Origin of the sequence: Paraburkholderia phosphatilytica, assembly GCF_003443895.1 — a bacterium.
GTDB classification, from domain to species: domain Bacteria; phylum Pseudomonadota; class Gammaproteobacteria; order Burkholderiales; family Burkholderiaceae; genus Paraburkholderia; species Paraburkholderia phosphatilytica.
Genome location: NZ_QQOA01000027.1, coordinates 1 through 57671 on the forward strand (window position 1 = coordinate 1; position 57671 = coordinate 57671).

The 57671-nt window shown below is 67.3% G+C and carries 50 protein-coding genes and 1 other RNA gene (1 of these 51 running past the window's edge); 28 read left to right on the plus strand and 23 right to left on the minus strand.

The genetic code is table 11. The features are described 5' to 3' along the window. A partial coding sequence (locus DVS29_RS24675) for a transposase (RefSeq protein ID WP_164707983.1) occupies positions 1–174 on the plus strand: 174 nt, incomplete at its 5' end. Between the two features lie 107 nt (positions 175–281). On the opposite strand, the gene ppa is transcribed toward DVS29_RS24675, so the two are convergent. After that, positions 282–809, minus strand: a complete 528-nt coding sequence (gene ppa / locus DVS29_RS24680; protein ID WP_118183149.1) for an inorganic diphosphatase — start codon at positions 807–809, stop codon at positions 282–284. 380 nt (positions 810–1189) lie between these two features. On the opposite strand from ppa, the gene DVS29_RS24685 reads away from it, so the two are divergent. The 3 genes from DVS29_RS24685 (at position 1190) to DVS29_RS24695 (ending at position 4897) form a co-directional block, all read left to right on the plus strand. Then, positions 1190–2629, plus strand: a complete 1440-nt coding sequence (locus DVS29_RS24685) for an aldehyde dehydrogenase family protein (protein WP_118183150.1) — start codon at positions 1190–1192, stop codon at positions 2627–2629. Between the two features lie 111 nt (positions 2630–2740). Next, positions 2741–3499: an SDR family oxidoreductase gene (locus tag DVS29_RS24690; protein WP_118183151.1), complete on the plus strand. Its 759-nt coding sequence runs from the start codon at positions 2741–2743 to the stop codon at positions 3497–3499. A gap of 84 nt (positions 3500–3583) precedes the next feature. Then, on the plus strand, positions 3584–4897 hold the full coding sequence (locus DVS29_RS24695; RefSeq protein ID WP_118183152.1) for an MFS transporter: 1314 nt from the start codon (positions 3584–3586) through the stop codon (positions 4895–4897). A gap of 135 nt (positions 4898–5032) precedes the next feature. On the opposite strand, the gene DVS29_RS24700 is transcribed toward DVS29_RS24695, so the two are convergent. From DVS29_RS24700 to hemC, 3 genes are read right to left on the minus strand one after another with little or no spacing between them, the layout of a single operon-like run. Continuing rightward, positions 5033–6223, minus strand: a complete 1191-nt coding sequence (locus DVS29_RS24700; protein WP_118183153.1) for a heme biosynthesis protein HemY — start codon at positions 6221–6223, stop codon at positions 5033–5035. A 2-nt stretch (positions 6224–6225) separates the two neighbouring features. Beyond that, complete coding sequence (gene hemDX / locus DVS29_RS24705) at positions 6226–8349, minus strand: fused uroporphyrinogen-III synthase HemD/membrane protein HemX (RefSeq protein ID WP_420816160.1); 2124 nt, start codon at positions 8347–8349, stop codon at positions 6226–6228. Continuing rightward, positions 8346–9353, minus strand: a complete 1008-nt coding sequence (gene hemC / locus DVS29_RS24710) for a hydroxymethylbilane synthase (protein ID WP_118183154.1) — start codon at positions 9351–9353, stop codon at positions 8346–8348. The genes hemDX and hemC overlap by 4 nt, the downstream gene beginning before the upstream one ends. A 393-nt stretch (positions 9354–9746) precedes the next feature. On the opposite strand from hemC, the gene ppc reads away from it, so the two are divergent. From ppc to argH, 3 genes are all read left to right on the plus strand, one after another. Then, the gene (gene ppc, locus DVS29_RS24715) at positions 9747–13043 is read left to right on the plus strand and encodes a phosphoenolpyruvate carboxylase (RefSeq protein WP_205962514.1); all 3297 of its coding nucleotides are present in this window, start codon (positions 9747–9749) and stop codon (positions 13041–13043) included. Positions 13044–13170: 127 nt separating this feature from the next. Beyond that, positions 13171–14016 (plus strand): helix-turn-helix transcriptional regulator, encoded by an 846-nt coding sequence (locus DVS29_RS24720; protein WP_240655784.1) that lies wholly within the window; start codon positions 13171–13173, stop codon positions 14014–14016. A gap of 135 nt (positions 14017–14151) precedes the next feature. Then, a complete protein-coding gene (gene argH / locus DVS29_RS24725) occupies positions 14152–15558 on the plus strand; it encodes an argininosuccinate lyase (protein WP_118183157.1) in 1407 nt (468 codons plus the stop codon). Positions 15559–15937: 379 nt separating this feature from the next. On the opposite strand, the gene DVS29_RS24730 is transcribed toward argH, so the two are convergent. From DVS29_RS24730 to apbC, 5 genes are all read right to left on the minus strand, one after another. Beyond that, entirely contained in the window at positions 15938–16678 is a 741-nt protein-coding gene (locus DVS29_RS24730; protein WP_118183232.1) for a lysozyme inhibitor LprI family protein, read from the minus strand. An 11-nt stretch (positions 16679–16689) separates the two neighbouring features. Then, complete coding sequence (locus DVS29_RS24735) at positions 16690–18975, minus strand: arginine/lysine/ornithine decarboxylase (protein ID WP_118183158.1); 2286 nt, start codon at positions 18973–18975, stop codon at positions 16690–16692. 82 nt (positions 18976–19057) lie between these two features. Further along, positions 19058–19627 carry a dCTP deaminase gene (gene dcd / locus DVS29_RS24740; protein ID WP_118183159.1) on the minus strand — a complete coding sequence of 190 codons (570 nt, stop codon included), beginning with the start codon at positions 19625–19627 and terminating at the stop codon, positions 19058–19060. Positions 19628–19748: 121 nt separating this feature from the next. Next, the gene (locus tag DVS29_RS24745; protein ID WP_118183160.1) at positions 19749–20288 is read right to left on the minus strand and encodes a superoxide dismutase family protein; all 540 of its coding nucleotides are present in this window, start codon (positions 20286–20288) and stop codon (positions 19749–19751) included. A gap of 179 nt (positions 20289–20467) precedes the next feature. Next, positions 20468–21556: an iron-sulfur cluster carrier protein ApbC gene (gene apbC, locus DVS29_RS24750; protein WP_118183161.1), complete on the minus strand. Its 1089-nt coding sequence runs from the start codon at positions 21554–21556 to the stop codon at positions 20468–20470. A 393-nt stretch (positions 21557–21949) separates the two neighbouring features. On the opposite strand from apbC, the gene DVS29_RS24755 reads away from it, so the two are divergent. Next, entirely contained in the window at positions 21950–22603 is a 654-nt protein-coding gene (locus DVS29_RS24755; RefSeq protein ID WP_118183162.1) for a YiaD family glycine zipper/OmpA-like lipoprotein, read from the plus strand. Between the two features lie 354 nt (positions 22604–22957). Further along, positions 22958–25108: a methionine--tRNA ligase gene (gene metG / locus DVS29_RS24760; RefSeq protein ID WP_118183163.1), complete on the plus strand. Its 2151-nt coding sequence runs from the start codon at positions 22958–22960 to the stop codon at positions 25106–25108. A gap of 226 nt (positions 25109–25334) precedes the next feature. Here the strand turns inward: metG and DVS29_RS24765 are convergent, their stop codons facing one another. Beyond that, entirely contained in the window at positions 25335–29552 is a 4218-nt protein-coding gene (locus DVS29_RS24765) for a translocation/assembly module TamB domain-containing protein (protein ID WP_118183164.1), read from the minus strand. Positions 29553–29637: 85 nt separating this feature from the next. Next, complete coding sequence (locus tag DVS29_RS24770; RefSeq protein ID WP_240655785.1) at positions 29638–31716, minus strand: autotransporter assembly complex protein TamA; 2079 nt, start codon at positions 31714–31716, stop codon at positions 29638–29640. Positions 31717–32020: 304 nt separating this feature from the next. Between DVS29_RS24770 and DVS29_RS24775 the strand changes: the two genes are divergently transcribed. The 4 genes from DVS29_RS24775 (at position 32021) to panD (ending at position 34719) form a co-directional block, all read left to right on the plus strand. Continuing rightward, a complete protein-coding gene (locus DVS29_RS24775) occupies positions 32021–32206 on the plus strand; it encodes a DUF3460 family protein (RefSeq protein WP_118183165.1) in 186 nt (61 codons plus the stop codon). A 2-nt stretch (positions 32207–32208) separates the two neighbouring features. Next, positions 32209–33081 carry a segregation and condensation protein A gene (locus DVS29_RS24780; protein WP_118183166.1) on the plus strand — a complete coding sequence of 291 codons (873 nt, stop codon included), beginning with the start codon at positions 32209–32211 and terminating at the stop codon, positions 33079–33081. A gap of 284 nt (positions 33082–33365) precedes the next feature. Then, positions 33366–34199 (plus strand): pantoate--beta-alanine ligase, encoded by an 834-nt coding sequence (gene panC, locus DVS29_RS24785; RefSeq protein WP_118183167.1) that lies wholly within the window; start codon positions 33366–33368, stop codon positions 34197–34199. Between the two features lie 133 nt (positions 34200–34332). Further along, a complete protein-coding gene (gene panD, locus DVS29_RS24790; RefSeq protein ID WP_118183168.1) occupies positions 34333–34719 on the plus strand; it encodes an aspartate 1-decarboxylase in 387 nt (128 codons plus the stop codon). 44 nt (positions 34720–34763) lie between these two features. Here the strand turns inward: panD and DVS29_RS24795 are convergent, their stop codons facing one another. Beyond that, entirely contained in the window at positions 34764–35420 is a 657-nt protein-coding gene (locus DVS29_RS24795; protein ID WP_118183169.1) for a ParA family protein, read from the minus strand. A 264-nt stretch (positions 35421–35684) separates the two neighbouring features. On the opposite strand from DVS29_RS24795, the gene DVS29_RS24800 reads away from it, so the two are divergent. The 3 genes from DVS29_RS24800 to DVS29_RS24810 all read left to right on the plus strand — a co-directional run bounded on the left by DVS29_RS24800 (position 35685) and on the right by DVS29_RS24810 (position 38040). Then, positions 35685–36104 (plus strand): PaaI family thioesterase, encoded by a 420-nt coding sequence (locus tag DVS29_RS24800; protein WP_118183170.1) that lies wholly within the window; start codon positions 35685–35687, stop codon positions 36102–36104. A gap of 202 nt (positions 36105–36306) precedes the next feature. After that, a complete protein-coding gene (locus DVS29_RS24805; protein WP_164707984.1) occupies positions 36307–37611 on the plus strand; it encodes a tetratricopeptide repeat protein in 1305 nt (434 codons plus the stop codon). A gap of 3 nt (positions 37612–37614) precedes the next feature. Further along, positions 37615–38040: a hypothetical protein gene (locus DVS29_RS24810; RefSeq protein WP_118183172.1), complete on the plus strand. Its 426-nt coding sequence runs from the start codon at positions 37615–37617 to the stop codon at positions 38038–38040. An 85-nt stretch (positions 38041–38125) separates the two neighbouring features. On the opposite strand, the gene DVS29_RS24815 is transcribed toward DVS29_RS24810, so the two are convergent. Continuing rightward, positions 38126–39640 (minus strand): cobyric acid synthase, encoded by a 1515-nt coding sequence (locus DVS29_RS24815; protein ID WP_118183173.1) that lies wholly within the window; start codon positions 39638–39640, stop codon positions 38126–38128. A 125-nt stretch (positions 39641–39765) separates the two neighbouring features. Between DVS29_RS24815 and cobU the strand changes: the two genes are divergently transcribed. From cobU to alaE, 5 genes are read left to right on the plus strand one after another with little or no spacing between them, the layout of a single operon-like run. Then, a complete protein-coding gene (gene cobU / locus DVS29_RS24820; RefSeq protein ID WP_118183174.1) occupies positions 39766–40356 on the plus strand; it encodes a bifunctional adenosylcobinamide kinase/adenosylcobinamide-phosphate guanylyltransferase in 591 nt (196 codons plus the stop codon). Positions 40357–40363: 7 nt separating this feature from the next. Further along, positions 40364–41305 (plus strand): adenosylcobinamide-phosphate synthase CbiB, encoded by a 942-nt coding sequence (gene cbiB, locus DVS29_RS24825; RefSeq protein WP_118183175.1) that lies wholly within the window; start codon positions 40364–40366, stop codon positions 41303–41305. 6 nt (positions 41306–41311) lie between these two features. Beyond that, entirely contained in the window at positions 41312–42484 is a 1173-nt protein-coding gene (locus tag DVS29_RS24830; protein WP_118183176.1) for a threonine-phosphate decarboxylase, read from the plus strand. Positions 42485–42534: 50 nt separating this feature from the next. Continuing rightward, complete coding sequence (locus DVS29_RS24835; protein ID WP_118183177.1) at positions 42535–43464, plus strand: cobalamin-binding protein; 930 nt, start codon at positions 42535–42537, stop codon at positions 43462–43464. Positions 43465–43508: 44 nt separating this feature from the next. Then, complete coding sequence (gene alaE, locus DVS29_RS24840; protein WP_118183178.1) at positions 43509–43925, plus strand: L-alanine exporter AlaE; 417 nt, start codon at positions 43509–43511, stop codon at positions 43923–43925. Between the two features lie 22 nt (positions 43926–43947). On the opposite strand, the gene DVS29_RS24845 is transcribed toward alaE, so the two are convergent. From DVS29_RS24845 to DVS29_RS24865, 5 genes are read right to left on the minus strand one after another with little or no spacing between them, the layout of a single operon-like run. After that, entirely contained in the window at positions 43948–44565 is a 618-nt protein-coding gene (locus tag DVS29_RS24845; RefSeq protein WP_118183179.1) for a histidine phosphatase family protein, read from the minus strand. Beyond that, positions 44550–45326: an adenosylcobinamide-GDP ribazoletransferase gene (locus tag DVS29_RS24850; RefSeq protein WP_118183180.1), complete on the minus strand. Its 777-nt coding sequence runs from the start codon at positions 45324–45326 to the stop codon at positions 44550–44552. The genes DVS29_RS24845 and DVS29_RS24850 overlap by 16 nt, the downstream gene beginning before the upstream one ends. Positions 45327–45382: 56 nt before the next feature. After that, the gene (gene cobT, locus DVS29_RS24855; RefSeq protein WP_118183181.1) at positions 45383–46450 is read right to left on the minus strand and encodes a nicotinate-nucleotide--dimethylbenzimidazole phosphoribosyltransferase; all 1068 of its coding nucleotides are present in this window, start codon (positions 46448–46450) and stop codon (positions 45383–45385) included. 42 nt (positions 46451–46492) lie between these two features. Continuing rightward, a complete protein-coding gene (locus DVS29_RS24860) occupies positions 46493–47323 on the minus strand; it encodes an ABC transporter ATP-binding protein (RefSeq protein WP_118183234.1) in 831 nt (276 codons plus the stop codon). 26 nt (positions 47324–47349) lie between these two features. Beyond that, a complete protein-coding gene (locus tag DVS29_RS24865; RefSeq protein ID WP_240655786.1) occupies positions 47350–48414 on the minus strand; it encodes a FecCD family ABC transporter permease in 1065 nt (354 codons plus the stop codon). Positions 48415–48843: 429 nt separating this feature from the next. On the opposite strand from DVS29_RS24865, the gene DVS29_RS24870 reads away from it, so the two are divergent. The 5 genes from DVS29_RS24870 (at position 48844) to DVS29_RS24890 (ending at position 51234) form a co-directional block, all read left to right on the plus strand. Then, the gene (locus DVS29_RS24870; protein ID WP_118183182.1) at positions 48844–49206 is read left to right on the plus strand and encodes an ATPase; all 363 of its coding nucleotides are present in this window, start codon (positions 48844–48846) and stop codon (positions 49204–49206) included. Beyond that, positions 49203–49517, plus strand: coding sequence for a cell division protein ZapA (locus tag DVS29_RS24875; protein ID WP_118183183.1), 315 nt, complete (start codon positions 49203–49205; stop codon positions 49515–49517). Before DVS29_RS24870 ends, DVS29_RS24875 begins: the two co-directional genes overlap by 4 nt. A gap of 104 nt (positions 49518–49621) precedes the next feature. Further along, positions 49622–49803, plus strand: a non-coding RNA gene (gene ssrS / locus DVS29_RS24880) — 6S RNA. Between the two features lie 63 nt (positions 49804–49866). Further along, a complete protein-coding gene (locus DVS29_RS24885) occupies positions 49867–50325 on the plus strand; it encodes an EVE domain-containing protein (protein ID WP_118183184.1) in 459 nt (152 codons plus the stop codon). 165 nt (positions 50326–50490) lie between these two features. Continuing rightward, entirely contained in the window at positions 50491–51234 is a 744-nt protein-coding gene (locus tag DVS29_RS24890) for an SIMPL domain-containing protein (RefSeq protein ID WP_118183185.1), read from the plus strand. Between the two features lie 152 nt (positions 51235–51386). Here DVS29_RS24890 and lgt read toward each other — a convergent pair whose 3' ends face one another. Beyond that, positions 51387–52292 carry a prolipoprotein diacylglyceryl transferase gene (gene lgt / locus DVS29_RS24895; protein ID WP_118183186.1) on the minus strand — a complete coding sequence of 302 codons (906 nt, stop codon included), beginning with the start codon at positions 52290–52292 and terminating at the stop codon, positions 51387–51389. Positions 52293–52390: 98 nt separating this feature from the next. Further along, complete coding sequence (locus DVS29_RS24900; protein WP_118183236.1) at positions 52391–53461, minus strand: LysR family transcriptional regulator; 1071 nt, start codon at positions 53459–53461, stop codon at positions 52391–52393. Between the two features lie 180 nt (positions 53462–53641). On the opposite strand from DVS29_RS24900, the gene ilvD reads away from it, so the two are divergent. Beyond that, the gene (gene ilvD / locus DVS29_RS24905; RefSeq protein ID WP_118183187.1) at positions 53642–55315 is read left to right on the plus strand and encodes a dihydroxy-acid dehydratase; all 1674 of its coding nucleotides are present in this window, start codon (positions 53642–53644) and stop codon (positions 55313–55315) included. A gap of 157 nt (positions 55316–55472) precedes the next feature. Further along, positions 55473–55808 (plus strand): c-type cytochrome, encoded by a 336-nt coding sequence (locus tag DVS29_RS24910; RefSeq protein ID WP_118183188.1) that lies wholly within the window; start codon positions 55473–55475, stop codon positions 55806–55808. Positions 55809–55853: 45 nt separating this feature from the next. Here the strand turns inward: DVS29_RS24910 and DVS29_RS24915 are convergent, their stop codons facing one another. The 3 genes from DVS29_RS24915 to DVS29_RS24925 all read right to left on the minus strand — a co-directional run. Next, the gene (locus DVS29_RS24915; RefSeq protein ID WP_164707985.1) at positions 55854–56513 is read right to left on the minus strand and encodes a DUF2486 family protein; all 660 of its coding nucleotides are present in this window, start codon (positions 56511–56513) and stop codon (positions 55854–55856) included. Positions 56514–56595: 82 nt separating this feature from the next. Further along, positions 56596–57012: a DNA polymerase III subunit chi gene (locus DVS29_RS24920; RefSeq protein ID WP_118183190.1), complete on the minus strand. Its 417-nt coding sequence runs from the start codon at positions 57010–57012 to the stop codon at positions 56596–56598. Positions 57013–57121: 109 nt separating this feature from the next. After that, positions 57122–57671: the 3' portion of a leucyl aminopeptidase gene (locus tag DVS29_RS24925; RefSeq protein ID WP_118183191.1), read on the minus strand. The gene runs 962 nt beyond the window's last position; the window shows 550 of its 1512 coding nt (coding positions 963–1512); the start codon falls outside the window, past its right edge; its stop codon occupies positions 57122–57124.

Here is a 57671-nt window from a genome sequence, read left to right on the forward strand (position 1 = left end):
AACAGCCTCAAGGGCGTATCGAGCCGTCTGCTGCGCAAAGAGCGCCCGGACATCCAGAAACGTTACTGGAAGGGCGTGCTCTGGTCGCCGTCCTACCTTGCTTCATCCTGCGGCGGTGCCCCGATATCTATCGTGCGCCAGTACATCGAGCAGCAGCAGCAGATGCCACACTGAAAACCCAACAGCAAGGACGCCTACGGCGTCCGCGCTATCCTTTCCCGCCCTGAAGGACGGCGCTTGCCGCGCTCCGGGTCAGCCAGCATGTGCGAACCGCGCACCACTCACTTCTTGTAGTTCGCGACGCCTTCGCTGATTTCCTTGTGCGCGGCTTCGAGGCCCGCCCAGCCTTCCACCTTCACCCACTTGCCCTTTTCGAGCGCCTTGTACTGCTCGAAGAAATGCTTGATCTGGTCCTTGAGGTAAGCCGGCACGTCGTCGACCGACTTCATGTGCGCGGTCATCGGGCAGATCTTGTCGTGCGCGACGGCAACCAGTTTCGCGTCGACGCCAGACTCGTCGGTCATCTGCAGCATGCCAAGCGCGCGGGCGCGCACCACCGAGCCGGCCAGCAGCGGGAACGGCGTGATGACGAGCACGTCGACGGGGTCGCCGTCGCCGGACAGCGTCTGCGGGATGAAGCCGTAGTTCGCCGGATAGCGCATGCCGGTGCCGATGAAGCGGTCGACGACGAGCAGGCCCAGATCCTTGTCGGCTTCGTACTTCACCGGATCGCTTTGCGCGGGGATTTCGATGATGACGTTGAAATCGTGCGGAAGATCCTTGCCTGCGGGGACGTGATTGAAGCTCATGAGCGCTCTCTGAACAGGATGAAAACCGGGATGAACCGGAGGATGCCGGCAACGCCAGCAGGCATGCAACGCGCGGCCGAGTGTCAGGCCTGTCTGTCAGGCCTGTCTGTCAGGCCCGACCTCCAAGCCGGACTGCGCGCGATGCCCGCCTGTGCGCGGGCCACAGCCCTGGCCGCAGACCGCGGCGGGCGCGGCGCACGGAGCCGGGCGCAATGCGCCATTATAGCCGGTCGGCCTGGTCGTTCAGCCGATGGTGTGCCACGCGCGAACGGCGCGATAATCGTCTGACAGTCATCGAACGCGGTGTGGCGGCGCGCCGGCCTGCAGTGGCTAAAAGTGCAGCGCGGCGCCGCGCCACGTCGTCCCGGAGGAATGAGCGCATGGAAGAAGCCAGGCATTTCATCGGCGGCGAGTGGCACGCGCCGGCAGGCGGCGAGACGATTCCCGTCCTCGACCCGTCCGACGGCCAGCCGTTCGCCCAGCTCGCCCGCGGCACGCCCGCGGACATCGATCTCGCCGTGGCCGCCGCGCGGCGCGCGTTCAACGGCCCGTGGGGCGCGATGAGCGCCGCCGAACGCGGCCGCGTGCTGTACCGGCTGTCGATGCTGGTCGCGGCCCGCCACGAGGAACTCGCGCAGCTCGAAGCGCGCGATACCGGCAAGCCGCTGCGGCAGGCCCGCGCGGACTCGGCCGCGCTCGCCCGCTACTTCGAGTTCTACGCGGGCGCCGCGGACAAGCTGCACGGCGAGACCCTTCCCTACCAGTCCGGCTACACGGTCCTGACCCTGCGCGAGCCGCACGGCGTCACCGGCCACATCGTGCCGTGGAATTACCCGATGCAGATTTTCGGGCGCAGCGTCGGCGCCGCACTCGCGGCAGGCAACGCCTGCGTCGTGAAACCTGCCGAAGACGCGTGCCTCACCGTGCTGCGCGTCGCCGCGCTCGCCACCGAAGCGGGCCTGCCCGCGGGCACACTGAACATCGTGACCGGCTACGGCCACGAAGCCGGCGCGGCGCTCGCGCGCCATCCGGGCATCGACCACATCTCGTTCACGGGGTCGCCGGAAACCGGCAGGCTCGTCGCGCAGATGGCGGCGGAGCACCACGTGCCGGTCACGCTGGAACTGGGCGGCAAGTCGCCGCAGATCGTGTTCGCCGATGCCGACCTCGATGCCGCGCTGCCGGTGCTGATCTCGGCGATCGTGCAGAACGCGGGGCAGACCTGCTCGGCGGGCAGCCGCGTGCTGATCGAGCGCTCGATCTACGAACCGCTGCTCGACCGGCTGGCCACGTCCTTCAACGCGCTCAGGGTCGGCCCGTCGCAGGCGGATCTCGACTGCGGTCCGCTGATCAACGCGAAGCAGCAGCGGCGCGTCTGGGACTTCCTGTCCGACGCGCAGCACGACGGCATCGCGATGGCGGGGCACGGCGAAGTCGTCGCCGACGCGCCGGAGAGCGGTTTCTATCAAGCGCCCGCGTTGCTGCGCGACGTGCCGCGCACGCACCGTCTCGCGCGCGAGGAAGTGTTCGGACCGGTGCTCGCCGCGCTCAGTTTCGACAACGAAGACGAAGCGATCGCGCTGGCCAACGGCACTGCGTACGGACTCGTCGCGGGCATCTGGACGCGCGACGGCGCGCGCCAGTTCCGCGTCGCGAAGCGGGTCCGCTCGGGCCAGGTGTTCATCAACAACTACGGCGCGGGCGGCGGAGTCGAGCTGCCGTTCGGCGGTGTTGGCCAGTCCGGACACGGCCGCGAAAAAGGCTTCGAGGCACTGTACGGTTTCACGGTACTGAAAACGATCGCGATCCGGCACGGCTAGGTTCGCGATCCGCTCGACAACGCACCCGAAACGATGCAAGGGCATCGACCCGCGCATCGCTCGCGGCGGCAATACGGCATCACGCGACACAACATAACCATGGAGACAGCAATGCGTCTGACAGGCAAGACGGCCATCGTCACGGGCGGCGGCTCGGGTTTCGGTGAAGGCATCGCGAAAACCTACGCGCGCGAAGGCGCGAACGTCGTCGTCAACGATCTGAACGGCGCGGCCGCGGAACGCGTAACGAGCGAGATCGCGCTCGCGGGCGGCAAGGCGATCGCGGTACAGGGCGACGTCACGCAGAGCGACGACTGGCAGCGGCTGCGCGAAGCGGCGCTGGAAGACTTCGGCAGCGTGCAGATCGTCGTCAACAACGCGGGCACGACCCATCGCAACAAGCCGGTCCTGCATGTGACCGAAGCCGAGTTCGACCGCGTCTACGCGGTGAACGTGAAGAGCATCTACTGGAGCGTCCAGCATTTCGTGCCGTACTTTCGCGAAGCCGGCAGCGGCGTGTTCATCAACGTCGCGTCGACGGCCGGGGTGCGGCCACGTCCTGGCCTCGTCTGGTACAACGGCAGCAAGGGCGCGGTGATCATCGCGAGCAAGGCGCTCGCGGCCGAACTCGGACCCGACCGCATTCGCGTGAACTGCGTGAACCCGGTGATGGGCGCAACCGGCCTCCTCACCGAATTCATGGGTGCCGAAGACACGCCGGAGAATCGCGCGCGCTTCATCGCGGGCATTCCGCTCGGCCGCCTGTCGACGCCGGAGGATATCGCGAACGCGTGCCTCTACCTCGCATCCGACGAAGCGGCGTTCATCACGGGCGTCTGCCTCGAAGTGGACGGCGGACGCTGCGTCTGAGCGCCGCTTGACTACCCTGCTTCACTGCCCTGCTTCACTGCCCGGCCCTTTACCTTCAACTACACAACAAGCGAGGAGACACGCATGGCCAGTCAGCCCTTACCTCAATCCGGCGCCAACGCGCCGCCTTCGACACTCGAAGACGCGCTCTACCGCAAGGTCACCTGGCGGCTCGCGCCGCTGCTGATGCTCTGCTATGTGATCGCCTATCTCGACCGCGTGAACGTCGGTTTCGCGAAACTCGGCATGGCGACCGACCTGCACCTGTCGGACGCCGTCTACGGCTTCGGCGCGGGCATCTTCTTCCTCGGCTACTTCCTCTTCGAGATTCCGAGCAACATCATCCTGCACCGGGTAGGCGCGCGCGTCTGGATCGCACGGATCATGGCGACGTGGGGCATCGTCTCGATGCTCACGATGTTCGTTACCACGCCGACGATGTTCTACGTGATGCGCTTCCTGCTCGGCCTCGCCGAAGCGGGATTCTTTCCCGGCATCATCCTGTACCTCACGTACTGGTATCCCGCCCATCGCCGCGGCCGCATGACGACGTGGTTCATGACCGCGGTCGCACTGTCTGGCGTGGTCGGCGGACCGGTGTCGGGCTTCATCCTGAAGAACTTCAACGGCGTGGCCGGCTGGCACGCATGGCAGTGGCTGTTCGTGCTGGAAGGCATACCGTCGGTGATCGTCGGCGTGGTGGTGTTCTTCGTGCTCGACGACCGGATCGGCAAAGCGAAATGGCTGACCGAAGACGAGCGGCGCATCCTCGAACGCAACGTCGAGAGCGAAGAGGCGCTGAAGGAGGACCTGCCGCTCGGCACCGTGTTCGCGAGCCCGCGCGTGTGGCTGATGAGCGCGATCTATCTGTCGTTCGTGATGGGGCTGTACGGCGTCGGCTTCTGGCTGCCGACCATCATCAAGAGCACCGGCGTCACCGACGCGTTCACGATCGGTCTGCTCTCCGCGATCCCGTTCGCAGCGGCCGTGGTCGCGATGCTGATCGTCGCGCGCAGCGCCGACAGACGCCGCGAACGCCGCTGGCACGTCGCGCTGCCGGCGTTCGCGGGCGCAGTGGGTCTGCTGCTCGCGGTAGTCTGGGCGCACGACACCACGCTTGCGATGGCCGCGCTCACGCTCGCAACGATGGGCATCATCACCACGCTGCCGCTGTTCTGGAGCCTGCCGACCGCATTCCTCGCCGGCACCGGCGCCGCGGCCGGCATCGCGATGATCAACTCGATCGGCAACCTCGCCGGCTTCCTGAGCCCCTATGCGGTCGGCTGGCTCAGGCAGGCCACCGGCGCGAACGACTCGGGCATGTACATGCTCGCGGCGTTCATGGTGCTGGGCGGGCTGCTCGCGCTCTCCGTGCCGGCGCGGCTGGTCGGGCGATAGGCGCATTCGGTGCCGACGTGCGCGACCTGTTGCGACACGGCGCTTGAGAGGCAACTGAGCGGCAAATACAAAACGCCCCCGTTCGCAGGAACGGGGGCGTTTGCATGTCTACGCGGGCCTGGAGCCGCAGCAACCTCACACGATATTCATCGCCAGCGCGCTCTCGCGATAGTGCTCGCCCGCCTTCGCGGTATCGCCGAGCTGCTCGTGCAGCCGCGCGAGCGCGCGGTGCGAGCGGATCTTCAGCGGCTCGTTGTCCGCGAGCTTCAGTGCGGCCTCGAGGAATGACTGCGCCTTGCCCCACAACTGCTGCTTCAGACACAGGCGACCGAGCGCGAACAGCAGGTCGGCGTCTTCCGGGCGATCGTTGTGCCACGCCTCGGCCTTCTGGATCAGCGGCAATGCATCGTCGCCGGCGGTGTCCGGATAGCGGCGCAACAGTCGCGCGTCCCAGTTCTGCGCGAGCGCTTCCTCGACGATGCGGCGCGCGTCCGCCTGGCGGTTCAGCGCGATCAGCAGTTCGGCCGCGAGATCGGCGAGCCGCGGCGAGTGCCGCTCGACGGGCGACAGCGTATGCCACAGCTCCAGCAGCGCATCCGCGTTGTGGCGGCGGTCGCGCAGCAGGTTCTCCGCCGCGAGCTGACGCAGCCGCACGGCGACGGCCGGATGAATCGCCTCGCGCTTCTCCAGCGTCTTGACGAGCTTCAGCACCTCGGCCCAGTTCTTCAGCTGCTGCTGTGCGCGCAGCGCGATCTGCTGCGCGTGAATGCGCCGGCCACCCTGCGACTGCATCTCGGTCAGCGCCGCGAGCGCGCCGTCCGCGTCGCGGCCATCGGCGCGCATGTCGGCGGTGGCCATCAGGCGCGCGTCGAGCCAGTCGTTGCCTTCCACCTTGTCGAGCCATTCGTCGCGGCGGGCGTACTCGCGCATCCGATGCGCGGCGTTCGCCGCGATCAGCCCCGCCGCCGGCGCGTTCTCCGGGTGGGCGAGCGCATCGCGCGCGGCCTTCTCGGCGCGCGAGAAGCGGCCCGCATACAGGTTGCCGATCGCGTCGCGCAGCGCCGTATGCGCCTTCGCGACACGCGAGCGGGTGCGGTACGCGGCGACGCGCTGCGGCATGCGCCACACGTTGCGCACGATGCGCAGCAGCGCATACAGCAGGATGAACAGCACGACGATCGCGACGACGAACAGATTCAGTGAGATATCGACGCGATACGGCGGATACACCAGCATCACCTGGCCTGCGTCGAAGCGGCCGACGGTGGCCAGTATCACCGCGATCGCGAACAGCAGTGCGAGCCACACGAGTCCCCGGATCGCCATGATCAACCCCGGCCCTTGTATTGCTGGATCGCCTGCAGGCTCGTGTCGAGGTTCGGCAGCTGCACCGCCGCCGAGCCGTCGTCGACCTGCTTCACGAGATCGCGCGCGGTCTGCGTGTTCTTCGAGCTGGCATCGAAGTAACGCGCGAGCGCCGCATCGGCTGCCTGCAGATCCGACTTGAGGGTGGTCTGGTTGCGCGACAGCAGCGCGAGGCGCGCCGACAGCAGGCGCAGCTTCAGGTTCTCGCGCAGGAAGTAGCCCTGGTCCGGCGACACCAGCATCGCGTCAGCGTTGTCGATGCGGCGCACCTGCACGAGGCTCGTCAGCTGCTGTCCGATGCCGGTCGTGACCTCGCGCCACCACACTTTCCAGCGCGGTTCGCCCGTTGCCGCGGCGACCTTCGCCGTATCGGCCGGTGTGTCGGCGTGCGGCGTGGCGCGCGCGATCGGCGCTTCGCCGGAGAGCGGCAGCGAATCGACCATGCCGATCGCGTCGTCCAGCTTGATCGCGAGGCCGGTCAGGTCCGTGGACGGCGCGGCCTTGAGCTTGTCGATGTCCTGCGCGATCGCCTTGCGCACGGCGATAGCCTGCGCGCTGTCCGATGCGGCGAGGCGCGTGTCGGCACTTTGCAGCGCGAACAGCGCGAGCTGCGTGTTGCCGGTGAGTTGCAGCTGCTCGCTCGCGCTCGACAGCATCTGTCCCACTTCGGCGAGCGTCCAGTCGTCGCGGTTGCGCGCGAGGTCTGCGTATTGCTGCTGGAGCGCCTGCTGCGCGGCCTGCGCGTCGGCGAGCTTGCCTTCGAGCTGCGACACCTGCGAATCGATCTGATGGACGGAATCCACCGCCTGTCCGGTCTTCACGCCGAGCGCGGCCGTTTGCGTGTCGTTGGCCTGCTGGCGCTCGGCGAACCGGGTGTCCATGCGGTCCACCTTGCGGTTCAGCGCGTAGCCGCCGATCCCCGCCGCGCACGCGATCACGACGACGACGAACCACAGCACCGCCGCGCTGACGCCACTGCGCGACTTCGGCTGCTGCGCTTCGTACGGCGTGAACGGCTGGTTCGGCGGCAAGGCCGGCTGGGCTGCTGCGTAGGGCGGATCGTTCGATTGAGTCATGCGTGAGTGAGCCCCGGAATGAGCGTTGTGTTGAGCCGGCGCGGCGGCCGGCGATGCGGATGCGGGCTGTGCATCCGCGGAGACTTCCCGATATGGAACGTCGGTCGAACCTGCGCCCGTCGCGGCGCCCGATGCAGCAGGCTGCGCGGGCAGACTGGACAGCAGCGCCCCGGCGATGCGCTCGTCGCCCGCGCCGGAAACCGTAATGCTATCAAAACCCAGCCCACGGGCCGTTTCGGCGATTCGCGGATGCGGCGCGACGAACGGCACGGCCTTCAGACGCTGCAGTTCGTCCGGATTCAGATGCGCGTCGGCCAGCTCGCGCAGATTGCGCACCCCTTCCGAGCTGGTGACGAGCCACGCGTGCGGCTCGCCGGCGAGCAGCGCGTGCACGTGCGACCACGCGGCGACCGACGGCTCCGGCACGACGCGCCGGTATGCCGCGACGATCTCGACCAGCGCGCCGCATTCGCGCAGCCGGTCGGCGAGCCACTCGCGGCCGCCGTCGCCGCGCACGATCAGCACGCGCCGGCCTTCGAGGCCGCCCTCGCCGAACACGGCTTCGATCTGCACGAAGAGCGCCTCGGAATCGAAGCGCACGGCTTCGTCGTCATGCGCGTCGGCCGGGCTGATCACGCGATGTGCGGGCGCCGCGACGCCGTGCCGCGCGAGTGCCGCGACGCTGCCCGGCCCGACCACCGCGACGGGCAGCGCATGCGGCCAGATCGCGTCGAACTGCGCGAAGGTCCGGTCGACCGCGTTCGGCGACACGAACACCACGAGCGCGCAGTCGGCCAGCGACGCGAGCGCGGCGCGCAACGGCGCCGGGTCTTCGACATCCGCGATGTCGATCAGCGGGAACTCCAGCACCTGGGCGCCGCCTGCCGCGAGCCGCGACTTCAGCGCGTCGGACTGGCCCGCGGGCCGCGTGACGACGGCGGTGAACGCCGCCGGCCCGCTGCCGCCCGGCGCACCGGAAAACGGGTGACGCTCTGCGTCCGTCTGCATCATGCGGAGTCCGGCGCGGAGGGGTTGGAGAAGGCGCCGTCCGCGCTTGCAGCGGCCAGCGCGCGCACGATGTCGAGCGCGCCCTGCGCTTCGAGCGACGTGGCGACTTCGCGGCCCAGCGCCAGCGCGCGGGCCTCGTCAGGCGCCGGCGACGACGCCTGCGCGGTCAGCACGCGCTGGCCGTCCGGCGTCGCGACGATGCCGCGCAGATGCAGCGCGCCGTCGTGCCAGTGCGCGTACGCGGCGAGCGGCACCTCGCAGCTGCCGCCGAGTGCGCGCGACACCATCCGCTCCGCTTCGACGGCGGCGGCCGTGGCCGCGTGATGCAGCGGCGCGAGCCACGCGGCAAGTTCCGGGCGGCCCGCGCGGATCTCGATGCCGAGCGCGCCTTGTCCCGCGGCCGGCAGGCTGTCTTCGGGGTCGAGCAGCGAGCGGATCCGCTCGCCGAGACCGAGGCGCTTCAGGCCCGCGGCGGCGAGGATGATGGCCGCGTAGTCACCGCGGTCGAGCTTCGCGAGACGCGTGTCGAGGTTGCCGCGCAGCGGCTTCACGACGAGCTGCGGATAGCGCGCGCGCAGCATCGCTTCGCGCCTCAGGCTCGACGTACCGACGACGCTGCCCGCGGGCAGCGCGGCGAGCGTCGTGTACTGGTTCGACACGAACGCGTCGCGCGGATCTTCGCGCTCCATCACGGCGGTCAGCTCGAAGCCGTCCGGCAGCTGCATGGGCACGTCTTTCAGCGAATGCACCGCGAGATCGGCGCGGCCATCGGCGAGCGCGTTCTCGAGTTCCTTCACGAACAGGCCCTTACCACCGACCTTCGACAGCGTGCGATCGAGAATCTGATCCCCGCGTGTCGTCATTCCGAGGATTTTTACGTCACAAGATGGATATAATTTGTGCAGCGCACACCGCACGTGCTCCGCCTGCCACATCGCCAGGCGGCTTTCTCGCGAAGCAATCACCAACGTACGGGGCGGTTGTGCCGATAACGACTCGGAGTTCATTGCAGGATCATCGAATGACGGGTTCGGATAACAAACAATGGTAGCACGCACCTTTGCGCCATCTGCCCCGGCCGATGGCGAGGCGAGCACAGCTGGAGAGGAGACAGCGCGGCGGCCGTACGGTCGTTCGCGCGCAAGATAGCCCGATGCGGGATGATGCATTGCAATGCGCGTCGGCTGTCATTCCCGTAACACCCCTCCTCCTGCCGGCATCGCGTTCGCTTCTGGTGTGATGCCGTCGCCCGCGTCGCGAGCCGAACGCGGCGCGACCGCCGCGGGCGCCCCCATGCCGTTCGGGGCGCCGCACGCGGCGGCCTTCCGCAAGTCCTGGCGCAGTTCACGTAGTTCGCAGTCTTCGTTCAATTGACTCTGGCTTCCCTGAGGAAACCCATCGTGACGTCTTCCGGATCGGCGCGCCCTGCCCGCCGCAACACTGCCTCGCTCAACGCCACCCAAGCCGACGGCCTCGCCGCCGCGGCTGCCCCGTCCACTGCGTCCACCGTGCCGGCTTCTAACGCCGGCATGCCTGCCGGGTTCAAACCGGCCCGAACGCGCGCACTGGCCGCGAAGGCCGACACCGCATCCACTGCTGCCGTGAAACCTGCCGGGAAATCGGGCAAAGCCGCGGGCAAAACCGCCGGTAAAGCCGCGGACAAATCCGCAGGCAAGGCCGCTGACAAAGCCGCGGGCAAGCAGGACGGCAAGCGCACCGACAAGCACGCAGGCAAAGCCGCGAAGGCCGCCGCCAACGGCGCGCGCTCCGCAGCGCTCACGACGCAGTCCCCGGACGGCAACGAACCCGGCACCGCCGCGAACGGAGCGAACGGAGCGAACGGAGCGAACGGCGCGGCGAAATCGCCCCGCACCCGCGACGACAAGGATCAGCCGCTCTTCGAGGACATCCGCTACCTCGGACGTCTGCTCGGCGACGTCGTGCGCGAGCAGGAAGGCGTCGAGGTGTTTGACGTCGTCGAGACGATCCGCCAGAACGCGGTGCGCTTTCGCCGCGAGGACGACAGCGCGGCCGCGCAGACGCTCGACAAGAAACTGCGCGCGTTGAGCCCCGAGCAGACGGTGAGCGTCGTGCGCGCGTTCAGCTACTTTTCGCATCTGGCGAACATCGCGGAAGACCGCCATCACAACCGCCGCCGCCGCGTGCACGCGCTCGCCGGCTCGGCGCCGCAGGCCGGCACCATCGCGTACGCGCTTGAGCGGCTGACCGAAGCGGGCGCTGCCGCGACGCCGGTGCTCGAGCAGTTCTTCCACGACGCGCTGATCGTGCCCGTGCTCACCGCGCACCCGACCGAAGTGCAGCGCAAGAGCATCCTCGACGGGGAGCACGACATCGCGCGCCTGCTCGCCGAACGCGACCAGCCGCTCACCGAGCGGGAGCGCGCAAACAACGAGTCGATGCTGCGCGCGCGCGTCACGGCGCTGTGGCAGACGCGCATGCTGCGCGACTCGCGCCTGACCGTCGCCGACGAGATCGAAAACGCACTGTCGTACTACCGCGCGACCTTCCTCGAGGAAATCCCGACGCTCTACGGCGAGATCGAAACGGTGCTCGCCGAGCACGGCCTGCCGACCCGCCTGCCGCCGTTCTTCCAGATGGGCAGCTGGATCGGCGGCGATCGCGACGGCAATCCGAACGTCGTCGCGTCGACGCTCGAACACGCGATCACGCGCCAGGCCACGGTGATCTTCGAACACTATCTGGAGCAGGTCCACCTGCTGGGCGCGGAGCTGTCGGTCTCGAACCTGCTGGCCGGCTCGAGCGACGCGCTGAAGGCACTCGCCGCCGCTTCGCCCGACGAATCGCCGCATCGCACCGACGAGCCCTACCGCCGCGCGCTGATCGGCATGTACACGCGGCTCGCCGCGAGCGCGCGGGTGCGTCTCGGCGAAGGCGTGGTCGCGCTGCGCAGCGCGGGCCGCGGCGTGAAGCCGGTGCGCGCCACGCCGTACGCGGACGCGGGCGAATTCGCGCGCGACCTGCACGTGCTGATCGATTCGCTGCGCCAGCATCACGGCGAGTGGCTGATCGCGCCGCGCCTGTCGCCGCTTGCACGCGCGGCCGAAGTGTTCGGCTTCCACCTCGCGAGCATCGACCTGCGCCAGAGTTCCGACATCCATGAAGCGGTGATCGCCGAACTGCTCGCGCGCGCGGGCGTGACGCCGGACTACGCGGCGCTCTCCGAAGCCGACAAGCTCGCGGTGCTGCTCGCGGAACTCGCGCAGCCGCGGCCGCTGCGCTCGCCGTACATCGAGTACTCGAACCTCGTGAAGAGCGAGCTCGGCGTGCTCGAAATGGCGCGCGAGACGCGCGAAAAATTCGGCGCGCGCGCGGTGCGCAACTACATCATTTCGCACACCGAGACGGTGAGCGATCTCGTCGAGGTGATGCTGCTGCAGAAGGAAACCGGCCTGCTGGAAGGCCAGCTCGGCAGCGCGCATGCGCCGGCGAAGGCCGGGCTGATGGTGATCCCGCTCTTCGAGACGATTCCCGACCTGCGCAACGCGCCGCACATCATGCGCGACCTGATCGCGCTGCCGGGGCTCGATGCGATCATCGAGCACCAGGGCAACGAGCAGGAAGTGATGCTCGGCTACTCGGACAGCAACAAGGACGGCGGCTTCCTCACGTCGAACTGGGAGCTGTATCGCGCGGAGCTCGCGCTGGTGTCGCTCTTCAACGAACGCGGCGTCACGCTGCGGCTCTTCCATGGCCGTGGAGGCACCGTGGGTCGCGGCGGCGGCCCGACCTATCAGGCGATCCTGTCGCAGCCGCCGGGCACCGTCGACGGCCAGATCCGCCTCACCGAACAGGGCGAGGTGATCGCGAGCAAGTTCAGCAATCCGGAGATCGGCCGGCGCAATCTGGAGACGGTGATCGCCGCGACGCTCGAAGCGACGCTGCTGCCGCACGGTGTGCCGGGCAGTGAGGGCAACGCGCCGGCGTCGCTGCCCGAGTTCGAGGCCATGATGCAGGGGCTCTCGGATGCGGCGATGGCGTCGTACCGCGCGCTCGTCTACGAAACGCCCGGCTTCACCGACTACTTCTTCTCGGCGACGCCAATCGCCGAGATCGCCGAACTCAACATCGGCAGCCGCCCGGCCTCGCGCAAGCTGCAGGACCCGAAGCAGCGCAAGATCGAAGACCTGCGCGCGATTCCGTGGGGCTTCTCGTGGGGCCAATGCCGGCTGCTGCTCACCGGCTGGTACGGCTTCGGCAGCGCGGTGGGCGGCTATCTCGACAGCGCGCCCACCGACAGCGAACGCAAGAGCCGCCTCGCGCTCCTGCGCAGGATGCACAAGACCTGGCCGTTCTTCTCGAACCTGCTGTCGAACATGGACATGGTGCTCGCGAAGACGGACCTCGCGGTGGCCTCACGCTACGCCGCGCTCTGCGCGGACAAGAAACTGCGCAAGCACGTGTTCGACCGCATCGTGGCCGAGTGGGAACGCACGGCGAAGGTGTTGTCGGAGATCACGGGCAAGGGCGAGCGGCTCGCGGACAATCCGCTCCTCGCGCGCTCGATCAAGAACCGCTTCCCGTATCTCGATCCGCTGAATCACCTGCAGGTGGAACTGCTGAAGCGTCACCGCGGCGGCGACGACAACGTGCGGGTGCGGCGCGGCATCCATCTGACGATCAACGGCATCGCGGCGGGGCTGCGCAATACCGGTTGATCCCGTCTGATCCCGCCGACGGCATGCGGGCGGCGAAGTCATGGCGACGTTACAATGGCGGCCCTGGTACCAGTACTGCGCGTTGCGTATTCTGGTATTGACCAATTCCTGCCATCTCGCTCACGCCATGACCCGCCCCGCCGGCTCCACCACTCGCGCTGCCGCGCCTGACAACCCGTCGGGTGCGGCATTGCCGCTCGACGCGACGCCCGCCCGCGCGCTCGGCGAATTCATCCGCGCGCATCGCGAGCGGCTCACGCCCGAAGCGGTGGGCCTGCCGCCGGGGCCGCGTCGGCGCACGCCAGGGCTGCGGCGCGAAGAGGTCGCGCAACTGTGCGGCGTGAGCCCGACCTGGTACACGTGGATCGAGCAGGGCCGCCCCGTGTCGGCTTCGGCGGACGCGCTCGCGCGCATCGCGGTCGCGCTGCGGCTGTCGCGCGCGGAGCGGGCGTACCTGTTCGAGCTGGCGGCGCAGCGCGATCCGGCCGAGCCTGAGCCGGGCGCCACCGATGCGCCGGCCACGCTGCTGCAAACCGTGCAACTGGTGGACGCGCCCGCGTACGTGCTCGACCGCCAGTGGACGGCGCTCGCGTGGAACGCGCGCGCAGCCGACCTGTTCGTCGGATGGCTGGACGGCGCGCACGACCGCAACCTGCTGCGCTTCACGTTCACCGAGCCGTCGGCGCGCGAGCTGATCGCCGACTGGGAAACGCGCGCGCGCCGCCTCGCCGCCGAATACCGCGCCGATTCGATCCGCCATCTGAACGACGCGCCGACCCGCGCGCTGATCGATTCGCTGAGCGCCGCGAGCGACGCGTTCGCGCGCTACTGGGCGTCGCAGGACGTGTTCGAGCGCGAAGGCGGCCGGCGCGAATTCAATCATCCGCGCGACGGGCGCGTCGCCTACGACCAGATCACGTTCAAGCCCGCGCATCGGGAAGATCTGAAGCTGGTGGTGCTCGTCAGGCTTTGAAGCCACGCGCAGGCGGCGACCTGCGCGCGTCGTCGCCGCGAGGGCCAATGCTAGAATCACAGACTTTCCCGCATCTTCGCGCGGCAGGTGCATGACCCGTCCGCCGCGCTTTCTCACCGCACACTGCCTACCACCATGACGTCCCAACTGCACAAAAAAGGCGAAGCCTGGTCGGCTCGCTTCTCGGAGCCGATGTCGGAACTCGTCAAGCGCTACACGTCGTCGGTCTTCTTCGACAAGCGCCTCGCGTTCGTCGACATCGACGGGTCGCTCGCGCACGCGGCAATGCTCGCGGCGCAGAAGATCATCTCCGCCGATGACCTCGCGGCGATCCAGCGCGGCATGGCGCAGATCAAGGGCGAAATCGAGCGCGGCGAATTCGAGTGGCAGCTGGACCTCGAAGACGTGCACCTGAACATCGAAGCGCGCCTGACCGCGCTGATCGGCGACGCGGGCAAGCGCCTGCACACCGGCCGCTCGCGCAACGACCAGGTCGCAACCGACATCCGCCTGTGGCTGCGCGGCGAGATCGACCGTATCGGCGGCCTGCTGAAGGACCTGCGGGGCGCGCTGCTGGACCTCGCGGACCAGCACGCCGACACGATCCTGCCCGGCTTCACGCACCTGCAGGTCGCGCAGCCCGTCACCTTCGGCCACCATCTGCTCGCGTACGTCGAAATGTTCACGCGCGACAGCGAGCGCATGGTCGACTGCCGCAAGCGCGTGAACCGCCTGCCGCTTGGCGCGGCGGCGCTCGCCGGCACGAGCTATCCGATCGATCGTCACGCGGTGGCAAAGACGCTGGGCTTCGACGGCATCTGCGCGAACTCGCTCGATGCAGTTTCGGACCGCGACTTCGCGATCGAATTCACCGCGGCCAGCGCGCTCGTGATGACGCACGTGTCGCGCTTCTCGGAAGAACTCGTGCTGTGGATGAGCCCGCGCGTCGGCTTCATCGATCTCGCGGACCGCTTCTGCACGGGTTCGTCGATCATGCCCCAGAAGAAGAACCCGGACGTGCCCGAACTCGCGCGCGGCAAGACGGGCCGCGTGAACGGCCACCTGATGGCGCTCCTCACGCTGATGAAGGGCCAGCCGCTCGCGTACAACAAGGACAACCAGGAAGACAAGGAACCGCTGTTCGATACGGTCGATACCGTCGCCGACACGCTGCGGATCTTCGCCGAGATGGTGGCGGGCATCACGGTCAAGCCGGAAGCGATGCGCGCCGCGGCGCTGCAGGGCTTCTCGACGGCAACGGACCTGGCCGACTACCTCGTGAAGCGCGGCCTGCCGTTCCGCGACGCGCACGAAGCGGTCGCACACGCGGTGCGAATCTGCGTCGATCGCGGCTGCGATCTGGCCGACCTGTCGCTCGACGAGATGAAGCAGGAACTGCCCGCCCTCGCGCATCTGCTCGGCGACGACGTGTTCGGCTATCTGACGCTCGAAGGCTCGGTGGCAAGCCGCAATCATCCGGGCGGCACCGCACCGGACCAGGTGCGCGAGGCCGTCAAGGCTGCGCGCGCCTCGCTCAGCTGATATCGGCTCATATCGGCCGATACGCTTCATCTCTGTCCCGCATGAGCGGGCCCTCGTCTGAAGGGCCCGCTTTTTCACGCGGCGTACCACATCCAGGTGCGCCGCCGTCCTCGCGGCGGTTCGCCGCGCAGACGCTGTCGGCCACGCCCAGCGCCTCCGCTGCCAGCCGTAACGGCAAATTCGAAGTATCGGTCACCATCGGGGACGAATGCGCGATTGCGAGATCGTCGTCGACACAAGGGCAACGCTCTCACGCTCCACTCGAACGCGTATCGGTCCGCTGCACGCACCGCGTTCCCTATAGCGTCACGTCGAGCGACCCGGCGAGCGATTCGACGATCAGCGAACTTCGCACGCGCTTCGCGCCCGACGGCTCGCGTCAGTGATTGCCCACGGTCTCCGACAACCGCTTGAGCGTCGCGACCCGCGCGCCCAGGATATCGAGCAGGCCGGATTCGTCGATGAGCGGCGTGGTGGTATCGCGGTACGTGAGCCATGCGCGCTCCGCGCGGATCAAGGTGGAGCGCGAACGCACCGGCAGCTTGCGCTCGAGCACCCGGTAGTAGCGGTTCAAATCGAACGTGGCGTGCTCGCATTTTGCATCGCGCGTGCACAGATGCGCGCGCGGCGTGGTGGGCGGCTTGCCCGCCTGCGCGGCCGCCGTGCGCAGCGCGAGCGCGCGATCGCGCACCGGCTGCAGCTGCATGTCGGCGGCGGACAGTTGATAGGACGATCCACTCGTCGTTTCGAACACGGCCTGCTGCAGCTTCCCTTCGACCTCGCGCCATGCGAGCCACTCGTGCTGGCTCGCGGTCCAGCGCTTGCGGTCTTCGGGATTGGACTTGTCGAGAATCTGCGCATAGGCGACGTCCATCGCGCTGCGCCACGCGAGGCGCGCGGTGTCCATGCACTGGATCTGCCCCGTCGACGACGACATGTCCGCACGCGCGAGGCAGGTGCGCATCGCCGCGTCAATCGGATCGGCGGCGCCGACCTCCGCGCGCGCCGACGGCACGGCGAAGATCGCGAGCGCCGTGAGCACCGCGGACAGCACCCGCACCGAGGACACCGACGACGCCAGGCGCCGGAACGAAGCGAGGACCGAAGTCGCGTACCGCATGGCCTGCATCGTCAGGCGCGCACGCAGTCGACGAAGTATTCGACGCGGCCGTCGACGTTCTCCGCGACGAGACCGTGGATGTCCGTGTAGAACCCCGGGAAACGCCCGTTGAACTCGCGCGCGAACTGCAGGTACTTGACGATCGTGCGGTTGAAGCGCTCGCCCGGAATCAGCAGCGGAATACCGGGCGGATACGGCGTCAGCAGGATCGACGTGACGCGGCCTTCGAGTTCGTCGATGGGCACGCGGTCCACCTCGCGGTGCGCGAGCTTCGCGAACGCGTCGGACGGCTTCATCGCCGGCTCCATGCTCGACAGGTACATCTCGGTCGTGAGACGCGCGATGTCGTTCGCGCGGTACACGCTGTGGATCTGCTGGCACAGGTCGCGCAGGCCGACGCGCTCGTACATCGGGTGATGCGCGACGAACTCGGGCAGCACGCGCCACAGCGGCTGGTTGTTGTCGTAGTCGTCCTTGAACTGCTGCAGCTCGGTCACCATCGAGTTCCAGCGGCCCTTCGTGATGCCGATCGTGAACATGATGAAGAACGAGTAAAGGCCGGTCTTCTCGACGATGATGCCGTGCTCGGCCAGGTACTTCGTGACGATCGCCGCCGGAATGCCCGCATCGCCGAATTCGCCGTCCACGTCAAGACCCGGCGTGACGATGGTCGCCTTGATCGGGTCCAGCATGTTGAAGCCTTCGGCGAGCGGGCCGAAGCCGTGCCAGCGGTCGTTCGGGCGCAGCATCCAGTCTTCGCGCGAGCCGATGCCTTCGTCGGCGAGTTCTTCCGGGCCCCAGACCTGGAAGAACCAGTCGTCGCCGTATTCGGCGTCGACCTTGCGCATCGCGCGGCGGAAGTCGAGCGCCTCGGCGATCGATTCCTCGACGAGCGCCGTGCCGCCCGGCGGCTCCATCATCGCCGCGGCCACGTCGCACGACGCGATGATCGCGTACTGCGGCGATGTGGACGTGTGCATCAGGTACGCCTCGTTGAAGCGATGGCGGTCAAACGTGCTGTTTTCGGAATCCTGCACGACGATCTGCGACGCCTGCGAGATGCCGGCGAGCAGCTTGTGCGTGGAGTGCGTCGCGAACACCAGCGCGCCGGTGCGCGGACGGCCCGCGCCGATCGCGTGCATGTCCTGGTAGAACTCGTGGAACTCCGCGTGCGGCAGCCACGCTTCGTCGAAGTGCAGCGTGTCGAGCAGATCGCCGAGCAGGTCCTTGATCATCTCGACGTTGTAGATCACGCCGTCGTAGGTGCTCTGCGTGATGGTCAGGATGCGCGGCTTCAGGTTCGGATTCTTCGCGAGCGCTTCACGCGCGAACGGGTTCGCCTCGATCTTGCGGCGGATGTTTTCCGGCTTGAACTCGTCGCGCGGAATCGGGCCGATGATGCCGAAGTTGTTGCGCGTCGGCGTGAGGAACACCGGGATCGCGCCCGTCATCGTGATCGCGTGCAGGATCGACTTGTGGCAGTTGCGGTCCACCAGCACGATGTCGCCCGGCGCGACCGTCGCGTGCCAGACGATCTTGTTCGACGTGGACGTGCCGTTGGTCACGAAGAACAGGTGATCCGCGCTGAAGATGCGCGCCGCGTTGCGCTCGGACGCCGCGACGGGGCCCGTATGATCGAGCAGCTGGCCGAGTTCGTCGACCGCATTGCAGACGTCGGCGCGCAGCATGTTCTCGCCGAAGAACTGGTGGAACATCTGGCCGAGCGGATTCTTCAGGAATGCGACACCGCCCGAGTGGCCCGGACAGTGCCACGAGTACGAACCTTCGTCCGCGTACTTCACCAGTTCCTTGAAGAACGGCGGCGCGAGCGCGTCGAGATAGACCTTCGCCTCGCGGATGATGTGGCGCGCGACGAACTCCGGCGTGTCCTCGAACATGTGGATGAACCCGTGCAGTTCGCGCAGGATGTCGTTCGGCAGGTGGCGCGACGTGCGCGTCTCGCCGTACAGGAAGATCGGGATGTCCGCGTTGCGCACGCGCACGGCTTCGACGAACGCGCGCAGCGCGATGATCGCGGGCGCGTGCTCGGGCGCTTCGGCGTCGGCGCTCGAGCCTTCCACGTAGGGCAGCAGCTCGTCGTCGTCGATCGACAGGATGAAGCACGACGCGCGGCTCGACTGCTGCGCGAACGAGGTCAGGTCGCCGTAGCTCGTCAGGCCGAGCACTTCCGCGCCTTCCTTTTCGATCGCCTCGGCGAGTGCCCGGATGCCGGAACCCGAGATGTTCTCGGAGCGGAAGTCTTCGTCGATGATGACGACAGGAAAGCGGAACTTCATAAAGCGATTCTCCAGAAAGAACGACCGCTGTGGTGTGCCACAGCGGTCCCCGGAATACGGTTGACTGGTGCTGCGGCGCTCGTCAGGTCTTGGGGAGCGTCACGCCGTGCTGGCCCTGGTACTTGCCGCCGCGATCCGCATACGACACCTCGCAGACCTCGTCGCTTTCGAAGAACAGCACCTGCGCTACGCCCTCGTTCGCGTAGATCTTCGCAGGCAAAGGTGTCGTATTCGAGAATTCCAGCGTGACGTAGCCTTCCCATTCGGGTTCGAACGGCGTCACGTTGACGATGATCCCGCAGCGGGCGTAGGTGGACTTGCCGAGGCAGACCGTCAGCACGTTGCGCGGGATGCGGAAATATTCCACCGTGCGCGCGAGTGCGAACGAGTTCGGCGGGATGATGCAGACCTCGCCCTTGAAATCGACAAACGATTTCTCGTCGAAGTTCTTCGGGTCGACGATCGTCGAGTTGATGTTCGTGAAGATCTTGAATTCGTCGGCGCAACGGATGTCGTAGCCGTAGCTCGAGGTGCCGTAGCTGACGATCCGCCGGCCGTCTTCGGACATGCGGACCTGATCGCGCGCGAACGGCTCGATCATGTTGTGCTCTTCGGCCATACGCCGAATCCACCGGTCGGATTTGATTGCCATGGGTTGTGCGGTGCTGCTGACGGTGTTGGAGAATCGGGCCGGCGCCGGTACCTCGGCGCTGCCGGACGAAAGGCGCTTATTTTACGCGATCGTGGGGGCCGGCGAAGGAAGCCGGCAGCCGTTACTGCTGCCGGATCAGGCCGCAGCCGAGCGCCGGACCTGCGCCGTGCTGTGGAAATGCATAGGGGTCGCCCGCGTCGCGGTGCACGAGCAGCGAGCGCTGCGCGACGGAGCGGATGCCGTCGAGCGACACCTCCGGCGCGACGATGAAGCCCGTCGCGACGCCGTTCGCGTCCGCATGGATATTGCCGAGATCGCCCTCCACGCGCACGCCCGCCTTCAGCCTGTCTGCCGACGGCGCGAACACCGGCCCGGCCGAGGAACCGTCCGCCGCATTGCAGTCACCGCGGTCGTGGACCTGCAGCGCGTGGTCGCTGTTCGGCGGCAGGCCGGTCAGGTTGTAGGTGACCTGGACGCCGTCCGAATGCTCGATGAAGGTAATCGCGCCGCGCACCTGATTGCCGAGCGTGGGCACGATCTGCGCGTCCGCGCGCCGCTCCTCTGGTCTCAGGAAGGCGGTACAGCCGCCCAGCAGCAGCGCACCGCAGGCGGCGAAGACGATGACCGCGCGTCTCGTCTTACCGTCGGTTCGTTTTCTCATGCGATCCTCTTGCCACCTCTTGCCAGCTGGCGGCCGCCCCTGCGACCGCCACATACCTGACCCGATGAAGACGACATGATACCCCGGCGCCGGCCCTATTTACGGCTTCGCGGCGCCAGTCGAAGCTCCGTTCGAATGCCCGCCGCGGCGGAAGCGCGGCGAGCCCCGCGCGACGCGGCTCAGGTGTTCTGCACGACGATCGTCGGGAACTTCGAACTCATGTCACGCGCGCGTTCCGCGATATGGATCGCGACCTTGCGCGCAATGCTCCGGTAGATCTCCGCGATCCGGCCGTCCGGCTCCGCGACCACCGTGGGATGGCCCGAATCGGCCTGCTCGCGGATCGCGATGTCGAGCGGCAGGCTCCCGAGCACCTCGACACCGTACTCCTGCGCCATCCGGTCGCCGCCACCCGCGCCGAAGATGTGCTCTTCGTGGCCGCAGTTCGAGCAGATATGGATGCCCATGTTTTCCACAATGCCGAGGATCGGAATACCGACCTTCTCGAACATCTTCAAGCCCTTCTTCGCATCCAGCAGCGCGATGTCCTGCGGTGTCGTCACGATCACGGCGCCCGTCACCGGCACGCGCTGCGACAGCGTCAGCTGGATGTCGCCCGTGCCCGGCGGCATGTCGACGACGAGGTAGTCGAGATCGCGCCAGTTCGTCTGCCGCAACAGCTGCTCGAGCGCCGAGGTGGCCATCGGACCGCGCCACACCATCGGATTGTCCTGCTCGATCAGGAAGCCGATCGAGTTCGCCTGCACGCCGTGGCCGGTCAGCGGATGCATCGTCTGGCCGTCGGGCGACTCGGGGCGCCCTTCGATGCCAAGCATCATCGGCAGCGACGGGCCGTAGATGTCGGCGTCCAGAATGCCGACCGACGCGCCCTCGCTCGCAAGCGCGAGCGCGAGATTCACCGCGGTCGTGCTCTTGCCGACGCCGCCCTTGCCTGACGCGACGGCGACGATGTTCTTCACGTTCGGCAGCAGCTTCACGCCGCGCTGGACCGTGTGCGCGGCAATCTGCTGCGACACCTGCACGACCGCGTCGGCCACACCCGGCACGGCCTTCAGCGCGTCCGACACGAGGTCGCGAACCCGCTCGAACTGACTGTTAGCCGGATAGCCGAGTATCACCTCGACGGCAACCGTCGTACCCTCGATCGTGAGGTTGCGGAAATTCTTCGCGGCCGCGAACGGCTGGCCGGTGTTGGGGTCTGTGACGACCGCGAGCGCGGCGTCGACCAAAGCCCGATCGATGCTCATTGACACTCCCTGACATTCCGTGGGGAACGCCGACGGCTGTTTGGAATCGAAAGCTTCGCCGTCAGCGATGAATTTGAAAAATTGTGTTTCGCAGCATTGCCGAACGCCCGCCCGCTCAGGCACGCTTCGCCTCCGGCGGGCATGAGGGACGCATCGGCACGGCACGATAGCGGGCCCGGAACCAGGTTCACAACCGCCCGCAAACGCGCCGCGAACGATGTACCGGCGGGTGTTCCGCCAGCCGGCGCCGCACCGTGATGCATGCGCTGCATTCAGTCGCCATTGTAGAGGCTCGTGCCGGCGGGCGCCGCAAGACCCTTCCGGCGCTGTGCCGACACGGCGGCCGTACAACAGAACCGTTGTTTCAGTTTCATCAAGAGAAAGGGATCAAGAATGAACGCAAAACTCATGACGCGTATTTCCGTGTTCGCCCTCGTCGGCACCCTCACGGCCGGCTGCGCGACCCAGCAGGGGAACAACACCGCGGTCGGTACGGGTGTCGGCGCGGCGGCAGGCGCGGGTCTCGGCGCGATCTTCGGCGGCGGCAAGGGCGCGGCGATCGGTGCCGGCGTCGGCGCGGCGGCAGGTGCGATCACCGGCTACAACTGGCAGGCGATCCACAACAAGCTGTCCGGCGCGACGAAGGGCACCGGCACGCAGATCACCGAGCAGCCGGACGGTTCGCTGAAGCTGAACATCCCGAGCTCGGTCACGTTCGACACCAACAGCTACGCGATCAAGCCGTCGTTCGCGCCGGTGCTCGACCAGGTCGCGCAGACGCTGCAGCAGAATCCGGAAGTGATCGCGCAGGTCGTCGGCCATACCGACAGCACCGGCCAGCCGGCATACAACCAGACGCTGTCGGTGAACCGTGCGCAGAGCGTCGCTGGCTACCTCGCGCAACGCGGCGTCGCGCCGCAACGCCTGTCGGCCGACGGCCGCGGCGCCACCCAGCCGATCGCGGACAACAACACCGAAGCCGGCCGCGCGGCGAACCGTCGCGTCGAAATCTATCTGCGCGCGACCGCGCAGCATCAGGGCGGCTGATCGGAATGGCTCGCAGAGCCTTGTGGCACAAGGCTCTGCACGGATTCCAGCAAGTGAGGAAGTGCCAGATAACCGGATCGAAAAAAATTTCGAACTCTGCCGGATATCCGCGGTCTGTCTTTACGGTACGTGCGCGACGACCGTCGCCGCGTCACCATTCTCCTCTTGTCGTTGTTGCTCCGGGGCCGACTGCCCCGGTTTTTTTTGCCCGCCGTTTTCTCCCGCCTGTTTGCCTCCGTGCGCTGGATCGCGCGGTCCAGGTTCGCGCCCATGCGCGTCACGCCGCATGCGTGCGCCCTGCTAGAATCGAAATTTCGACCGTCCGCATCACCCTAAGGCACTCTCAGCATCCTTATGACAGCACCCACCGACCTCACCGCAGGCGCGCCGTCGGGCCGCCGCCAGATTCTCGTTACGTCTGCTCTGCCCTATGCGAACGGGCAGATCCATATCGGCCATCTGGTCGAATATATCCAGACGGACATCTGGGTCCGGGCGCTGCGAATGCATGGGCACGAGGTCTACTACGTCGGTGCCGACGACACGCACGGCACGCCGGTCATGCTGCGCGCGGAGGCCGAAGGGATCACGCCGAAGCAGCTGATCGAGCGCGTGTGGACCGAGCACAAGCGCGATTTCGATGCTTTCGGCATCTCGTTTGACAACTACTACTCGACCGATTCGGAAGAAAACCGCGTCCTGTCGGAAAACGTCTATCTCGCGCTGAAAGACGCGGGCCTGATCGAAGCGCGCGACATCGAGCAGGCTTACGACCCGGTCAAGGAGATGTTCCTGCCCGACCGGTTCATCAAGGGCGAGTGCCCGAAGTGCCATTCGAAGGATCAATACGGCGACAGCTGCGAGGTCTGCGGTTCAACCTACGCGCCGACCGACCTGATCAATCCGTACTCGGTGGTATCGGGCGCGACGCCGGTGCGCAAGACCTCGACGCACTACTTCTTCCGTCTGTCCGACCCGCGCTGCGAAAACTTCCTGCGTGGCTGGGTCAGCGGCCTCGCGCAGCCCGAAGCGACCAACAAGATGCGCGAGTGGCTCGGCAGTGAAGGCGAATCCACGCTCGCGGACTGGGACATCTCGCGCGACGCGCCGTACTTCGGCTTCGAGATTCCGGGCGCGCCGGGCAAGTACTTCTACGTGTGGCTCGACGCGCCGGTCGGCTACTACGCAAGCTTCAGGAACCTGTGCGAGCAGCGCGGCCTCGATTTCGACGCGTGGACGAAGAAGGGGGCGACCACCGAGCAGTACCACTTCATCGGCAAGGACATCCTCTACTTCCACACGCTCTTCTGGCCCGCGATGCTCGAGTTCTCCGGCCATCGCACGCCGACCAACGTGTTCGCGCACGGCTTCCTGACGGTAGACGGCGCGAAGATGTCGAAGTCGCGCGGCACCTTCATCACCGCAAAGAGTGTGATCGACACGGGACTGAACCCCGAGTGGCTGCGCTACTACTTCGCGGCAAAGCTGAACAGCACGATGGAAGACCTCGACCTGAGCCTCGCCGACTTCCAGTCGCGCGTGAACAGCGATCTCGTCGGCAAGTACGTGAACATTGCGAGCCGCGCGGCAGGCTTCCTGCTGAAGCGCTTTGACGGCCGCGTACAGGACAGCGCGATGCACCACGCGCTGCTCGGCACGTTGCGCGCCGCGATCCCGCAGATCGCCGCGCACTACGAGGCGCGCGAGTACGGCCGCGCGCTGCGCCAGACGATGGAGCTCGCCGACCAGGTCAATGCGTACGTCGATACCGCCAAACCGTGGGAGCAGGCGAAGGATCCGGCCAACGCCGTCGCGCTGCACGAGACCTGCAGCGTGAGCCTCGAGGCGTTCCGGCTGCTGTCGCTCGCATTGAAGCCGGTGCTGCCCACGCTCGTCGCCAACGTCGAGTCGTTCCTCGGCATCGCGCCGCTCACATGGATCGATGCGAACGTGCCGCTGTCGTCGGCGCGCCCGGTCAACGCGTACAAGCATCTGACCACGCGGGTCGAGCAGAAGCAGATCGACGCGCTGCTGGCCGCGAACCAGGAGTCGCTGAAGCCGGCCGACGGCGCCGCCGCGGCCGCCGGTCCGGCGGGTGCCGCCAAGGCTGCGAAGTCATCCGACGGCAACGCAGAAGCCGCACCCGTTGCTGACGGCGCAGGCGGCATGATCTCGATCGACGACTTCGCGAAGATCGACCTGCGCGTCGCGCTGATCGTGGACTGCAGGATCGTCGAAGGCTCGGACAAGCTGCTGCAGCTCACACTCGACGTTGGCGAAGGCAAGACCCGCAACGTGTTCTCGGGCATCCGCTCGGCGTATCAGCCCGAGCAGCTGGTCGGCAAGCTGACGGTGATGGTCGCGAACCTCGCGCCGCGCAAGATGAAGTTCGGCCTCTCGGAAGGCATGGTGCTCGCCGCCTCCGCCACCGACGAGAAAGCCGAGCCGGGTCTCTACGTGCTCGAACCGCACACCGGCGCGAAGCCGGGCATGCGCGTGCGCTGAGCCGCTGACCTCGACTCCCGGCAGACCGCACATCCCGGTCTGCCGGGAGATCCAGACTGATCAGGCCCGTAGGGTCCACTCCCCTCCTTGCCCCGGAACATCAGGGGCCATCGGCCTTGTCCGCGCCTGGCCAGCCCCTGCAGAACATCAGCCCGTCTCAAGACTGAAACTGGTCCGGGAACACGAAGCGACCTGGACCCGGGCGGGGCCGCCCGTGCGTTGCGCCCTACCAGCGAATCCGGTCGAAACGCCGCGTGTACAGCACGTTGAGCCCCTGGAACGTGCCGCCGAACACGGACGCCGACCAGTAGCGCGTCAGGTTGACCGTCGCCTTGATCGCGTTGCTCGCCGATTGCAGGCCCTGCTCGTAGCCGAGCACGAGCCATTCGTTGATCGCTTTCGACACCATCACCACCTGCGGGTCGGTCAACCCGACATCGCTGGTTCCCACCGAAAACTCGTCGAGCCCGAAGGTCTGCGCAATGCGCTTGCCGCCCGCGTTGCCGAGCAGCGCGAGCGCGGTCGTCATCGTGCTCTGCTGGCCGAGGTTGTTGCCCTGTTCCGTGCCGTGCCCGAACAGCAGCCACGACAGCTTGTCGTTGTCCGATACATTCGGTTCCGACACGAGCTTCGCGACTGGCGCCTGCACCGTGCCCGTCACCTGCACGCCGGCTTCGACTTCCTGATTGCGGCGCATCGCGAGAATGTTGATGCCTGGATTCGCGACGGGCCCGTTGAACGTGAAGAAGCCGTTCTCGATATTGAGCTTGCGGCCGAACGCGGTGTAGGTCGAGCCTTCGGTCACGCGCACGTTGCCGACCGCGCGCAGCGGATAGTTCGGCGCGCTCATCAGCGTGATCGTGCCGCCAAGTCCGAGATCGGCGCCCTGACCGCGGAACCGGAAGCTGCGGCCGAGGTTGATGTCGACGTTCGCGCGCGGCGCGAACGGTCCAACCGGCTTGTCGGAGTTCGTGACACCCGGCTTCTTCTCGCCGCGCACGGTGCCGTCCGGGCGCACCACAACGACATCGTCACCGAGCGACGGCGACGACTGCTCCGGCATGTCGAACAGCGCGTGATCGACCATGAACTTGCCGTTGATCTCGAGGCCGCCCTCGCGGCCGGCGTTCGCGACCGTCGCGCTGCCCGACAGCGACATCTGCCGGTCTGGCGCCGCAAACAGTTCGAGCTTGTCGGCGATGATGCTCGCGCTCAGGTCGGGCTGGTCGCCGGTGAGCTGCACACGGCCCGTCGCGCGCAGCGTGCCGCTCGCGCCGTGAAACTCGACCTGCTGGAAGTCGACGAGATTCTCCGACAGCCCGATGCGCACGATGCCGTCCTTCAGCTGCACGCCCTGGTCGACGAGCGTGGCCGACAGATCGTCGCCGTTCAGCGAGCCGGACACCTTCGGCCTGGACACCGAGCCGTTTATCGCGAGCTTCAGCGCGAGGTGCCCCTCGAGCAGATAGCTCGGCCCGAAAATGCCGCCCGTCGTGGCGAGCGACGGAATGTCCGCATTGATCGTGCCGCTCAACGGCGCTTCTTCATCGAGCCCGAGGTGACCGTCCTGCATCGACAGCGCCGTGTGCGCGTTCACGTCGATCGTGCCGAGGCGGTTCGCCTGCGCATGGACCGTCGCATTCACGCGGTTGCCCGGCGCAAAGTCCGTGCGGAACGCGATGTCCTGAATGCCGAGCGCCGCGAGCCCCCGCCCGACTTCGACCGTCACGTCGCCGCCGCGGCGCTTCAGCTGGATGTGCCCGCTTGCGGTATCGCCAATCGAGAAATCCCAGTCGCCGTCGAACACCAGATCGGTCTTCAGCGGCGGTGGCACGCCCGTCACCTCCTCGCGCACCGCCATCAGCCGCGCCAGCGACACGCTGGTCAGCGAGCCGGCAGAACGGATCCGCCCATGATCGAGCGCGAACGACTTCAGGTCGAGCGACGCGCCTTCGATCGTCATGCGCGTCGCGCCGAGCGTCACGTGTTCGGGCGCATAGCTGATCGTGAGGGGTGCTTCAAGCTTGAGCTGCGGCGTGCCGGTGTTCGCCAGCCGCGTCACGGTGCCGTCCCAGTGGGTGCCGTCGCGCGCGTCGGTCAGATGGCCGTTCGCCGCGACGTTGAGGTTGATCGGATGGTTGCGCACCGAGCCCGTCGCCGACGCTTCCAGCGTGTGATTCGCGCGCGTGCCGTTGAGGTGCGCCGTGAGCGTGGCGAGGCTGAAGCCGCTCGATTCGAGGTTGCGCGCGTCCGTCGTGAAGACGAGCGCGCCATTCGCGCCGTCGCGCGCTTCGGCATGGCCTTCCGCGTGGCCGATCTTCGTTGCGCCGAACGCGACACTGTCCGCCTTGTAGTCGAGCACGACGTTCGGGTGTGCGAACGAACCCGTCAGGTCGCCGTCCGCCGTCACGACGCCCGCGATGCCGAAGCCGAGATGGTCGAGCGCGGGCGCGTTGACGTGAAAGCGCAGCCGGTCGCCACGGCCGCCGAAGCTGCCCTGCACGTCCACATCGTTGCCCGCCACCGAGAGGCTCGCGCGGCTCGGCAGCAGGCGCGAGCCGGCCAGCTGGATGGTGCCGCTGCCCGTCATCGGCAGATTGTCGTAGACGCTGTCGCCGAGCTTGAACTCAGCCTTCGTCCTGAACTCGGGCGCCATCACGCCGGTTGCCGTAATGGTGCCGTTCACCCGGGCTTCGACTGGTTTGGCAGTAGGTCCTGGCGGCTTGCTGCCAGTCTCACCCGTCGTGCCCTTCGCAGTCTTGCCCGTGCCCGCCTTCGCCGCCGCCTTCGCGGGCTTCTGCGTGGTCAGCGACAGCGGATCGAAGTCCGTCAGCGTCGCCTTGAGGTTGTACGTCGACGCGGTGTCGTGCTTGATCGCGCCCGACAGGTCGATGCGGCCTTTGCCCGAACTCACGCGCACGTCGTTGAAGCTGATCCGCGCCGGATCGAGCGTGACCTTGCCCTGCGCGCGCAGCCCGGCTTTCGGGTCGGCGAGATCGAGCGTCAGGCTCTGGCTGTCGTCGTTCAGCCGGACACCGATCGGCCCGGACAGCTGTGTCGGCCGCACGCTCGCTTCGAGCGCGTTCAGATCGAGGTCCGCCACTTTCAGGTCGAACCGGCCGCGCCTGCCTTCCAGCTGGCCGCCGCCGGTCAACGTGGCGCGCCTGATGAGCCGCACGTTCAGATTCGAGATGTGCTGCGCCGACGCGTCGAGCCGCACGTCGGCGTGCGCGTCGATGAGCGGCAGCAGGTGTTCGTCGATCGCGCCGGGTTTCGCGTTGACGATCGACACCGCGCCGGTCACCGCGAAATTCGACGAAGAGCTGGATTTCGGCGTGGCGGCGGCCGAAGCCGCGGAAGCAGTCGAGGCCTTCGAAGGAGCCGAAGCGGCGCTGGCAGCGAAAGCGCGTGGGGCACTGGAAGCCACGCCCGCACTCGCGGCGGTCGACGCGCCAGAGGCAGCAGCGTCAGCCGCCACACCCTCCGCCGTCACCGGCTGCAACTCCGCGCGCACCGCCAGATCGGCGAGCGGCGCGCCCGGCGCGAAGGCCTGCGGATTCACGTGATCGAAGCTGAGCGTCGCGCGCTGCAGCGGCACGGGCGCGAACGGCGCCGCCTCGACGTGCGCGTGACCATTGAGCTTCATCCCGCTCGCATCAAGCTCGGCGATGAGGTTTTCCAGCGAACCCGACAGATGCCCCCGCACCTGTACCGGTTCTTCGTTGACCTTGCCCGCATAGCCGACGTCACCCGTCAGCGGAAACGGCCGCACACCATCCAGTTTCGCCGATGCCGTCACCGCGCCGTACGGCGTATCCAGCCGCTCGACCGCTGCTTCGTGATGCCGGCCGTCGGTGCGCGCGTGCAGCAGCAGGTCGCTGTATTCGGACGTCGTCGCGCCGTCGTGCAGCAGCAGATGGTCCACCCGCAGATCGCGCAGATCGACCTGCATCGGCACCGTCAGGTTGTCCGGCAAGGTGGTTGGCGTGTTGCTGGGCGGCGAAGGCGCGATGCGCGCGTCGACCGTGCCGATGTGCAGATAGCTCACCGTGAAGCGCCACGGCCGATCGGTCAGCGCCCAGCGTCCGTCGATGCGGTCAACCTTCACGTCCGTGCCGCGTCCGTCGAGGCTGCGCCAGCGCACGTCGTGCAGTTTCAGGCCGCTCGCGATCGAGCCGCGGTCGAGCGTGCCCGTGAGCCGCCCACCGAGCAGCTTCACCGCTGCCTTCCATGCATACGCGGTGCCCTGAGGCGTCGACACGACGCCATACACGAGGCCGCCTGCGAGCAGGATCAGCACGACCGGCACCAGCATCGCCCACCAGATCCGGCGCACGCGGCGACGCCGCCGCGGCGTGGGCGGCTGCTGGCCTTGCGGCGTACCGCCGTCCGGCGGCGGGGCCTCGGGCGGCGGTGGCGGGTTGTCGGGCGTTTCGGTGGTCATGCGTGCTGCGTTCGCTGTCTCGGTTAGTCGGTTGCTGTCGCTCGGGCTCGAATCATGACGAACGGTCGGGTACGGTCAAAAGCGGTCAGAACGCGATGCCAAGCGTCAGATACGGACGCACGCTGTGATTGCGCGTGCCGTACGCGATGTCGACGTTCACCGGCCCGACCGGGCTGCGCCAGCGCGCACCCACACCGACGCCCGGGTAGAAGACCTTTTCGCCCCAGGTGTCGGTCGCGGTGCCGATGTCGAAGAACACTGCCGCGCCCCAGTCGTGCGTGAACCAGTGCTGGTATTCGGTGCTGCCGGTGACGAGGTATTTGGTCGGCAGGATCGAGCCGCCGACGTCGTCGCCGATGCTGTCGTAGCTGTAGCCCCGCACCGAGTTCGAGCCGCCCGCGCGGAACAGCAGCGAGGCCGGCACGCCGCTCGAACTGCCGCTCGTGAACACGCCGCCGAATTCGGCGCGCAGCACCACGAGATCGTTGCGGCCGATCGGGAAGTACTGCTGGCCGCGCGCATAGCCGCGCGCGAAGGTCTGGTCGGTCAGCACGCCCTTCACCGCGAAGCCGGCCTCAAGATGGATCAGGTTGCCGGAGCGCGGGAACAGCGGGTCGTCGGTATTGCGGCGCGTCCAGGTCCACGCGGGCACCAGCGCGCGGCTGGTGGTAGGCGGTTCGACGTTCTGGTCGAGCCGGTCCTGGTAGTAGAGGATCGAGTAGCCGTAGTCGATGTACTGCGACGTGCGGGTCCGCTGCAGACCCGCGCGCAGGCTGTAGATGCGCGTGTCGGACACGTTGGTGGACGAGTAGGACGCGAGCGCGCTGTTGGTCCACGCGCGCTCGCCTGGCGGCATCGAGAGCTGTACCTGGCCGTACTGCTGGATCTGGTCGACGCGGCCCGTGACTGAGAACGGCCACGCGGCGCCGAACGTGTTGAGGTACGAGTACGCGCCCTGCACCTGCGGCCCGGTGTCCGTCGCGTAGCCGACGCCGCCGCGGATGCTGTTGTACGGATACTCGCTGACCTTCACGTGGATCGGTGTGTCGAGCGGCTTCGACGTGTCGTTGTCGACGTCGATCGCGACGCTCGCGTAGTACGGCGTGGTCTGCAGCTGTCGCTGCAGTTCGGCCACGCGGTTCACGTCGTACACGTCGCCGGGCGACAGCGGATTCACGTCGGTGACGATCGCGGCCGGATAGCGGCGCGTGCCGGACACATCGAGCTTGCCCATCGTGAACGTCGGGCCGCTGTCGTAAATCACCGTGAGCTTCGCGCTGTGGTCGCGCGGATCGATACGCGCTTCCGAGAACGCGATCTTCGCGCCGAGATAACGATGCGCCTGCAACGCTTTCAGCGACGCGCTCTTCGCGTCGTCCCAGCCGCCCTGCGTGAACGGGTCGCCCTGATGCAGCGAGAACGCGAAGCGCGTCGCGTTTTCCTGCTCGGGCGCTTCGGTCTTCACTGGCCCCTTGAAGGTCAACTCGATCGACGTGATCGTCGTGCGCGGTCCGGGATCGACGTACACGCCGACCACCTTCCTGCCTTCCTCGGTACGCACGTCGGTCCGCACGACCGGCGCGAAATAGCCGGCCGTCGCCGCGAGGTCGCGCACCTGCTGCGGAGTTGCGGTGATCAGAAACTCGAACTGGTCGGTGCTGATGTCGCTGCGCTTCGCGAAGCGCGCGATGTCGAGGTGCGCTTCGAGAAGCTTCCTCAGCGCGCGCGGCGTCGCTTCGATGTCGACCTTGTAGGACGGTTTGCCGGACGATTTCTTCGCTGACTTCGATGCGGCGGGTTTGCCTGAACTGGCAGCGGACGCAGCGGCAGGTTCGCTCGCCGCGGCCGTGCCCGATGCCGCATCCGGCGGCGTGGCGTCCGAACCCGGCTTCGGCGCGGTGGGCACGGTGATCTGCGTAGGCGTGACGGCGGCCGACGATGCGCCCGTGGGACTGGCCGACGATGTCGTGTCCTGCCCGGACGCGTCGTCGCTATCGTCCGCGGCCCGCGCGAGCGGACTCAGCAGGCACGCGGCGCACATCACCAGCAGCACCGCCCACGACACGCGGAACGACCTGGACCCGCGGCGCAGCAGCCCTACTCGCGACTCGCCGAACGTAGCGGCGGGCGATACGGGTGGCGCGAAGCGCGAAGGTTCGATCATCCCACCCGTCAAACAGGACCTCCGGCCGTTGGTGAACAGTTCCAGGCGACCCGCCGAGCGGGCCGAAGCTCGTTATTTGACCACATGACCGGGTCGCGGCGCTGTCAAAAGATGTCAGCGCAAGGGCGTCGCGGCCGGCGCTTTGACGCCTCGCCTGACCTGAGGTTCCGCGCGCTGCCCAACGGATGTCTCGTTGCGCGCCGCTTGCGGTAAAATCGCGTCTGTCATCGGATGCGGCCGCACTGCGAGCCAGCCAGTCTGGCCGCCCGCTTCTCCGCCGATCCCTCTTTACGGAAGTCTTGCCATGTATCAGTCGGACATCACCCAGTTCCTGAACCAGCTGAAGCAGCAAAAGCCTGCGCTCGAAGACGAGCAGCGCCAGGGCCGCGCGCTCCTGTGGGACAAGCAGCCGATCGACCTCGAAGAGCGCGCCGAGCAGCAGGAATCACGCGTCGAGCAGACCCCGTACGTCTACTACCAGAACTTCTGAGCGTGACCACCGCTGACGAGGCCCGCGCCGCGACGGGGTCGTCCGACGCGGCGCTCGCCGCGCCCACCACGGATTCGACGCCCGACACGGTCGACGGCGTCGCGTTCGCGCGCCTGTACGGCGAACCGCTTTTCAAGCTCCCGCAAGATCTCTACATTCCGCCGGACGCGCTCGAAGTCTTTCTGGAGACGTTCGAAGGTCCGCTGGATCTGTTGCTGTACCTGATCCGCAAGCAGAACTTCAACGTCCTCGACATCCCGATGGCCGAGGTGACGACTCAATACCTGGGCTACGTCGAACAGCTGCGCAAGACCAACCTCGAACTGGCGTCCGAGTATCTGCTGATGGCCGCGATGCTGATCGAGATCAAGTCGCGCATGCTGCTGCCGGTCAAGAAGGCCGACACCGGCGAGGAAGCCGAGGATCCGCGCGCGGAACTGGTGCGGCGCCTGCTCGAATACGAGCAGATGAAGCTTGCCGCGCAGCGCCTCGACCAGCTGCCGCAGCTCGGCCGCGACTTCCTGCGCGCCGAGGTGTACATCGAGCAGAGCATCACGCCGCGCTTCCCGGACGTGAACAGCGACGACCTGCGCGCCGCCTGGGCCGACGTGATCAAGCGCGCAAAGCTCGTGCAGCACCACAAGATTTCGCGCGAAGAACTCTCCGTGCGCGAGCACATGAGCGTGATCCTGCGCAAGCTGCAGAACGCGCGCTTCATGGAGTTCTCAGAACTGTTCGACACGACCCGCGGCGTGCCGGTCGTGGTGGTGAACTTCATCGCGATGCTGGAGCTGTCGCGCGAATCGCTGATCGAGATCACCCAGGCCGAACCGTTCGCGCCGATCTACGTGCGGCTTGCGTATCTGCCTGCCTGAGCAGGCAACCGAGTGGGCAACTGGGCGGCACACCTGACTGTCCGCCTGGGTGGGCGCAGCAGCAGCTTTCGCGCCCAGAACGTTCCCTGCCCGCTGTCGTTCGAATCGTGCGTCGGATCGGCGCGGGTCGAGCGTCATTCCGGTGCATCCCGGCCACAAATCCACTACAATCCCGCGCTCCAGCCGGGGTTCGCCGCTGCCGCGCGAAAAGCGCCGCATGAGCGCCGGCCGCGGGCGCGCCGTGCGGGCCCGCGTCGAACCGCAGCACGTCATTCCAGCCGACCATGAAAGTCATCAGCTCGATCCAGGAACTCCGCGACCAGCTGCGCGGCCAGAACCGCACTGCGTTCGTCCCGACGATGGGCAACCTCCACGAAGGCCATCTGTCGCTGATGCGCCTCGCGCGCCAGCACGGCGATCCGGTCGTGGCGAGCATTTTCGTGAACCGGCTGCAGTTCGGTCCGAACGAAGACTTCGACAAGTATCCGCGCACGCTTCAGGACGACATCGAGAAGCTGCAGAAGGAGAACGTCTACGTGCTGTTCGCACCGACCGAGCGCGACATGTACCCGGAACCTCAGGAGTACCGCGTGCATCCGCCGCACAACCTCGGCGACATTCTCGAAGGCGAGTTCCGCCCCGGGTTCTTCACGGGCGTCTGCACGGTCGTGATGAAGCTGATGTCGTGCGTGCAGCCGCGCGTCGCGGTGTTTGGCAAAAAGGACTACCAGCAGTTGATGATCGTGCGCGCGATGTGCCAGCAGTTCGCGCTGCCCACGGACATCATCGCGGCCGAAACCGTGCGCGATACGGACGGTCTCGCGCTCAGCTCGCGCAACCGCTTCCTGAGCGACGTCGAGCGCGCGGAGGCGCCGCAGCTTGCCGGCGCGCTCGCGCAGGTCCGCGACGCCGTGCACGCCGGCAACCATGACTTCGCAAAAATCGAACAGTCCGCGATGGCCGCGCTGGCCGCCCGTGGCTGGAAGCCCGACTACATTGCGATCCGCAAGCGCTCGAACCTGCTGCCGCCGGTGGCAGGGGACATCAGCGCGCCGCTCGTCGTGCTGGCCGCCGCGAAACTCGGCGCGACCCGCCTGATCGACAACCTCGAAATCTGAGCGTCCGCGGGCGCGTGGGCCGGGTCGTACCGGGTTGCGCCCCGCTGCCTGCGTCAGACACGCCGGATACTCCCGTCACGCCACGCGCCTCCACCGGCTAGCGCCCCCGGAGGCGGAAGCACAAGGAAATGCCATGCAACGTCACATGCTGAAATCGAAGATCCACCGCGCGGCCGTCACGCACTGTGAGCTGCACTACGAGGGTTCGTGCGCGATCGACGAAGACCTGCTGGAAGCCGCGGATATCGTCGAAAACGAACGTATCGACATCTGGAACATCAACAACGGCGAGCGCTTCACCACCTACGCGATCAAGGGTGAGCGCGGCAGCGGCATGATTTCGCTGAACGGTTCGGCGGCGCGGCGCGCGCAGCTGGGCGACCTGGTGATCATCGCCGCGTTCGCGGCCGTGGACGACGCCGAACTGAAAGCCGGCTGGGCGCCGAAGCTCGTGTTCGTCGACGAGCAGAACCGCATGAAGGGCAGCCGGGACCACGTGCCGACGCAGAGCTGGACCTGACCGGCTGAAAGCGGGGCTGCCTGCCCAGCCCCGCCGCCACAGCCTCACTCCGCCGCGGCGCTCGCCGCAGCCTTGCCCCGCCCGTCGACCCACTCGACGATCGACTGCCACTGCTCCAGATCCTTCTCCACCCGGCTCTTCGCGACGTCCCACAGCGTCAGGCCGTGCGCGGCCAGCTGCACGTAGTTCTGGGTGTCGCGCAGAAAGCCGAGCACCGGCAGCTTCAGGCCTTCGACGAACCGATGCAGCTGGTCCGCCGAGCGGGTCCGCGCGTCGACCCGCATGCCGACCACCCCCACCTGGATCGCGCCCTTGCGGACCGCCTTTTCCTTCGTCAGGCGTTCGAGGAAGTCCTGGGTGGCGAGAATGTCGAACATCGACGGCTGGAGCGGCACGATCACCTTGTCCGCCAGCTCCAGCGCGGCGCCAAGCCGGTTGCCGTGCAGGCCGGCCGGCGTGTCGATCACCGCTTTCTCGAGCCCGCGGGGCGGCTTCGCCGGCGCGTCGGGGTCGACCTCCCAGGTTTCGATGGCCGGCAACGTGGCGGGCCGCAGGTCGAGCCATGCGTGCGCGGAGTGCTGCTTGTCGAGATCGGCGAGCGCCACCCATTCGCCCGCCGCCGCGAAGTACCCCGCGAGGTTGGTCGACAAGGTGCTCTTGCCGACGCCGCCCTTCGGATTCGCCACCACGATTACCGTCATGAATTCCCCCGGAAAGAAGGCCGTCGCCGCCGGCCGGGTTGCCGCGCGGGACTGCCGGGCCGCCGCCAAAGTCTGTTCAGGCGTTGATAATATCGGCAAATCCGTCCGGACCGAAGCCCCCTGAACGGCCAGCGGCCGCTCACGGCGCCTCGTCCGACGCCTCAACTGACACCTTTTTCGACGCGATACCGGCACAACCCGGACCTCGAAAACACCCGGCCTACCGCACCGCAGCAATCCGAAAACCCAGCCTGGAACCCCGCCATGACCGCACTTCGCCCCGACATCACCACCGAAAGTCTGCACGTACGCCAGCGCGGCACGCTGCCCGAGCTGCTGGGCGTTCGCGTGATCGCGCTGGAGGAGCGCACGCTGATCGCGGAGCTCGACGTGCGCGCCGAACTGCTCGCACCGAACGGCTTCCTGCACGCGGCGACCGTGATCGGCCTCGCGGATACCGCCTGCGGCTACGCGTGTATCGCCCACCTGCCGGAGAAAGCGCAGAACTTCACGACGATCGAGCTGAAGAGCAACTTCGTCGGCACCGCCCGCGCGGGCACGATCCGGGCCGTCGCCCGCGCCGCGCACCTGGGACGCAGCACGCAGCTGTGGGACGCCACGGTCACCGCGCCCGACGGCAAGACCATCGCCCTCTTCCGCTGCACGCAGATGGTGTTGTACTGAGCCGCTGACGGACTGACTCACGAACGCGGCGGCGCGTGCGCAGCCGCGTTCGCATCCGCCGCGCGACGGATCGTTCACGCATTGCAAATGGATCGGCCTGCAAAGCAGCCGTCCGTGTTCCCCTGTCGATCTATCGCGGCGTATGATCATTCATGGCGCGCGCATTTATCGGTCGCACGAAATCATTTCGCATTCCATATCAATGGCAACGAACGTTACGGTTCCCGCATTCCAGACTTCGTTCGACGCGCACATGGCAGGTCGCGTCGATGAAGCCGAGCGCGGCTACCGCGCGTTGCTCGAACACGAGCCGCATCATGCGGACGCGTTGCATCTGCTCGGCACGCTGCTGCATCGGCGCGGCGCGTGGATCGAAGCCGAAGCGCTGATCTGCAGCGCGATCGCGTTGCGCGACGACGCGTACTTCCTGACGAGCCTCGCCGACCTGCTCGCGCAGCGTCACCGTCTGCATGAAGCCGAAGCGGCCTGCCATCGGGCGCTCGAACTCGACCCGCGCTGCGCGTACGCGCACTTCCGGCTCGCGGAAGCGCTGTCCGCGCAGCAGCGCGCGAGCGACGCGGAAGCAGCGTATCGGCGCGCCGTCGCACTCGACCCGCGCCTGCTGCCCGCCTGGAATAACCTCGGCACGCTACTGATGGATGCAGGGCGTCTCGACGATGCAATTCCCGCGTTCCGGCACATCCTCGCGATCGATCCAGCTTACGTGCACGCGTCGTACAACCTCGGCATGGCGCAACTGCGCAGCATGCGTCTGCCCGACGCCGAAGCCGCGTTCCGGCTCACACTCGCCACGCAACCCACGCATCGCGACGCGCTGCACAACCTCGGCACCACGCTGAAGCTGGCCGGCCGCTACAACGAAGCGGAAGCGGCCTACCGGCAAACGGTCGCGCTCGCACCGGATTTCGCGGGCGCGCAATGGAACCTCGGCATTCTGTTGCTGATGCAGGGCCGCTACGCGGAAGGCTGGCCATACAGCGAAGCGCGCTACGCGCCGGGGCGGCTCGTCGAAGGCATTCCGCCGCCGGGCACGCTGCCGCCGTGGCGCGGCGAATCGCTCGAAGGCAAATCGCTGGTGCTCTGGCATGAACAAGGTTATGGCGACTCGGTGCAGTTCGTGCGTTACGCGCCGCTCCTCAAGGCACGCGGGCTGCGTCGCCTGACGCTCTTGTGCCCGGAGCCCCTGAAGCCGCTGATGGAAACCGTCGACGGACTCGACGCCGTCATCGCGCACACGTCGGAACTCGGTGAGCACGACTACTGGTGTTACTCGCTGAGCCTGCCGCTCTACTTCGGCACGACGCTCGAAGCGATTCCGTCACGCACCCCCTATCTGCACGCCGCGCCGGAGCGCGTCGCGCGCTGGCGCACGCGGCTGCCGGCTGCTCGCGGCCTTCGCGTGGGGCTCGTGTGGAAGGGCTTCGGCGGCAACCAGCACGACGCAACGCGCTCGGTGCCCGGACTCGCGCCGCTTGCGCCGCTGTGATCGGTGCCGGACGTCACGTTCGTCAGCCTGCAGAAGGGTCAGGGCGAGGAGGATGCCGAGCAGGCGCCGCCCGGCCAGCCGATCGTGCATCTCGGCTCGGCGATCGGCGACTTCGCCGACACCGTGGCGATCGTCGCGCAGCTCGATCTGCTGATCGCGGTCGATACCGCCGCCGCGCACGTGGCCGGTGCGCTCGGCAAGCCCTGCTGGCTGATGCTGCCGCGCGACTGGACCGACTGGCGCTGGCTCACGGAGCGCGACGATTCAGCGTGGTATCCGGGCACGATGCGGCTGTTCCGGCAATCGGATGCACGCGACTGGACTGAGGTCGCGGCGCGGATGGCGGACGCGCTGCGCGGATGGCGGACGCGCTGCGCGGATGGACTGGCACCGGCTAGAGCGGGGGGAGTCACGTACCGTCTGACCTGATCGCAAGGTACGGCACACGCGCAGCAACATGGCGCGAATTCCAGCCGCGAATCGCATCCACGAATCGCAGCCGCTCATCAACCGCTCAACGTATCGCCGCGTACAACCTCGTCAGATCGAGATGCGCAGCAAGCGTATCGGCGAGCCGCTCGAGGGAGGCCTCGCGCAGCGCCGGATAGTCGATCGCTTCCGCGTTGCGCAGCCCCGCCCACGCGAGCAGTGCCGCGCACGCTTCGGGCGTGTCGAACAACCCGTGGACATAGGTCGCGAGCATCTGACCGTCCGCGGAAATCGCGCCATCCGGGCGAGTCGAATCGCCAACCGCGAGCTGCAATGCCGGCGCGTCGAGCGCCGCGCCCTCGGTCTCGCCCATATGAATCTCGTAGCCGGTCACGCGCGGCGCACCGGGCAACGCGAGCGTGCCCGTCACGTTTTCCAGCGTCTTCTCCCGCGCGAGCGTCGTCGTGAAATCGAGCCAGCCGAATCCGGCGACGCTCCCTGCCTGCCCTTCCACGCCGTATGGGTCGGCCACTTCGCGGCCGAGCATCTGCATGCCGCCGCAGACGCCGATCACGCGACCGCCGTAGCGCAGATGCCGCTGCAGCGCCGCTTCCCAGCCGTGCTCGCGCAGCCACGCGAGATCGGCCTGCACGTGCTTCGAGCCCGGCAGGATCACGAGGTCGGCGGGCGGCGGCGCGCGGCCGGGCCCGATGTACTCGAAGTCAACCTGCGGATGCGCGCGCAGCGCATCGAAGTCCGTATGGTTGCTGATGCGCGGCAGCGCGGGCACGATCACGCGCAGCCGCTCGGTCGCATCGCGCGAAGCGTCCGCACGCGCATCACGCGGCAGCATGTCTTCCGCGTCGAGCGTGAGACCGTGCAGATACGGCAGCACGCCGAGCACCGGTTTGCCGGTGTTCGCTTCCAGCCAGTCGAGCCCCGGTTTCAGCAGGCCGACGTCGCCGCGAAAGCGGTTGATGACGAAGCCCGCGATCCGCGCGCGCTCGCTGTCGGACAGGCACGCAAGGGTGCCCGTCAGATGCGCGAACACGCCGCCGCGGTCGATGTCCGCCACCAGCACGACCGGACAGTCGACGCGTTCCGCGAAGCCCATGTTCGCGATATCGCGATCGCGCAGGTTGATCTCCGCCGGACTGCCCGCGCCTTCGACGAAGATCGTGTCATACGTGGTCTGCAGGCGCCGGTAAGACTCGAGTACCGCGTCGAGCGCGACCGGCTTGTAGTCGTGATACGCACGCGCATCGAGGTTCAGGCGCGCCTTGCCGTGGATGATCACCTGCGCGCCGCGGTCGCTGGTCGGCTTGAGGAGCACCGGATTCAGGTCGGTGTGCGCGGGAATGCCCGCGGCAAGCGCCTGCAACGCCTGCGCGCGGCCGATCTCGCCGCCGTCAATGGTGACCGCGCTGTTGAGCGCCATGTTCTGCGGCTTGAACGGCGCGACCCGTGCGCCCGTGCGCCGCGCAAGACGGCACAGCCCGGCGACGAGCGTGCTCTTGCCCGCATCGGACGTGGTGCCCTGGATCATCAGCGTGCCGCGCGGCGGACGCGAAAGATCGGTGGAAAAAGGCGCGGAAGACATGGGCGGTTTCGGCTCGGCGGTGTCGCTGTAAACGGTTACGCAGCAAGGGAACAATGCAGGAGTAATGCGTGCGCAATGCGGGAAAACCAGCGCGCATTATCCCATCGCGCCGGTACAATCACGCGATGGCTTCCTCCGACCTCACCTTCGTGCTCGGCGGCGCGCGCTCCGGCAAGAGCGTGCACGCCGAACAGCTCGCCGCGTCGAGCGGCCGCAAGGTCACGTATATCGCGACCGCGCGCGTCGCCGATCGCGAATTCGCGGCGCGCGTCGCGCACCATCGCGAGCGGCGGCCGGGCACGTGGAAGCTCGTGGAAGCACCCGTCGATCTGGCCGCCGCGCTCGCCGCGGCCGATGCACCCGACGGCTGCGTGCTGATCGACTGCCTGACGCTCTGGCTCGCGAACCTGCTGTGTCCGCCCGACGGCGACTACGACGACGAGCCGACGCCCGATCATCACACGGCATTCGGCGCGTTCGAAGCGGCGCTGGCCGGCGCGCGCGGCCAGGTGATCGTCGTCAGCAACGAGATCGGGCTCGGCGTGGTGCCGCTCGGCGCCGAAACGCGCCACTACGTCGACGAACTCGGCCGGCTGAACCAGCGCGTCGCGGCGCTGTGCGCGAACGTGACGATGATGGTCGCGGGCCTGCCGCTCGTGCTGAAGTCGTCCGCTGCTTCGGCCAATACCTCAGCCGATAACCGGGCCGATACCTGAGCCGAACATGCTGCTGCTCTCGATGCCGCTTACCGCCGGACTTGCCACGCTGTCGGTCGTCATCGACCGGCGGCTCGGCGAGCCTCGCCACATTCATCCGCTCGTCGAGTTCGGCAAGCTCGCCAACTGGCTCGAAGCACGCCTGAACACCGGCTCGCGCGGCCGGCCGCTCGGCCTCGTTGCGTGGCTGCTCGCGGTCGTGCCGCCGGTTGCGCTCGCCAGCGGGCTGGTGATCGTGCTGCCGCTGCCGTTCGCGTGCGCGGTGCACGTCGCGCTGCTGTGGTTCGCGCTCGGCGCGCGCAGCCTGCACGAGCACATCGCGCCGATCGCGCAGGCGCTGATGAGCCGCAACCTGCCGCGCGCGCGCGAGCTGACGTCGCGGATCGTATCGCGCGAAACGGACCAGGCCGACGAAGCCGCGCTCGCGAGCGCGGCCGTCGAATCGGCGCTCGAAAACGGCAACGACGCGATCTTCGGCGCGCTGTTCTGGTTCGCGATCGCGGGAGGTCCGGGTGCGCTCGCGTTCCGTCTCGCGAACACGCTCGATGCGATGTGGGGCTACCGCACGCCGCGTTTTCTGCGCTACGGCTGGGCGGCCGCGCGCATCGACGACGTGCTCAACTTCATTCCCGCGCGCCTCACCGCGGCGAGCTACGCGCTGCTCGGCGACACCCGCACCGCATGGCGCTGCTGGCGCGCGCAGGCGCGGCGCTGGGAGAGCCCGAACGCGGGCCCGGTGATGGCGGCGGGTGCGGGCGCGCTGCACGTGCGCGTCGGCGGCGCGGCGGTGTATCACGGCGTGATCGAAGTGCGCCCGACGCTCGGCGCCGGCGATCATGCCACCGCGCGTCATATTCGCGCGGCCCTCGCGCTGGTCGAACGCTCGCTGCTGCTGTGGCTGTCGGTATTCATCGTGCTCGCGCTCGCGAGCGCGTCGGTGTACGGCTGATTCGCGATGTCCGAACGCCACGATCCGCGCACAGCCCTCGCCTCCGAACACCACGCGGACGAAGTGCAGTCGATCACGCACGGCGGCAACCTGCACGAAGCCGCGCTGCGTTTCGGCATTCCGTACGCCGACTGGCTCGACCTGTCGACCGGCATCAATCCGCACGGCTACCCGGTGCCGCCGGTGCCCTCCGACGCATGGCGCCGTCTGCCCGACGACGGCGACGGCTTCACCGCGTGCGCCGCGCGTTACTACGGCGCGCCGGATGCATCGCACGTGCTGGCTGTTGCCGGCAGCCAGGCGGCGATCCGTGCGCTGCCCACGCTGCTACCGCGCGCGACGGTCGCGATCGCACCGCTCACGTACGGCGAATACGCGCCGGCGTTCGCGCGTGCCGGGCATGTCGTCGCGCCGCTCGACGTGGCATGCGCGGCATTGCCCGATGACGTCACGCATGCGGTCGTGGTCAATCCGAACAATCCGACGGCTGCGTATCTGGGCGCCTCGCAGCTGCTCGACTGGCATGCGCAGCTCGCAGCGCGCGGCGGCACGTTGATCGTCGACGAAGCGTTCGCGGATGCGTTCGGCGAAACGTTCGCCGACGACGCGGGCCATGCGTCGAATACTGACGCATCGCCCCCATCGCGTCAGACGCAGCACGATGCCGCCCTCGCCGTCGTGCCGTCACGTTCTCTCGCCGCACACGTTGCGCACCTGAATCTCGTCGTGCTGCGTTCGCCCGGCAAGTTCTTCGGCCTCGCAGGTGTACGCGCCGGCTTCGTGCTCGCGGCGCCGGTGCTGCTCGCGCAGCTGCATGCAACGCTCGGCGCGTGGACCGTCAGCGGGCCCGCACGCCACGCGGTACGCGCCGCGTTCACCGACCGCGCGTGGCAGCACGATATGCGCAAGCGGCTGGCCGTCGAAGGCGCGCGGCTACATGCATCGCTCGAACAGCATCGCTTGCAACCGCGCTCCACGCCGCTCTTCGCATGGACCGACGACGCGCGCGCTTTGGCACTGCATCACGCACTCGCGCAACGCGGCATCTGGACGCGACTGTTCGCGACGCACGCAAGCGTGCGCTTCGGCCTGCCCGCAACCGAAGTCGAATGGAGCCGCCTCGAACGCGCGCTCGCGGAGAGCATCGCGTCGCTCAGCCAACATGGCGCGCAACGATAGATGCGTGTCCTCAACGATCAGCGACACGCCACAAACACAACTTCGATCGCATGAACCACAGCACCCGGCTCCGCTTTCTCTCGCACACCACGTTGGTCACGCTTTGCGTCGCGCTTTCCGCATTCGTCGCGCTGCAAGCGCACGCGAGCATCACCGTCACCGACGACAACCACGACCCCGTCACGCTCACCGCTCCTGCACAGCGTGTGATCAGCCTCGCGCCGCACGTGACCGAGATGCTGTACGCCGCGGGCGGCGGCGCGAAGATCGTCGGCGCGGTGAGCTACAGCGACTATCCGCCGGAAGCGAACGCGTTGCCGCGCGTCGGCGACAACAAGGCGCTCGATCTCGAACGGATCGCCGCGTTGAAACCGGATCTGATCGTCGTGTGGCGTCATGGCAATGCGGAGCAGCAGCTGGACCGCCTGCGCGACCTGCATGTGCCGATGTTCTTCAGCGAGCCGCATAAGCTCGACGACATTCCCGCGACGCTCGTGAAGCTCGGCAAGCTGCTCGGCACCGAGCCCACCGCCGATAGCGCCGCGGCCGCGTTCAGCAGCAAGCTCGCGGCACTGCGCGCGCGCTACTCGGCGCGGCCGCTGGTCAGCGTGTTCTATCAGGTGTGGGATCAGCCGCTGATGACGCTCAACGGCACGCACATGATCAGCGACGTGATCGCGCTGTGCGGCGGTCGTAACGTGTTCGCGTCGGAGGCACCGCTCGTGCCCACGGTCTCCACCGAAGCGGTGCTCGCGGCGAACCCCGAAGCCATCGTCACGGCATCCCCTGGCGCGACGAGGCCGGACCGTCCACTGCCGCAGCTGTCGACGTGGCGCGCGTGGCCCGCGCTGACGGCAGTCGCGCGCAACAACCTGTTCGCGATCGACGGCGATCTGATCAACCGCCCCGGGCCGCGCATCGTGGACGGCGCGGCCCAGATGTGCGCGGACCTGGAGACCGCGCGTTCGCGGCGGCCTTAGCAGGCTGTCGATCTTTGGAACGGTGGACACAGGCGCGGCGGGCAATGAGACGCTATCTTGCTGACACACTTGCGATGGTGGCTTTTTCGATTGCCGTTGGTGCTTTCGTGGAACTTGTCATCGCAGGACTCACGATCGAGCAAACCGTCAGGGTACGCGCCGCTGCCATACCCGTCTCATTGCTGACTGGCAGACCTTATGGAATTTACCGGGACTGGATCTTCAGACGGCTAGGCAGCGCCGAAAAACCACCGCTGCAAAAAATCCTGCTCGATACCTTCGTCAATCTGACGTTCCAGATTCCCCTCTATGCGCTGATCCTGGCATTCAATGGCGCCCGAGGTTCGCAGATTCTCACCGCGGTGAGTTCGATTCTCGTCATCGTTGGCCTTTCCGGCCGCCCGTACGGAATGTTTCTCAGCGGATGTCGGCGGCTGTTCAAGGTACCGGGCACGCTCTAACGACGTGCGCGGCGAGTACGGCTCACGCGTTCCAGCAACGCAGCGTCCAGCTGCCTGCCTGGGCAGGCTCCGACTCGCGCCGCGTCAGCCACACGATCGCGGGCAAATTGAGCGACCAGCGCAGGCACAGTTCGAGCGGCACATCGAGCGTCATCGATGCGATCGCGCGAATCACGCCCGCGTGCGTGACCGCATACACCGGACCATCACGATCAGGAAGATCGTCGACGCATTCGAGAAACCAGCGCTGCACGCGCTCGGTGAACTGCGCGACGCTTTCGCCGCCATGCGGGCGTGCGTATTCAAAGTCCGCGGCCCATGCATCGAGTTGTGTGCGCTCGATCGAATCCCAGCGCTGCTGCTCCCATGCGCCGAAATCCATCTCCGCCAGCGCCGCATACGGTTGCGGAGCGCCGATACTGCTGAAGCTCTTTTCAACCAGCGCGTCGGCCACGGCCGTGCAACGCGACAGCGGACTGCACACGAGCCTCGCCGGTGCAGGTACACCGAGCGCGGACAGGCGCGCCGCGATCTGCGCGGCCGAACGCGGCGCGTCTTCGCTCAGCGCGACATCGCTCGAGCCATAGCACACGCCCTCGCCGATCGCGACGCGTGGATGGCGGATCAGAATGAAATCCATGCGAGCCCCGTCAGGTAGATCGACAGTTCGAAAATCTGCTGTGCGAAGCCGAGACAGTCGCCGGTGTAGCCGCCAAGACGTCGGCGAAAGTACACGCCGAGCGCGACGTGCAGCACGCACAGCACCACGAGCGTGGTGATCGCCAGCGGCCATTGCGGCCACACAGCCCAGAAGAGCCACGGCACGCCGAGCACAGCCGCGCACAGCAGCGCGGGCCATGAAAGACGCTGCGCGACGGGCTTCGACTTCCCTTCGGCGCGCACGTAATCGAGCGTGCGCAGATACGCGATCGCAAACGCGCGGCTCGCCGCATGCGCCGCGATCATCGTTCGTGCCACACGTAACGGCAGCAATGGCGGCAGCGCCACGAGCGTCTGCCACTTCAGCGCGAGCGCAACCATCAGCGCGATCGCGCCGAATGCGCCGATGCGCGAGTCGTGCATGATCCGCAACACGTCTTCGCGCGTATAGCCGCCGCCGAACGCATCGCAGGAATCGGCGAGGCCGTCCTCGTGAAACGCACCGGTGACGAGCAACGTCGCGGCCATCGACAGCAGCACCGCGACCCCCGGCGGAAACACGCGCAGCGCGGCGAGATAGACTAGCGCGCCCAACGCGCCGACCAGCACGCCGACGAGCGGAAAGTAACGCGCCGCCGCGTTCAGATAGTGCGGTTCGTAGCCGACCCAGCGCGGCACCGGCACGCGCGTGAAATAGCCGAGCGCAGTGAAGAAGTAGCGCAGTTCAGCGAGCGGCGACATGGGCGCGGTTCAGGGTGGTCTGGATCATCGGGACATGAGCGCACTGCAATGCGCATTCAGCTATCGCGATCGGCCACACCCGCCGACTCGAAGCTCGCCATCTCGTTGATGAACGCGACGGCCGCGCGCAACAGCGGCACCGCAAGCGCGGCGCCCGTGCCTTCGCCGAGACGCAGATCGAGCGCGAGCAGCGGCGACGCGCCGAAATGATCGAGCATGCGCCGATGCCCTGCTTCGTTCGACGCGTGCGCGAACACGCAGTAGTCGCGCACGGCCGGCGCGAGCGCATCGGCCACGAGCAGCGCGGAACTCGCAATGAAACCGTCGACGACGATCGTCATGCGCGCCTCGGCCGCGGCGAGATACGCGCCCGTCATCATCGCGATCTCGAATCCGCCGAAGGTGGCGAGCACGTCGAGCGGTTCGCGCACGGCTGCATGTTTTGCGAGCGCCGCCGCGAGCACGTTGCGCTTGCGCGCGAGGCCCGCGTTGTCGAGCCCGGTGCCGCGGCCGACACAGTCGTCGATCGGCACGTTGCACAGGCGGCTCATCAGGCACGCCGCCGCCGACGTGTTCGCGATCCCCATCTCGCCGAAGCCGATCACGTTGGTGCCGAGCGCCGCGTGATGCCGCACGCGCGCCGCGCCGGCCGCGAGCGCGGCAAGCACCTGCTCGCGCGTCATCGCGGGCTCGTGCGCGAAGTTGCGCGTGCCGGCCGCCACCGGAATATCGACGAGTTCCGCTGACGGCAGCAGCGGCGACGCGACGCCCGCGTTCACCACTTCGAGCGTGAGCCCCGCGACCTTCGACAGCGCATTGATCGCCGCGCCGCCCGCGAGAAAATTCGCGACCATCTGCATCGTCACGGCCTGCGGATACGGGCTCACGCCTTCGGTGGCGATGCCGTGATCGCCCGCGAACACGATCATCACCGGACGTTCGATCGACGGACGCGTGGTGCGCTGGATCATGCCCATCTGGCGCGCGAGCGCTTCGAGCCGGCCGAGACTGCCGGGCGGCTTGGTGCGCGTATCGATCACATGCTGCAGTTCGTCGCGCAGCGCGGGATCGAGCGGCGCGATCGTCGGCAGCGAGAAAGGAGAGGCAAATGAGGAAGCGGTCATGGCGTTCTTCGCAGTCTTCGGGAAGCGGATAAGGTTGTCATGTCATTCGGAGGCGGGTACGGCAGAGGCAGCCGCCGACCCATATGCAGGCACGAGCGCCTCGTACTCGCCGTCGCGGATCAGCGTAAGCGGATAGCCGAATGCGCGGCTCGCGAGCGCGGGCGTCAGCACGTCGTGCACGGGGCCCGCATGCGCGCCGCCTTCGCCGTCGAGCAGCAGCGCATGTGTCGCGAAGCGGCGCGCGAGATTCAGGTCGTGGCACGTGAACAGCAGCGTGCGCTCGCCGTCCCGCACCCACGCGGCGAGCGTGCCGAGACACGCGATCTGGTGATGCAGGTCCAGATGCGACAGCGGCTCGTCGAGCAGCAGCAATGGCGCATCCTGGCACAACACCGCCGCGAGCGCGACCCGCTGACGTTCGCCGCCGGAGAGCGACAGCACGTCGCGCGCGGCGAACGCCGTGAGGCCGAGCGCCGCGAGCATGCGCCGCGCGATCGCGCGGTCTTCGTCGCTCTCCCAGCGCGCGCCGCCCAGATGCGGAAAGCGGCTCAGCAATACGACGTCGAGCACGCTCGCGCTGAACGCATCGTGCGTGGCCTGCGGCATCAATGCGCGCCGCCGCGCAAGCGACGCGGCGCGCCACTGCGCAAGGCTCGCGCCATCGAGTTCGACATAGCCTGCCGCCGGCCGCGCGAGGCCTGCGAGCGTGGCGAGCAGCGTGGTCTTGCCCGCACCGTTCGGGCCGGCCACGCACCAGATCTCGCCGGGATAGAACGTGTGCGTGAAGTCGTCGAGCAGCGTGCGCTCCGCGGCGCGCAGCGTCAGATGCTGCGCGGACAGCGTGCGGCGCGACGGTTCGGCGGCGGCGGGCATGGACATGGACATGGAAGTCGGCATCGTCATCGGCGGCGCAGCAGCATCCACAGGAACACCGGCACGCCGATCAGCACGGTGATCACGCCGACCGGCAGTTGCGCAGGCGCAATCACCGTGCGCGCGACGAGGTCCGCCGCCATCACGACGCTGCCGCCCGCGAGCGCGGAGGCCGGCAGCAGCATGCGCTGGTCGTTGCCGAACGCGAGCCGCAACAGATGCGGCACGACGAGCCCGACGAAGCCGATCGCGCCGCCCGTCGTCACCGCCATCGCGGCCGCGAGCGACGCGACGAGATAGATGCGCAGCCGCAGCGGCACGACCGCGACGCCGAGCGCCTCTGCGGCGACTTCGCCGCGCAGCAGCAGGTTCAGTTGCGGCGCAGCCGGCACGATCGCGGCAAGCGCGACTGCCAGCGCCGCGAGCGCGGCCCACGGCGGCGGCGCGCCGTTCAGGTCGCCGGTCAGCCAGAACAGCATGCCGCGCAGCCGCGCATCGGGCGCAAGCGTCAGCAGCAGCGCGACGATCGCGCCCCAGCCTGCCGCGATCACCGCGCCGGTCAACAGGAGCCGCGGCGACGCGTCGAGCGGCTCGCCCCGCCATAGCGCATTGCGCGCGAGGCCGAGCACCAGCAGGATCGACACGAATGCGCCAATGCATGCACCCGCATCGACCCAGAGGGTGGCCGCGCCCAGCATCATCGCGACGAGCGCGAAGCTGGCCGCGCCACCCGATACGCCCAGCACGTACGGCTCGGCGAGCGGGTTGCGCAGCAGCACCTGAAGCAACGCGCCGCCGAGCGCGAGCAGCGCGCCGCACGCGAAACCTGCCAGCGCGCGGGGCAGACGCAGCGAGCGGACGATCTCGTCGGCGAGGTCCGCCGGCGCTGCATGCGCGCCATGCAGCGACGCGGGCCACAGCGCCGCAAGCACCCGCACCGGCGACACCGCGACGCTGCCAAGTGCGAGCGAAGCGACGAGCACGACGACCGCGATCGCACCGAGCCCGCACCAGATCGCGACCGCGCGCCGCGCGGTCATGCCGGCAAGCGTGCGCCGGCCGGTGCGATGCAACGCTTGCGCGTCAGACATGACGTGCCCGCCGCGTGCTGCGACATGTCGTACCTGCAGGTCGGCTCATGGTGCTGGTTGTGCCTGTGGAAGATGGAAGAACTCCGCAGCCGAGATAGTAACGGTTCGCGCGGCTGAGGTCCGTCTGCACATATCGTGCGCGAAGCGTCGCAGGCTGCATCAAGAATATGCATTGACCACGCGGCATCGATTGCCGCGCGATGCCGATTCTTCGACGCGCAAACGTTTTTCATCGCACGGCAATGCAATTGCAGCTACGTTTGCCGAGGCAGTCGAAGTTCGCGTTCGGCGACACGCGCACTCGAACCGCTGCATCGGAAGCCCCGTTCGACTGCCGATGAAAGCCACCTGTTACGTCTCGATACTAGACAATTGCCGAAAAGCACGGCATTCCGCGCTAAAATGCCGTGTCTTAAGAGGACGCAGCACATGCTCAACGAACTCGAAACACTTTCAAAGAATATCGGCCGGCTGATCGAGATCAATCAGCAGCATCAACACGCGCGTCGATCGCTCGAAGAGCAGTTCGCACAACTGCGTGCCGAGTTCGACGCTACCCGCGCGGAACTCGAACAGCTGCGCGAAGAGCGCAATGCGCTGCAGGCGGAACGCGACGCCCTCTCCGCGAAGATCGACGACGCCCAGGTGCGTTTGAACGCGATCCTCGAAAAGCTGCCGCGCGGTCGCGCCCAGGGCGACGCGGACAATCAGCTCGACCTGCTCGAACCGAACGAACACGAAGAACGCCACGGCGCCGGCAGCGATGTGACCCGTCACGGAGAAAATGCATGACCACGAAGCAGATCGAAGCCTCGATTCTCGGCCAGACCTATCGCCTCGCGTGCTCTGCGGAAACCGAAGCGGCGCTGCTCGAAGCGGTGGCCCGCGTGGATGCCGAAATGACCCGCGTGCGTGCGAACAGCACCGTGCGCGGCACCGACCGCATCGCGGTGATGGCGGCGTTGTCGATCGCGTCGGAACTGCTCAAGCTGCAGTCGAGCGTGCGTCATGGCGAAGCGTTTCCGGCCGAAGAAATCCAGCGTACAATGCATCAAATGAACGAGCAGCTGGGCGCGGTGATCCAGCAGTACAGCGTCCAGTAAGGTTCGCGGTTACGTCGTTATTCAAGCCTTATTTTTTTATGTAGACGCAACGCCAGGTGTGGTACCGTGAGCGTTCATCTGCAGCAGCAACAAAAGTTTAGTCAGCTTCCCTGCCTGGTTCGCCAAGGTCATATATTCCTTGAACCAATGCCATGTGCACGGTTGCGGAAATTTGTAGCACGGGTGTGCGCGTCACTCTGTCTGATGTACCCGAAGTGCTGCTAACTGCGACCAATTCTGAACCTCCGGTTCAGGATGCCGGCCTAGCGGCTGAGGCGGGGACCTATACCAACGGCATCGGACCTGTGTCCGGTGCCGTTTTCATTAGTAGCCTACGACGATACGAATCATGCGCTACTGGCTGATGAAATCCGAACCCGACGAAGCCAGCATCGACGACCTGGCCGGTGCGCCGAAGCGTACCTTGCCGTGGACGGGCGTGCGCAACTATCAGGCGCGCAATTTCATGCGCGATTCAATGAGCATCGGCGACGGCGTGCTGTTCTATCACTCCAGCTGTCCGGAGCCCGGCATCGCGGGCTTCGCCGAGGTATCGTCCACCGCGTATCCCGACCCGACGCAGTTCGATCCGAAGAGCCCCTACTACGATCCCAAATCGACGCAGGAAACGCCGCGCTGGCTGCTGGTCGATGTCGTGTTCAGGAAGAAGATCCCGCTGATCTCGCTCGCGGCATTGCGCGAGCACACGGAACTCACGGACATGCGGGTGCTCGCGCGCGGCAACCGCCTGTCGATCACGCCGGTGACCGACGCCGAGTGGAGCTTCATCACGAAGCAGCTGGCCTGAGCTTCGTCCCCTTCCCTACGGGAACCACAGCGCGCTTTAACGCGCCTAATGGTCCGCAAACGTCGACGGCCCTGGCTTATGCATGCCGAGGCCCGGACGGTCGCGCGCCGCATCGCGATGCGTCATCTCGCCGCGATGCGACCTGTTCCACGCAAGGAGTCCTCCATGAACAACCAGAAATCCGCCTACGCCGCTGCCCTCGCCCTCGCGATCACGTCCGCCGTGCCCCTCGCGCTGATGCTGGCGCCAGTGGCTGCGACCGCGCAGAGCGTCGTCGTGCAGAACCCGCCCGCGGGCGTGCTGTCGCTGTCGGCACAGGCCAGCGCCGAGGTGCCGCAGGATGTCGTCGACATCACGATGTTCTACGAGCAGGAGGCGAGCGACCCGTCGTCGCTGACCGCGACGCTGAACCAGCGCGCCGATGCCGCGCTGCAAAAGGCTAAGGGCGTCGCGGGCGTGACCGCGCGCACCGGTGCGTTCTCGATCTATCCGTCGACGGATCGCGACGGCCGGATTTCCGCGTGGCGCGGGCGCACCGAAGTGCAGCTGGAGTCGCACGACTTCGCTGCTGCGTCGAAACTCGCGGGCGACCTGTCGTCGGTGATGCAGGTGGGCAACGTGTCGTTCTCGCTGTCGCCGGAAGCGCAGCGCGCCGCCGAGCAGAAGCTGACGAACCAGGCGATCGCGTCGTTCCGCCAGCAGGCGAGCGCGTCCGCGCAGGCGTTCGGCTACAGCAGCTATTCGATCCGCGAGGTCAACGTCGGACATAACGGCATCGCGCCGCGCCCGGTGATGATGATGGCCGCGCGCGCGATGAACGCCGACGCGAAGGCCGCGCCGCCGATGCCGCTGGAAGGCGGCACCTCGACGGTGACGGTCAACGTGTCGGGTTCCGTGCAGATGAAGTGACGCGTGCCGAGCCGCCGTCGGGACGCTTCGACAGGATGACCTCGGCGGACAATTGAGATTGAAAAAGCCACGGCGTGCCGTGGCTTTTTCGTTGCATCGCGCGACGCGTGGTGCGCCCGGCTGCGTGCTCAGTTACGCGCCCAGTTCACCACTCAACTGGCGTTGGCCGTCCGAGCCGTTTCGCGGTTATGGCGCCGGTACGCCCACACCAGCATGCCGATACCGACGATGATCATCGGCAGCGACAGCCACTGCCCCATCGAAAGGCCGAGCGCCAGCAGCCCGAGGAAATCGTCCGGTTCGCGCGCGAATTCCACCGTGAAGCGCGCGAGGCCATAGCCGATCAGGAACACGGCCGACACCGCGCCGAGCGGCCGCGGCCTGCGCGAGAAGAAGATCAGCACGAAGAACAGCGTCACGCCTTCCAGCGCGATCTCGTACAGCTCCGACGGATGCCGCGGCAGCATGTGGTACTGCGTGAAGATGTCGTACAGATGCCACTTCGCCGCGAGCTGCGGATGGGTGGCGAGCCATGCGGCATCGTCGGGCGCGGCGCCCGGGAACATCATCGCCCACGGCGCGTTCGGGTCAGTCACGCGCCCCCACAGCTCGCCGTTGATGAAGTTGCCGAGCCGGCCGGCTGCCAGGCCCGTGGGCACCATCGGCGCGACGAAGTCGGTCACCTGCAGCCAGCTGCGCTTGCGCTGCCACGCGAACAGCACCATCGCGAACGTCACGCCGAGAAAGCCGCCATGGAACGACATGCCGCCTTCCCACACCTTGAAGACGTCGAGCGGATGCGCGAAGTAGAAGCTCGCCTTGTAGAACAGCACATAGCCGAGCCGGCCGCCGAGAATCGTGCCGAGCACGCCGTAGAACAGCATGTCGTCGATGTCGCGCGCATTCCAGCCCTGCGCGGCGACGTGCGGCAGACGCAGCCGCAGCCGGCCGACGACGATCGCGAGCACGAACGCGACGAGGTACATCAGGCCGTACCAGCGCACGGCGAGCGGCCCGAGATGGATGGCGACAGGATCGATGTTCGGGTGGATATGCATGTGTTGTTATGGGCGGTTCAGGTTCGACAGCAGGCGTTCAGGATTCGACGGCGCGGCAGCCTGTACGACAGCAAACGCATAAGGATACCGAATGCACGTTACGGCGCCCGTAAAGTGTCGGCGGCCGGGTTGGACCCATGAGGACCGCTGACGCGCGACAGGGTCTTCGGAGTGCTCATGCGCGGGCTGGCGGCGGCCGCGTGCGCCTGCACGATCTCGATGAACCCCGCGAGCACCGGGCTCACTTCGGCGGTGCGCCACACGAGCCCGGTTTCGATCGACGGCACCGCTTCGCGTAGCGGCCGATACACCACGCCGGTACGCCGCAGGTTGCGCAGCGACTGCGGGACGAGCGCCACGCCCATGCCGGCCGACACGAGGCTCACGATCGTCTGCATCTGGATCGCTTCCTGGCCGATGTGCGGCGAGAGGCCCGCCACGCCATAGCAGTCCATGATGATGTCATAAAAGCCCGGCGCGAGCCGCCGCGGGAACACGACGAGCGGCGCATCGGCGACGTCCGCGAGGCCGATCGGCGTGTCGCTCCATTCGGCGGCCGTCGGCGCGTGTGAGCCGGTCGCGTCACTTGCACCGTCCGCGGTTTCAGAAGCTTCCAGCCGCGCCGCCCGCTCCGTCGACATCGCGATCACGAGCGGCTCCCGCGCGATCGGCAGCCACGACAGTTGCGCCGCATGCCGCGGCGGCAGCGGCGCGATCACGAGACCGGCGTCGATGCGGCCTGCGACGAGCTCGTCGAGCTGCACATCGCTGGTCGCCTCGGTCAGCTCGAGCCGCACGCGCGGGTGGCGCGCGCCGAAATCGCGCAGCAGCAGCGGCAGCAGCCCGTAGTCCGCGGTGGACACGAACGCGAGCGACAGCACGCCCGTCTCGCCGCGCGCAAGGCTCTGCGCAAGCGGCCGAAGGCCCTCGGCCGCGGCCAGCAGGCGCCGCACCTCGGGCAGCAGGTCGAGGCCGACGTTGGTCAGCTCCACCGAACGCTTCGTGCGCGCGAACAGCTCGACGCCGAGCGTCTCTTCGAGCGCGCGGATCGCCTGCGACAGCGGCGGCTGAGTCATCGACAGGCGCGCCGCCGCGCGACCGAAGTGCTTCTCTTCGGCGACGGTGACGAAGTAGCGCAACTGGCGCAGATCGGGGATGGTCGGCAGCATCATTGATACATTTTACGACCTAAACGGCGCTGAATAATATATTGGACATTCGCATCGCGACGTTGCATTCTTGGCCCGGCAGACACGGACATGGCGCCGACAGCCTCGTCCGCAAGGCCTTGCCGCCCACCGTGCCGCCCACCGTGCCGCCCCACAATACAGACAGACTGGAGCACTCCCATGTCGTACAACCGTCGTTCGAAAAACATCACGCAAGGCGTCGCGCGTTCGCCGAACCGTTCGATGTTCTATGCGCTCGGCTACGAGAAGCAGGACTTCGACAAGCCGATGATCGGCATCGCCAACGGCCACTCCACGATCACGCCGTGCAACTCGGGCCTGCAGCGCCTCTCCGACGCGGCCGTCGCCGCCGTCAAGGGCGCCGACGCGAACCCGCAGATCTTCGGCACGCCGACCATTTCCGACGGCATGTCGATGGGCACCGAAGGCATGAAGTACTCGCTCGTGTCGCGCGAAGTGATCGCCGACTGTATCGAGACCTGCGTGCAGGGCCAGTGGATGGACGGCGTCGTGGTGGTCGGCGGCTGCGACAAGAACATGCCGGGCGGCATGATCGCGCTCGCGCGCCTGAACGTGCCGGGCATCTACGTGTACGGCGGCACCATCAAGCCGGGCAACTGGAAGGGTAAGGCGCTGACCATCGTGTCGTCGTTCGAGGCGGTCGGCGAATTCACGGCCGGACGCATGTCCGAAGAAGATTTCGAAGGGGTCGAAAAGAACGCGTGCCCGACCTCGGGCTCGTGCGGTGGCATGTACACCGCGAACACGATGAGCTCGTCGTTCGAGGCGCTCGGCATGTCGCTGATGTACTCGTCGACGATGGCGAACCCGGACGACGAAAAGGTCGATTCGGCCGCCGAATCGGCGCGCGTGCTGGTCGAAGCGGTGAAGAAGGACCTGAAGCCGCGCGACATCATCACGAAGAAGTCGATCGAGAACGCGGTGGCGCTGATCATGGCGACGGGCGGCTCGACCAACGCGGTGCTGCACTATCTTGCCATCGCGCACGCGGCGGAAATCGAGTGGACCATCGAAGACTTCGAGCGCATGCGCAAGAAAGTGCCGGTGATCTGCGACCTGAAGCCGTCGGGCAAGTACGTCGCGACGGATCTGCACGCGGCCGGCGGCGTGCCGCAGGTGCTGAAGCTCCTGCTGGACGCGGGTCTTTTGCACGGCGACTGCATGACGATCACCGGCAAGACCATCGCCGAAGAACTGAAGGACGTGCCGGGCAAGCCGCGCGCGGACCAGGACGTGATCCACACGATCGACAACGCGCTCTACAGCGAAGGCCACCTCGCGATCCTGAAGGGCAACCTCGCGGTGGACGGCGCGGTCGCGAAGATCACCGGCCTGAAGAACCCGGTCATCACCGGCCCGGCCCGCGTGTTCGACGACGAGCAGAGTGCGATGGAAGCAATCCTCGCGGACAAGATCAAGGCCGGCGACGTCGTCGTGCTGCGCTACCTCGGCCCGAAGGGCGGCCCCGGCATGCCGGAAATGCTCGCGCCGACCTCGGCGATCATCGGCAAGGGACTCGGCGAATCGGTCGGCCTGATCACCGACGGCCGCTTCTCGGGCGGCACGTGGGGCATGGTGGTCGGCCACGTCGCGCCGGAAGCGTTCGAGGGCGGCACGATCGCGCTCGTGCAGGAGGGCGACTCGATCACGATCGACGCGCACCAGTTGCTGCTGCAACTGAACGTCGACGACGCGGAACTGAAGCGCCGCCGCGACGCGTGGCAGCAACCGAAGCCGCGCTACACGCGTGGCGTGCTGGCGAAGTTCGCCGCACTCGCGCAGCCGGCCAACAAGGGCGCGGTGACCGGCTGAAGTCCGGGCACGATACGTGTGGGCGGCGCGACAGTTTCGTAGTCGACCGCACGCAGACGCGATGAAGACAAAGGGGCACGCGGAAATTCGCGTGCCCCTTTGCTTCTATAATGCGTCGAGCACCTACAGCCGGGTGTCGCAACCGGCGGAGACCAGAATGAAAACAAGGATGTACGGAGCATGGGCGCTCGCCTGCGCTCTCGCGCTAACGGCCGCCCCCAGCTTCGCGCAGACCACGCCCACAGGGCTCGCGCTGGCGCGCCAGGAAAACTGCACGAGCTGCCATGCGGTCAACCGTCCGCTGATGGGGCCGTCGCTGCAGGATGTGGCGGCGCGCTACGCATCGATGCCCGACGCGGCGAAATACCTCGCGCACAAGATCACGGAAGGCAGCTCGGGCGTCTGGGGCGTCGTGCCGATGCCCGCGAATACGCAGCTCACGCCCGACGAAGCGAACACGCTCGCGAAGTGGATCCTGACGCTCAACAGGTAGCGTCTCGCCGGCCGTGACGGCTTGTGTTTGACAGGCGGCGCGGTATTACGCGCCCTTCTCGCGCTGCGACAGTTCATCGCTGACGGCTTCGCGTACCCAGTCGGTCACCCGCGTTTCGAGTTCGAGCGCGACCTCGCGCGTGATCTGGCTCACGAGCCACGCGGTGTGGTCGTGCAGCGCTTCGCGGCAGCGCGCCTCGATCACCTCGCGTCCCTCGCCCGCCAGAAAGCCCTCGAAGCGGCCGCGCAGACGTTCGGCGATCAGGTCGGCGTCGAGCGCGTGGCTGGGGATGGAGGTGTCGCCGGAGGCCTCGGGTACTTCGGATGCCTCGGACGCTTCGGGAGCCGGCTGCACGCCAGGATGCGGCGGCTGGGCCTCGCTGATGATGTCGCCCAGCACCGGCGGCTCGTCGTGTTCGACCACCGGCGTGCCGGCTACGTGTTCGTGTTCGGGTTCGTGCTCGATCCGGTCGCTCAGGGTCGGCAGATCGAAGTCGTCATCGTCGCCGGCATCGCCCGGCACGGATGGCCCGGCATCGGCGGCCGATGCGGGTTCTTGCCCGGCCGCGTGCCCAGTCTCATGTACGGATGACGGCTGCTTGTGTGCTTCGTCGTCGTGCCCTTGCGCCTGACGCGCATGGGAAGGATTGCCGGGTGTGACGATCTCGGAGAGAAGCGGAAACGGCGTATCGGAAGAATCGGTCACGTGGAACTCCATTGACAGTCTGACTCGCCCGCCCGGCGCAGGTGGATGCGCGGCCGGCTTGATGCGGCCGCCGCGCGCAACCTTAACTGCCCTGCTTGTAGTTGTTGAGAGCATAACCGCGATCACGATAGAAGCGATAGCGGTCGCGGCCGGCGGCGAGTTCTTCGGGTGCGTTGCCAACCACTTCGAGCAGCCGCTCGAAGCGCGCGAACTGCGCGGGCACCGTCGCGCCCAGGTTGAGCAGCACCTGATGATGCGGCGCCGCATCGACGTCCGTGGTCAGCACGATGGGCGTGTCCGCCGCGAGCTTGCTGTCCGCCATGCAGTGCGGCACGAAGTCGAGCGGGGAAAAGGTCCAGAGCTGCTCGTCGAACGCGCGAAGCCGTGGCGGCTCCGCGAGCACGACAAGCGGCTGGCCCGCCTGGTACGCCTTGCGCACGAGACGGCACGCGTAGAGCAGCGAATCGCCGACGTTCGTATGGAAGTCGATCCGCGTCACGGCATGCCTCCTGCCAGACGTACAGCAAAACGAGCAGCAAAGCCCTGCGTGATGGGCTGCATGAAGGGCCGCTCAATTGGCTGCGAACGGGCCCGCAAACCGCCAGCCGTCATTGCGCCGCGCGGTCGATCAGGAACTGCGCGAGGAGCGGCACGGGGCGGCCCGTCGCGCCCTTGGCCGCGCCGCCCTTCCACGCGATGCCGGCGATGTCCAGGTGCGCCCACGGGTAATCTTCGGTGAAGCGCGACAGGAAGCACGCCGCTGTCACGCTGCCCGCCGGCCGGCCGCCGATGTTCGCGAGATCCGCGAAATTCGACTTGAGCTGCTCCTGGTACTCTTCGTCGAGCGGCATGCGCCAGGTCGGGTCCGACGCTTCCTTCGATGCATCGAGCAGCTCGCCTGCCAGCGCGTCGTCTTTCGAGTAGAGCGCGCTGTTGTGATGGCCGAGCGCGATGATGCAGGCGCCCGTCAGCGTGGCGACGTCGATCACCGCGGCCGGTTTGAAGCGCTTCGCGTAGGTGAGCGCGTCGCACAGGATCAGGCGGCCTTCGGCGTCCGTGTTCAGGATTTCGATGGTGAGGCCGGACATGCTGGTGACGATGTCGCCCGGCTTCGTGGCCGTGGCAGACGGCATGTTCTCGACCGCCGGAATGACGCCG

What these genes read in the sequence shown, in the direction of transcription:
- ppa (WP_118183149.1), bottom strand. Translation starts at nt 809, where the DNA reads ATGAGCTTCAATCACGTCCCCGCAGGCAAGGATCTTCCGCACGATTTC.
- DVS29_RS24685 (WP_118183150.1), top strand. Translation starts at nt 1,190, where the DNA reads ATGGAAGAAGCCAGGCATTTCATCGGCGGCGAGTGGCACGCGCCGGCA.
- DVS29_RS24690 (WP_118183151.1), top strand. Translation starts at nt 2,741, where the DNA reads ATGCGTCTGACAGGCAAGACGGCCATCGTCACGGGCGGCGGCTCGGGT.
- DVS29_RS24695 (WP_118183152.1), top strand. Translation starts at nt 3,584, where the DNA reads ATGGCCAGTCAGCCCTTACCTCAATCCGGCGCCAACGCGCCGCCTTCG.
- DVS29_RS24700 (WP_118183153.1), bottom strand. Translation starts at nt 6,223, where the DNA reads ATGGCGATCCGGGGACTCGTGTGGCTCGCACTGCTGTTCGCGATCGCG.
- hemDX (WP_420816160.1), bottom strand. Translation starts at nt 8,349, where the DNA reads ATGATGCAGACGGACGCAGAGCGTCACCCGTTTTCCGGTGCGCCGGGC.
- hemC (WP_118183154.1), bottom strand. Translation starts at nt 9,353, where the DNA reads ATGAACTCCGAGTCGTTATCGGCACAACCGCCCCGTACGTTGGTGATT.
- DVS29_RS24720 (WP_240655784.1), top strand. Translation starts at nt 13,171, where the DNA reads ATGACCCGCCCCGCCGGCTCCACCACTCGCGCTGCCGCGCCTGACAAC.
- argH (WP_118183157.1), top strand. Translation starts at nt 14,152, where the DNA reads ATGACGTCCCAACTGCACAAAAAAGGCGAAGCCTGGTCGGCTCGCTTC.
- DVS29_RS24730 (WP_118183232.1), bottom strand. Translation starts at nt 16,678, where the DNA reads ATGCGGTACGCGACTTCGGTCCTCGCTTCGTTCCGGCGCCTGGCGTCG.
- DVS29_RS24735 (WP_118183158.1), bottom strand. Translation starts at nt 18,975, where the DNA reads ATGAAGTTCCGCTTTCCTGTCGTCATCATCGACGAAGACTTCCGCTCC.
- dcd (WP_118183159.1), bottom strand. Translation starts at nt 19,627, where the DNA reads ATGGCAATCAAATCCGACCGGTGGATTCGGCGTATGGCCGAAGAGCAC.
- DVS29_RS24745 (WP_118183160.1), bottom strand. Translation starts at nt 20,288, where the DNA reads ATGAGAAAACGAACCGACGGTAAGACGAGACGCGCGGTCATCGTCTTC.
- apbC (WP_118183161.1), bottom strand. Translation starts at nt 21,556, where the DNA reads ATGAGCATCGATCGGGCTTTGGTCGACGCCGCGCTCGCGGTCGTCACA.
- DVS29_RS24755 (WP_118183162.1), top strand. Translation starts at nt 21,950, where the DNA reads ATGAACGCAAAACTCATGACGCGTATTTCCGTGTTCGCCCTCGTCGGC.
- metG (WP_118183163.1), top strand. Translation starts at nt 22,958, where the DNA reads ATGACAGCACCCACCGACCTCACCGCAGGCGCGCCGTCGGGCCGCCGC.
- DVS29_RS24765 (WP_118183164.1), bottom strand. Translation starts at nt 29,552, where the DNA reads ATGACCACCGAAACGCCCGACAACCCGCCACCGCCGCCCGAGGCCCCG.
- DVS29_RS24770 (WP_240655785.1), bottom strand. Translation starts at nt 31,716, where the DNA reads ATGATCGAACCTTCGCGCTTCGCGCCACCCGTATCGCCCGCCGCTACG.
- DVS29_RS24775 (WP_118183165.1), top strand. Translation starts at nt 32,021, where the DNA reads ATGTATCAGTCGGACATCACCCAGTTCCTGAACCAGCTGAAGCAGCAA.
- panC (WP_118183167.1), top strand. Translation starts at nt 33,366, where the DNA reads ATGAAAGTCATCAGCTCGATCCAGGAACTCCGCGACCAGCTGCGCGGC.
- panD (WP_118183168.1), top strand. Translation starts at nt 34,333, where the DNA reads ATGCAACGTCACATGCTGAAATCGAAGATCCACCGCGCGGCCGTCACG.
- DVS29_RS24795 (WP_118183169.1), bottom strand. Translation starts at nt 35,420, where the DNA reads ATGACGGTAATCGTGGTGGCGAATCCGAAGGGCGGCGTCGGCAAGAGC.
- DVS29_RS24800 (WP_118183170.1), top strand. Translation starts at nt 35,685, where the DNA reads ATGACCGCACTTCGCCCCGACATCACCACCGAAAGTCTGCACGTACGC.
- DVS29_RS24805 (WP_164707984.1), top strand. Translation starts at nt 36,307, where the DNA reads ATGGCAACGAACGTTACGGTTCCCGCATTCCAGACTTCGTTCGACGCG.
- DVS29_RS24815 (WP_118183173.1), bottom strand. Translation starts at nt 39,640, where the DNA reads ATGTCTTCCGCGCCTTTTTCCACCGATCTTTCGCGTCCGCCGCGCGGC.
- cobU (WP_118183174.1), top strand. Translation starts at nt 39,766, where the DNA reads ATGGCTTCCTCCGACCTCACCTTCGTGCTCGGCGGCGCGCGCTCCGGC.
- cbiB (WP_118183175.1), top strand. Translation starts at nt 40,364, where the DNA reads ATGCTGCTGCTCTCGATGCCGCTTACCGCCGGACTTGCCACGCTGTCG.
- DVS29_RS24830 (WP_118183176.1), top strand. Translation starts at nt 41,312, where the DNA reads ATGTCCGAACGCCACGATCCGCGCACAGCCCTCGCCTCCGAACACCAC.
- DVS29_RS24835 (WP_118183177.1), top strand. Translation starts at nt 42,535, where the DNA reads ATGAACCACAGCACCCGGCTCCGCTTTCTCTCGCACACCACGTTGGTC.
- alaE (WP_118183178.1), top strand. Translation starts at nt 43,509, where the DNA reads ATGAGACGCTATCTTGCTGACACACTTGCGATGGTGGCTTTTTCGATT.
- DVS29_RS24845 (WP_118183179.1), bottom strand. Translation starts at nt 44,565, where the DNA reads ATGGATTTCATTCTGATCCGCCATCCACGCGTCGCGATCGGCGAGGGC.
- DVS29_RS24850 (WP_118183180.1), bottom strand. Translation starts at nt 45,326, where the DNA reads ATGTCGCCGCTCGCTGAACTGCGCTACTTCTTCACTGCGCTCGGCTAT.
- cobT (WP_118183181.1), bottom strand. Translation starts at nt 46,450, where the DNA reads ATGACCGCTTCCTCATTTGCCTCTCCTTTCTCGCTGCCGACGATCGCG.
- DVS29_RS24860 (WP_118183234.1), bottom strand. Translation starts at nt 47,323, where the DNA reads ATGCCCGCCGCCGCCGAACCGTCGCGCCGCACGCTGTCCGCGCAGCAT.
- DVS29_RS24865 (WP_240655786.1), bottom strand. Translation starts at nt 48,414, where the DNA reads ATGTCTGACGCGCAAGCGTTGCATCGCACCGGCCGGCGCACGCTTGCC.
- DVS29_RS24870 (WP_118183182.1), top strand. Translation starts at nt 48,844, where the DNA reads ATGCTCAACGAACTCGAAACACTTTCAAAGAATATCGGCCGGCTGATC.
- DVS29_RS24875 (WP_118183183.1), top strand. Translation starts at nt 49,203, where the DNA reads ATGACCACGAAGCAGATCGAAGCCTCGATTCTCGGCCAGACCTATCGC.
- DVS29_RS24885 (WP_118183184.1), top strand. Translation starts at nt 49,867, where the DNA reads ATGCGCTACTGGCTGATGAAATCCGAACCCGACGAAGCCAGCATCGAC.
- DVS29_RS24890 (WP_118183185.1), top strand. Translation starts at nt 50,491, where the DNA reads ATGAACAACCAGAAATCCGCCTACGCCGCTGCCCTCGCCCTCGCGATC.
- lgt (WP_118183186.1), bottom strand. Translation starts at nt 52,292, where the DNA reads ATGCATATCCACCCGAACATCGATCCTGTCGCCATCCATCTCGGGCCG.
- DVS29_RS24900 (WP_118183236.1), bottom strand. Translation starts at nt 53,461, where the DNA reads ATGCTGCCGACCATCCCCGATCTGCGCCAGTTGCGCTACTTCGTCACC.
- ilvD (WP_118183187.1), top strand. Translation starts at nt 53,642, where the DNA reads ATGTCGTACAACCGTCGTTCGAAAAACATCACGCAAGGCGTCGCGCGT.
- DVS29_RS24910 (WP_118183188.1), top strand. Translation starts at nt 55,473, where the DNA reads ATGAAAACAAGGATGTACGGAGCATGGGCGCTCGCCTGCGCTCTCGCG.